The sequence below is a fragment of the Paenibacillus sp. 102 genome, from assembly GCF_039549175.1.
GTDB lineage: Bacteria > Bacillota > Bacilli > Bacillales > Bacillaceae_G > Bacillus_A.
The window spans coordinates 57,672-115,342 of the sequence record NZ_JBCGHT010000010.1 but is presented as its reverse complement, the minus strand read 5'-3'; the positions used below and the strand labels follow the sequence as shown (position 1 = coordinate 115,342).

Genomic DNA, 57,671 nt, shown 5'->3' with positions numbered 1-57,671 from the left:
AATACTTCTTGATGTGATGTTACCAGCGATAGATGGTTTCGAGGTAATTCAAAGAATACGGAATGAAAAGATTGAAACACCTGTCCTATTTTTGACTGCTAGGGATTCCTTAGAGGACCGTGTGAAAGGTTTAGATTTTGGAGGGGATGATTATTTAATCAAGCCATTTCAAGCTCCGGAACTGAAAGCAAGAATTCGAGCTTTATTGCGAAGAAGCGGTAATTTAACAACAAAGCAAACTATTAATTACCGTGGAATCGAGTTATTTGGAAAGGACAAGGATATTCAAGTGAATGGAGAAGCGATTAAATTAACATTAAAACAATATGAACTTTTAGAGTACCTCGTTCAAAATAGTGGAAAGATTTTAATGCGTGAACAAATCTTTGATCGTATTTGGGGCTTTGATTCAGATACAACGGTAGCAATTGTTGAAGTGTATATTCATCATTTACGAAAAAAATTAGAGTCATTTGGTTATCAAAAAGATATTCAAACCGTTCGCGGGATTGGATATATGTTAAAAGAGCTATGAAGAGGGGAAGTATGTTTCAAAAAACACGCATTCGCCTTACAATATTAAATTCATTAGTGTTTATTATATTAATTGGAGTTCTAGGGAGTATTATCTATGGCTATACATATAATCGTATTTATAGTGGAGTAGATAGTTCGCTAAAAATGTTTAAAGCAAAAGAGAAGAAACATTCTAAGTCTAATCCAAAAGGATCAGTTCAGGATATTCGTATTGGAGATCCAAGGATTACTGTCCTGTTATGGCATGGAAAAAAAGTAGCCCTAATAGATAAGAATCCTAAATTTGTTGATCCTATTTTTGAAGAAAATACTTTAGCGTTTTCTCCAGAAAAATTGGAAGGCTTTCAGGATATTGAAATAAAAGGGAAGAGTTTTCGAGCATTGGCTTTTCAGCGTAATACTGAACTTGGGCAAATGACGGTTCAATTTGTACGCGATACAACTGCAGAAAGAGATATGTTGCATACGTTATCACTAATTCTTATAGTGGGGTGTAGTGTAGGAAGTTTATGCGCAATAGGGATGGGATTTCTCTTAGCTGGAAGAGCTCTTGTACCAATTCGTAATTCTTGGGAAAAGCAACAACAATTTGTTTCCGATGCATCCCATGAATTACGAACGCCACTAGCAGTTATTCAATCTAAAACAGATGTATTATTTCAGTCTCCTTCCGCTACGATAGAAGAAAAGGCAATTGATATTTCTACAATTTCAAAGGAGTGTAGAAGGTTATCGAAGCTCGTTACCAATTTATTATTATTAGCTCGTTCGGATTCAAATCAAATTGAAATGGATAAAAAGGAATTTGCATTAGATGAATTATTAACGGAAGTAGTAGAGCCTTATGCAGAAATTGCTGCGTATCAAGACAAAAAGATGACACTAGAAATTGAATCTCAAGTATCTTTTATTGGTGATAGAGAACGAATTCATCAAATGGTTGTAATTTTATTAGACAATGCTATGAAATATACTGATGTTGGTGGAACGATTCAAGTAGCATGTACGCAAACAAGTAGTTCAATTATGATTCAGGTAAAAGATAATGGGATTGGAATAAAAGAAGAAGAGATTCCAAAGTTATTTGATCGTTTTTATCAAGGAGATAAAGCAAGAACGAAATCAGAAGGTGCCGGCTTAGGGCTTTCAATTGCAAGCTGGATTGTAGAGAAACATCATGGGAAAATAAAAGTAGAGAGTAAAATTAGTGGAGGCACTTGTTTTGAAGTGATTTTACCTAAAAATCAAAGAGCATAAAGAAATTAGAGGCGATCTTGTTTTTACAAGGTCGTCTTTTTTTTAAGGGAAAGTTAAGAAATGTTTTTCATAATAGAGTCTATACAGAATAAGTAATCACTTTACATTCTTTTTAAGAATAGCTAGATCGTTATATTCATGGTTGATTTTAATAGGAATCGAACGGAGCATATCTTTTATGATAATGTGGGAAAAATGGAAGAGGAAACGTCAGAAGAAAGTGACAGTGTAAGAAATGTAAAGGGGCGATGAAATTTGGAAAAGAAAAAGATAGTATCATTATTTGTTATTGGAATGGTGAGTTTAAGCATAATGGGAGGAGCATCTCCTTCTATGATGTCAAAAGGAAAAACTGACTTTGTTCAGTGCAGTAAAGAACAACTTAATGATGGGAAAATACATGCGGCACAGACAGAGAAAAAAGCGGAAAAACTAGGAATTGAAACAGATGGTAAAGAGCAAATTACATTAGAAAAAGAAATTCATGAAACTGAAGTTGATCAGGAAGCCGGGCAGTTAGGAATTCTTACTGAGGGAAAAGATGTGGGGACTCTTTCAGAAGAAATCTATGAAACAAAAGTAAAACAAGAAGCAGTGAATCTAGGAATAAAAATAGATAATACATCTATTGTGGATTTAATAAAGCAAATTAATACAATCAAGGTCAAAGGTGAAGCAGATAAACTAGGGGTTTCAACGGAAGGAAAAGAAATAGATGAGATTGCGACCGAGATTTATGGAACGAAAGTAAAGGAGGAAGCGGAAAAGTTAGGTATTTCTCAAAAAGGGAGAGATATAGAAGATTTGGCGCAAGAAGTATATGAGGGGAAAATTCAGGAGGAAGCAAAAAAACTGCATATTGATTTATATGGTAAAGATATTTACCAAGTGTTACGAGAAATAAATGAACAGAAAGTCATACAAATTGCAGACGAGATTGGTATAGATAGTGCAAATTCAAATATCGAGCAGTTAACAGAGAAAATAAAAACAGAACAGCCTGAAAAGGGAACGGAACTTGTCTTTTTACCTATAGTTCAAACAGATGCGGATGCATTTTATTCGTATTTAACGAAGTAAAAAGGGCGTGAAGATAGGAGAATGATTCGGAAGTGGAAGACGTATATATATGTGGTTGTACTAGGAACAATTATTTGTAGTGTATATATGAACAGGAGTGACATCATCCCTGTTACTAAGCATATAGGGGAAGGAAAAATCTTTGTCTTCAATCAGGTTATTCAAGAGAAAAAAGAGCTGGTGAATACAGAGGGAGAGAAAATATTACTACAAAATGTGCCTTTTATTCAGCAAATGCCAGAGTTAGACAGAGGTTGCGAAGTAACTAGTTTAGCTATGATGTTACAGTACGCAGGTGTTTCTGTAGATAAGATGACATTAGCTAAAGAAATACCGAAAGTCGCTTTCTCAAATAATGGGGTACGTGGCAATCCACATGAAGGATTTGTAGGAAATATTTATACTTTTTCTGAATCAGGATATGGCGTGTATCATGAGCCACTTGTTCAGTTAGCGAACAAATACTTGCAGAATCGCGCTGTTGATTTGACAGGTAAAAATATAAGTGAAATTTATAAAACTGTAAAAGAAGGTGCGCCAGTTGTTATGATTACAAATGCAACATATGCTCCTTTGGATGAAGATGAATTTGATACATGGGAAACAGAGTCAGGAAACGTTTCAATTACGTACAATGAACATTGTATTCTTCTTATTGGTTATGATAAGGACTCAGTTTATATTCATGATCCGCTTAGTGATACTTCAAGTGTAAGTGTTCCACGCGAAAACTTTGAACAGGCATGGATACAGATGGGGAATCAAGCTATTAGCTATGTGCAAAATTCAAAGTGAAATTATATTTATATGTCGAGTAAAAAACAAGAGAGATAAGGGATCAAAATAACGATGAAACCTTATCTCTTTTTATTGTCTTATACAATTCATAATGAATGTTCCTCGTTTCATTATTTGTTTAACTCCATTGCTACTTGCTTTCCATTTACAAAAACCTCTACTACTGCTGCAACTACTTCCATCACTTTTTTCATCTCTCATCTCTCCTTGTTTGTTGTTTCATTTCTTACTTTTAGTATAAGAGAGAGAGGCAGATACAACTATCGAAGTAGATGACATAGAAATTATATTGTTGTAAGAATAAAAAGTGGATAGAAAATTTTGTGAGAGAATGAATTAAGGTAGATGTCCTTATTTTGTAAAATTGTTGTATTCATAAAAAAGAATAAGTAAGATAGATTTCGCGTGTAATAAAGTAGAAATAAGGGAGAAAATAAAGGGATGAGAAAAAGAAAAAAATTGTTAAGTTTATGGAAAACGATTACATTACTGGTTTGTACGGTTATTGTGCTTTCTTTACTTGTAACAGATATATTAATTAGTCATAATGTCGAACGTACGACGGAAGAAAGCCAAGCTGAAAAAGCAAAAACAATTGCGCGTATTGTAGCAAATTCACAACTTGTAATTGATGCTTTAGCAGGAAGAAAAGATATATCTGAAATTCAAACATATACAAATCACTTGTTAAAAAATACAGATGTTCAATTTATCGTAGTCATGGATATGAATGGCATTCGAAAATCTCATCCCAATCCTCAGAAAATCGGTCATCATTTTGTAGGAGGAGATGAAGGGATAGCTTTGAAAGGGAAAGATCATGTATCGATGGCAGAAGGAACATTGGGAATCTCTATGCGAGTGTTTGTACCTATTTTTTCTGAAACGAGGGAACAAATGGGAGTTGTAGCTGTCGGAATTTCAGCTGATAATGTGCATGAGAGAGTAAAAGAGAGCAGGCACATTATTTATATTGGTATCGGTGTTGGAATATTAGTTGGAATTATAGGTGCTATTTTATTAGCTAGACATATTAAGAAAGTTTTATTTGATCTTGAACCTAGCGAAATCGCAAAAATTTTAGAAGAACGGAATACGATGTTACAATCTGTTAAAGAAGGAATTATTGCTGTAGATAAAGATGCGAGAGTTACTTTAATTAATAACGAAGCGAAACGGTTATTTAAGAAAAGTGGCCTTGAAGAAGATTTTATTGGTAAAGATGTTGAGAAGTATATGCCCAACTCATGTATAAAAGAAGTGTTACAAACGGGGAAAGCACAATTGTATGAGGAACAAAATCTTTATGGGATTACTATTGTTACAAACAGAGTTCCTTTATATGTTAAAGGAGAAATTGTTGGTGCTATTGCAACATTTCGTGATAAAACAGAGATTAGGCAATTAGCAGAACAATTAACGGATATTCGACTTTATGCAGAAGCGCTTAGGGCACAATCTCATGAATTTATGAATAAAATGCATGTTGTATTAGGGCTTACACATATGAAGCATTATGAACAATTAGAGACCTATATTAGTAACATGGTCTCGGAGCATCAATATGAAATTGGTGGTGTGATGCGAAAAATAAAAAATCCTGTATTTGCAGGATTTATGCTTGGTAAGCTTAGTTACGCAAGAGAAAAGAATACACAACTTATTGTAAGCGAAAGTTCTTACTTACCAGAGCCATATGATGAAAGTATTATTCATGAACTCATTACAATTGTAGGGAATTTAATCGATAATGCATTAGATGCGGTGATAAATTGTCAGTATAAGCGAGTAGATATTTCTATTCAATATCAGGGTAAGATGATTATCACAGTTAAAGATACAGGAGTTGGAATCCAGCAAGAAGAAATTGACAAATTATTTGTCAAAGGGTATTCCACAAAAGGAGAGAATCGAGGATATGGCTTGTATCTTGTAAAGGATAGTTTAAAGCGAATAAATGGAAACATGCAGGTTGAGTCTTTGTTAGGGAAGGGAACGACCATAACCATTGAAATACCATACAAAAGTAGGGATGAGATAGGAACATGATCAAAGTTTTGATTGTAGAAGATGATCCAATGGTAGCGATGTTAAATAAGCATTATTTAGAGCAAGTAGGAGGGTTTGAACTTGTTCATATAGCTAATTCTGTGAAAGAAGCAGTAGAGATATTAAAGGAGTCATCTATAGATTTCATATTGCTTGATATTTTTATGCCTGATGATACAGGGTTTGAATTGTTAATGCATATTCGGAATCAAGAAAAAGAAATTGATGTAATCATGATTTCAGCTGTGCATGATATGGGGAGTATAAAAAAGGCGCTACAATATGGAGTTGTTGATTATTTAATTAAACCATTTACATTTGAAAGGTTTAAGGAAGCATTAACCGCATATAGAGAAAAATTTATATTTATGAAAGAACAGCAGAAAATTAGCCAATCTGAATTAGATACATTGATTTTACAAAAAGAAAAAGTAGAAATTTATGCAAATAAAGAACTGCCAAAAGGGTTAACAAAGCAAACATTACAGTTAATTTGGAAGCACATAGAATCACTTCATGGACAAGCATTTACAACAGATGAAATGGCTCAATTAGTTGGGATTTCAAGGGTGTCTATTCGAAAGTATGTAATGTTTTTAACTGAAATTGGAGTTTTAGAAAATGAAATGGTTTATCAACATGTGGGAAGACCAGTAAGTAAATTAAAGTGCATTGATGAAAACAAAATACGTTTGTATGTATAAGTGGCTTATATAAGCTACTTATACTTTTTTTAATTACAAAACTAATTACAAAACTTACAAAAACTATTTTTATCATTGAAAGCGTTTTAATATTGTAAACAAGAATATAAGGGGGTGCCTATATGGGGATTCAAAAAGAAGTGGAAGCGGTATCAATCGTGGAAACAACAGAGGTGGAACAAAAATCTTTTGTTTCAAAAATCACGAATATTAAAATTGGTGTTATACCTTTACCGTTATATATCGTATTAGCAGCTATTATTTATGGAGCATCTGTATATAACAAATTACCTGCTGATATGATTGGTGGATTTGCAGTCATTATGATTATGGGGATTTTCTTAGGTGATATTGGAATGCGGATCCCGATTTTAAAAAATATTGGTGGACCAGCAATACTTTCATTATTTATACCATCATTACTTGTGTTTTTTAATTGGATGAATCCAGCTTCAATGGAAGCTGCTACCATGTTAATGAAAAAGTCGAACTTTTTATATTTATATATTTCTTGTTTAGTAGTTGGAAGTGTTTTGGGAATGAACCGTAAAGTATTAGTACAAGGGTTTGTTCGCATGTTTATTCCGTTAGTTGTAGGAACAATCGCTTCTATTGTAGTTGGGTTATTAGTTGGATCATTATTTGGATTTGAAATGAAGCGAACGTTCTTCTTTATCATTGTACCAATTGTGAGCGGTGGTATCGGAGAAGGTATTTTACCACTTTCCTTAGCTTACAGTGACATTTTAAATCAATCATCAGCAACATTTGTATCCCAGCTTGTTCCAGCAGCGGTTATCGGAAATATGTTTGCGATTGTAAGCGCTGGATACATGAAGCGATTAGGTGAGAAAAAACCAGAGCTTAGCGGTAATGGCGTTTTGGTGAAAACAGGTAATCAAGATGAGTTATTAAAAGAACAAAATACAGAAAAACCAATTGACTTCTCATTAATGGGAGCAGGTTTATTAATTGCATGTACGTTCTTTATTTTCGGTGGATTTGCTTCTAAATTTATTGGTATTCCAGGGGCAATCATTATGATCTTTTCAGCAGCACTTGTAAAATACTTTAAATTAATGCCAGCAAAAATGGAGCAAGGTGCATATCACTTATATAAATTTATTTCGAAAAGCTTAACGTGGCCATTAATGGTTGGTTTAGGATTGTTATATATTCCATTAAAAGACGTAGCAGCTGTTCTTTCAGTTGGATATGTTGTTGTGTGTGCATCAGTAGTAGTAACAATGATAGCGACTGGTTTTCTTGTTGGGAAAGTCATGAAGATGTACCCAGTTGAATCTGCGATTGTAACAGGATGCCATAGCGGATTAGGCGGAACTGGAGACGTTGCGATTTTATCAGCTTCAAATCGTATGGAATTAATGCCATTTGCGCAAATTTCAACGCGTTTAGGTGGCGCTGTCATGGTTGTAACAGCGACAATTTTATTAAAAATGTTTTCATAATTTATTATCATGCAAGCTAGCTATGTAAAAACGTAGCTAGCTTGTCAAATTAGGAGGAGTTTATTTATATGTTAGAAAGTCAAATTAATGAGCGTTCATTGTTACTTCATAAAGAATTGGTAGGGAAAATTGAAATTACAAGTAAAGTAGAGGTAAATTCAGCAGATGATTTAAGTTTGACATATACACCAGGAGTGGCTGAGTCTTGTAAAGCGATCGCTGCAGATGAAGAAACAGCTTATGACTATACAGCACGCGGTAATATGGTTGCAGTTGTTTCGGATGGAACAGCAGTACTCGGATTAGGTGATATTGGACCAAAAGCAGCTATGCCTGTTATGGAAGGAAAAAGTATTTTATTTAAAAAGTTTGCGAATGTAGATGCATTTCCGCTTTGTCTTGGAACGACTGATGTAGATGAAATCGTAACCATTGTTAAAAATTTAGAACCTACATTTGCAGGTATTAATTTAGAAGATATTGCAGCGCCGCGTTGTTTTGAAATTGAAAAGCGCTTAAAAGAAGAAACAAATATTCCAGTGTTCCACGATGATCAGCACGGAACAGCAATTGTTGTTTTAGCTGCAGTTATTAATGCTTTAAAAGTTGTAAATAAACAGATGGATAAAGTGAAGATTGTCATTAATGGTGCCGGTTCTGCAGGGATTGCAATTGGTAAATTACTGTTAAAAGCTGGAGCACAACATATCACATTAGTAAGTTTAGAAGGAATTGTTTGTGAGGGCGAGTCATGGATGAATCCGGCACAAATAGAGATTGCAAAGAAAACAAATCGCGAGTATGTACATGGAACATTAAAAGAAGCGATTCATGAGGCAGACATTTTTATTGGTGTATCTGCTCCTAATGTGTTAACAAAAGAACTTGTGCAGACTATGAATGAAAAACCAATTGTGTTCGCAATGGCAAATCCAATTCCAGAGATATTCCCAGAAGATGCACTGCAGGCTGGAGCAGCGGTTGTTGGAACAGGGCGTTCTGATTTTCCAAATCAAGTGAACAATGTGTTAGCATTCCCAGGAATATTCCGTGGCGCATTAGATGTACGCGCAACAGATGTTACAGAGGAAATGAAATTAGCTGCAGCATATGGAATTGCAAACATCATTACTGATGAGGAACGGAATGAGAACTATGTAATTCCGAATCCGCTAGATAAAAGAGTTGTACCAAGTGTGGCTGCTGCAGTAGCGAAGGCGGCAATTCAATCAGGAGTGGCACAAATAAAAAAGGTGCCAAGTTATTCTATAGAGCAATAAAAAGACAGTGTCATCTTTGATAAGACACTGCATTTAAAAAGAGAGATAAGGGATCAAAATAACGATGAAACCTTATCTCTTTTTATTGTCTTATACAATTCATAATGAATGTTCCTCGTTTCATTATTTGTTTAACTCCATTGCTACTTGCTTTCCATTTACAAAAACCTCTACTACTGCTGCAACTACTTCCATCACTTTTTTCATCTCTCATCTCTCCTTGTTTGTTGTTTCATTTCTTACTTTTAGTATAAGAGAGAGAGGCAGATACAACTATCGAAGTAGATGACACGAGAATTACATTGTTGTAAGGAAGAAGTTAAGCTTTGTCACTTTCTTCTATATGAATAACGATTTGCTCATAATATTTCTCATCAATATAGACATTTAAGACCCATAATCCAGGAGAAGGCAGTGACATAAGGAAAGGGAGTTCTTTTATATTTGAATGAATGGGAGTAGGAGCAGTCCAAGTTTGTTCGGAAGTTTCATCTTGGAAGAGTACGGGAGTGGGTGTTGTAGCTCCTTGTTTTAAAGCAATAATAGATAGTTTTCCAGATGGCATTTGTGAATCAAGGAAGAACCACATCTGTTTATTTTTCTCACCAGCAATGAAAGTACTATCTGCAATTGCAATTTTTCCTTCAATGCCTCTTAACGGTGTTTTTCCATCAACAAAGGATGGACTTTCTTCCCAGTTAACATCTTTTAAGACGCTTAAATGAAAAAATGAGGGTGCATTTGTTTGAGGATTTGAAGCCTCTATTATTTCTTTTCTTGGTGCTTTGGAATCTTGCCCGATTGAGGTACATCCAGTGATGAGACAGGAGAAAAGTAGCACAGTTCCAATTTTTTTCATTTTGCCACACTCCTATTTTTCGTTGTTAGTGTAATTGTATTTGCTAGAAGAGCGGACAATTCCTTTTCATTCATAAAAAAGAGGTCATAAGTTTAGTATGACCTCTTTTGACATTTTGTACTATATTTGTTCAGTGGTGAATGAGGGCTTTGCTTCTTTTTCTGGCATTGTTAAGAAAATAACAGCGATGACGATACATACACCACCTAGTAATTGGTATGCTCCGAAAGATTCTTTTAGCCAAGCGATAGAAACAACAGCTGCTACAAGCGGTTCAATACTAGATAAAATACTGGTCTCTGTTGCTGATAAATATTTTAGACTGCCAATGTAAAGAAGAAAAGAAAGTGTTCCACTTATAATAATTAAAATTAGCATAGAAAATGTTTGCAACGTAAAGGTTTGCGAAAGTTGTTTCCATTCAAAAGAGCGATTATAAATGAATAGTGCAATACCTCCGATTAACATCCCCCAACCAATAATAAGAGTCGTCCCCCATTGTTTAATAAGGGAAGCTGGGTGAAGTGTGTAAAAGGCAAATCCAATTGCTGTTAAGAGACCGAATAAAATAGCTTCCTTCGATAAAACAATATTTTGAACGGATCCATTGGTAATGATAAAGTATGTGCCTGTCAGGGCAGCGACAATTGCTAATACTTGCATTGTTGAAGGAAGTTTTTTGTGTTGCATTGCAACATAAATAGTAATAAGAACGGGCCCTAAAAATTGGAATAGCGTAGCGGTAACAGCGTTACTAATATGCACTGTTTCGATAAAAGCATATTGGGCGCCAAGCATTCCGAGAATAGAGAAAATGATCAGTTGTAAAAGATGACGTGGTTGTTGCCAAATACGGAATATATTTTGTCTTTTTATAAGTAAGAAAGATAAAATAAAGACCCCAGCAAGTAATAGACGAATGACTAAAAAGTCGATAGATGATACTTTCGTATGTTGAAAGAGCCACTGAATCATCGGACCTGATAATCCCCATAGAGTAGCTCCTGTAATAATCATAATGAGGCCGAGTCGTCTGTGATTGTTCATCATCATGATGCTCCTTTCTAGGATTGATTTTTTATAATTTGCATGATAAAAGGAATTATATATAACTTCTGGTACTGTAAAAAGTATCAATAATTCATTTTATAAAGGGGTCAGATTTCATGTTAGAATTAACACCAAATTTGAATATGGGGGAAAAAATTCCGCTGTATGTACAGTTATACGAGTATATAAAAGCAGAAATAAGAAGTGGAAAAATTGCTCCTTTGACGAAGTTACCAGCAAAAAGAAAATTAGCGGCACATTTAGAAGTGAGTAAAAACACAGTGGAATCGGCATATGAACAGCTTCTTGCAGAAGGATATATTGAATCGGTGTCTCGCACAGGCTATTTTGTATGTGAAATAGAACAAATGATGCATACAATGCAAAAAAGAGAAGTCGTGAAGGAAGTATTGTATAGGGAACGGAAATATAAATATGATTTTACACAAACAGGTGTAGATGCAAATTCATTTCCGTTCTCTGTATATCGAAAGATTTCAAACGAGGTATGGCAATTAGAAAGTAAGGATCTATTATTTCTTGGTCACCCTCAAGGTGAAGTGAGTTTACGCAAAGAAGTTGCGAAATATTTATATGAATCAAGAGGTGTGAGATGTTCAGCAAGCCAAATTGTAATCGGAGCTGGTACACAGTTTTTAATAAGAATGTTGTTTCAGTTGCTAAAGGGAAGTCATTTTGCAGTTGAAAATCCAGGATACCACCGGAAATTGGTTGTCTTTGAGAAAGGTGAAGAAAATGTTCAGATGCTCTCGCTTGATGAGGAGGGGATTTGTCTTTCAGATTTAGAAGGTAGCAATGCGAATGTTGTGTTCGTTACACCATCCCATCAATTTCCATGTGGAATGATTATGCCAATTAAAAGAAGGATGCAACTATTACAATGGGCACAAGGGGAGCATGGACGTTATATTATTGAAGATGATTATGATAGTGAGTTTCGTTACTCTGGAAAACCGATTCCAGCATTGCAAGGGCTTGATACAGAGGGAAATGTAATTTATATGGGAACACTTTCAAAAGCATTGCTTCCATCATTACGGATGAGCTACATGGTTCTGCCCAAACAGCTAATTGAGTTGTATCAAACACAATATTTATTTTATACACAAAGTGTTTCAAGAATCGACCAAGAAATCATTAGAAGGTTTTTAAACGAAGGGTATTGGGAAAAGCATATTCATAAGATGCGAGTTGTTTATCGAAAAAAGAGGGATGCTCTTATCTCTGCGATAGAAAGGTACTTTTCTAATAAGGTGGAAGTGATAGGAGAAGATTCTGGCTTACATATTTTATTAAAGGTTCACAATGGAATGTTAGAAAAAGAATTAATAAAGAGGGCAGCTGAAAAGAGTATAAAAATATATCCTGTTTCTATGTACTATAAAGAAGGGACTACTTCAAAAAATACAGTTTTACTTGGGTTTGCTATTTTATCTGAGGCAGAGATTGAAGAGGCTATTCAATTGTTATACAGTGCGTGGTTTGAAATATAAAGTGAAACTTTAATCAGTGGGGATTTTTCCATCCCTCACTGATTATTAGCCTTCACCAATCGGGCTTTTACGGATAGTTCGTCGCCCACCTGACTTCTTTGCTTCTGCTGAATTTTGAGGTGGGAGTGTTACTGTCCGTTAATGCGGGATAAAACGGTAATAAAAACATCCTCATGCATGTGAGGATGTTTTTATTATTTCTCTTCATCTAAGAATAAAACCATATGCTCTTCATCCCAGTACTGACCGTTATATTTTAAAGAACGCTCTTGTACACCAAATGTTTTGAAGCCTAATGATTCGTAAAGTTTTTTTGCACCATCATTTCCGACCACAACATCAAGCATAACTTGTTCTACTTCTAATGTTTTTGCAAGTTCAATACACTCTTTAATAAGAGATTTTCCTGCTCCAAGTCCACGTGCTTTTGGCGATACATATACCGAACCAATCTTTGCCTTATGTTCTTGTTTTACGTATGGTTTCGTTTCCAAGGTTGCAACCCCGATTAATGTACCATCTTTAAACGCACCTAGTGTATAATTTTCATCTTGTGCTAACTTTTGTGCTTTATATTCAATTGGACATTCTTTATTAATAATATCTTCATAAGATGAACTAAAAGCTTCAGGATTTTGTTTTAATCCTTCTACGCGAAGTTCTAAGTAGATTTCTGCCTCTTGTCTTGTTAATACATGGATTTCCAATCGTATCGCCCTCCGAATCTTTCACAGTTGTATTTACATTTTATATTGAAATAAGAATAATTTCAAAAGGTCAGCTCGTATTATTAGTATTTTAGTGGGTTTCTTAAAAAATTATTGATAAATATTAGCTATTAACATAAGATCACCAGCAGTTTGAAGTGAAGTCACTACTGGTGATTTAGGGTACTTATTATTCGATTGGTAATTTTATTATGAATGTGGTTCCAATTCCAAATTCGCTTTTTACTTGAATAGAACCGCTATGTAACTCAACAATTTCTTTTACAACCGCTAGACCGATTCCTTTACCACCCGTAGCTCGGGTTCTGGATTTATCAACTCGATAAAAACGATCAAAAATATGTGGAATATCTTCTTGTGGAATCCCTTCTCCTTCATCTTGCACACTTATAGAAAAAGTATCCCCATTTTGATAGGCATGTACAGTAATAACTGACTGTTCATAAGAATGCTGATAGGCATTGTGTAATAAGTTTAGCATTACTTGTTCCATTCGGCGTTCATCCATACAGACATCAGGATTATCTGCGCAGTAGAACTTAATTTTCATTTGTTTTTTAGCAAATGTAGTTTTTGTTTTTTCAATCATTCGTTCTAGAAAAGGCAAGAGTGTCACTTTTTGTTTTTTTATAATAAATTGATGTTGTTCTAACTGCGCAAGATCAAATAAATCTTGCACGAGTTCTGTTACACTATCGGTTTCATCTTCGATAATTTGTAAGTATTCTTCACGCTCCTCTTTAGATAAAGACTCTCGTTTCGCAACTTTCGCATAGCCTTTCATATAAGTGAGTGGTGTGAGAAGCTCATGAGCAACGCTTGCAAGAAATTCATTTCGTTCTTTTTTCATATAGGTTAACTCGCTTGATAATTCCTCGATGGTTTTTGCCAAGCTACCCAGTTCATCATTGCGCGTAATCCCTAATTTAATCGGTTCATTTAGCTTTAACATTTTTTCTGTTGCTCGTTTCATTTTAATAAGTGGATCAGTAATGACGCGAGAAAAGATAAATACAGAAATTGTTGTTAAAAGAAGAGTTAATATACCGATAATAATAAATTGACGTGTTAAACGAAGGATCATTTTCTCTAAGAAGGCTGTATCTAAAAACATATGTACATATCCAACAACTTGCCTGTGAACGATAATTGGAGTTGCTGTTGAAATAAACTTTGATGTTTTCCAGTTTTGTTCAACCATTGTTCCATCTGTTGAAATAGATTGGATTTTATAGTCAAGCTGCTTTTTCATTTCTTTTGTGACAGGATCAGAGGAGGAAAGAACCTGTCCATTCGTATCTGTTATGACTAATTTTGTATCTGAATCAGAGTGTGATTCCATTGCTGCAGCATGCTCCAAAGCTCGTGTGCTATAGCGTCTAGCAATAAATTTACTATAGCGCTTGCCTTTTTCTAAAAGGGCTGTTTTTTCTTCATCGATGCGCATGTTCGCAAGACTCGTATGAAAAGATAAAAAGGCAATTGTTTCAATACATAGAGCTAAGATTAAAAAGTATGTACCAACCTTGAGGGATAGTTTATTCATTTTGTCACCATACCTTTATTTCACATTAATGGCCAGCAGAAAGAAGCTCACTACTGACCAGAGTTTTATTATGCTTTGTTTAACGAGTTTTAAGTGGGGGAAGTCAATTCTCATTCACTTTTCCACTTATATCCCACTTTATAGATAGTCTCTAAGTATTTTTCAACAGGAAAATCTTTTTTTCGTAATTTATCACGGATATTGCGGATATGTGAGTCGACAGTACGGTATTCAATATCGGTTTGATATCCCCATATTTTTTCAATTAAATCATCACGGCTATATGCCCGGTTCGTATTTTGTAAAAACAGTCCTAGTAACGAAAACTCGATAGGTGTAAGTGAAATTTTTTCGTCGTACACAGTGACAGTATGTTTGGTTTTATCCCATTCAATACCATTGAAGCTGATAAAACCATCCTTTTTTGTTCGGCGCAGTACAGCTTCAATTCGTGCAACTAGTACTTGTTCGTCAAAAGGTTTTGTAATATAGTCATCGGCCCCCATTGTGAGTCCTTTAACCATATCGTAGTTTTGATTACGAGCTGTTAACATTATGATTGGAACATTGCAGATTTGACGGATTTGATAACATGTATCCCATCCATCCATATTTGGCATCATGACATCTAACAAAATGATATCGAAGTTTTTTTGCTGAATTAGTTCAAGAGCTTCTATACCAGACGGGGCTTTCATACAAAAATAACCACGTGGACTTAAAAATAAATCTAATAATCGTAACATACGTTCTTCATCGTCTACTAATAAGATTTTTATCATAGTCTTGTGCACCTCAAAACATTCATTTCTACTTTGTATAGTTTACATGAAAATAATAAAAAACTCTGTTTATGTGATTGAATTGTAGTGTATTTTTTCTACTAAGGCAATTGACATAAAAAATGCACTACTTTTGCACAACTCTTTTTTATAATAAAAGGCGTAGCGACACAAAATACCCTATGTTGCGACATAACGTCATGTCATTTTATTTATAAAATGACAATTCCATTCTATTGTGTATGTGAGATAGCGAGAGATTTCGTATTCACCTCGCATCGGATAAGAAAAATTTCCTATCTCACACTTTTTTTATAAAGGGGAATATACACATGAGTAAAAAAGAAGAACGTTTTCAAAACGATAAAAAAGATCGCAATGCTGTTGTAATGTGTATTGCCGTATCTATGCTAATCATTGTGACGTGTGCGAATAAATTTTTCGGAATTCTATAATAGATGTATAAGCTCGTTGTTTCGTTTGGAGAAACAATGAGCTTTTATTTGTACGTAAAAATCCCCTGTATGCTATGTACAGGGGATTTTTGTATAAGAAGGAATCAACAAATGATAGAAGTTTTATAAAATAAACCAAGGAAGAATTGCTAATCCTGAAGTGACGATTATTGTGCCGCAAATTAAAAAAATAAGATGTTTGTGCTGTTTCATATCTGTTGTTCCTCCAATTACTGATTTCATTCTATTATTTGTTTATCGCTCATTTCTTTTGGTTGTGATTTCGTACTTTCAGTATAGTGGAGAGGAGGCAAGAGAACCATTTAATTAGATGACATGAACATTACATTGTTGTAAGAAAAAAGTACCTTTATATGAAAAGGTACTTTAGTAAAAATCTATAATTAACTATTTAAAAATAAAACCATATGTTCTTCATCCCAATACTGTCCATTATGTTTTAAGGAACGTTCTTGTACGCCATATGTTTGAAAGCCAAGTGACTCGTACAGTTTTTTTGCAGCTACATTTCCAACGACAACATCAAGCATGAGTTGTTCTACATGTAATTTATGAGCATTTTCAATAATGGCTTTTATTAACGCACGTCCAGCTCCGAGACCACGAGCTTTTGGAGAGACGTAAACAGAGCCGATTTTTGCTTTATGTTCTTGTTTAATAAAAGGTTTTGTTTCTAAAGTCGCGAGGCCAATCAAATCGTTATCTTTAAAGACACCAAGGGTATATTTATCAGGATTAGATAAACGTTTTGCCATTGCGGCAACAGGATCCTCATGTTTTAGTACATCTTCATAAGAAGAACTAAAGGCTTCAGGATTTTGTGTTAACCCTTCCATACAAACTTCTAAATAAATTTTTGCATCCTCTTTTGTTAATAAACGAATTTCCATATCTGTAACCTCCTCAGTTTAGCTCACTCTATAGGAAAATGGATACTCGGCTTTAGTGTTTAAAGCAGGAGAGTGTAATCCATAAGAGTATGATGATTATATTGATAGAACATCTACTGTGTATTCATAAACATATATCTACTTATTCTTTCTTAATTTGTAAAAGAATAAGTAGATATATGCGAGGAAGACATGCGTCGTCCTTTATTTTTTATGATTCACTTTATGTAATGAAATTATATATTAACTTTATTAACTATTCAACAATTAAATATATTACATTTATATAACTAAAAAATGATCCCTTTGATAGGAATCATTTTGTTTCTGCTATATATCCTTCCACTCGCTCTGGATGAGTATAAATATTACAAGAGTCATTACGAATAAAACCAACTACCGTAATGCCTAAATCATGAGCGAGTTGTAAAGCTAATTTTGTTGGAGCTGATTTAGAAAGAACGATTTCGCAACCGATTTTAGAAACCTTTAGTAAAATTTCAGATGAGATTCGGCCACTAAATGCAATCATTTTCCCTTTGATTGAAATATGATTACGTAAACAATGACCATATATTTTATCTAATGCATTATGCCTTCCAATATCCATTCTTGATATGAGAATGTTATTTCGATCGCAAAGGGCGGTATTATGAACTCCGCCTGTTTGACGAAACGTAGTAGAAGAGTGCTGTAAGGTGTTCATTAAATGAAAGCACTCTTCTGGAGTAATTGTTACATGTATATCATGTAAATTTTTTGCTTTTGCTGCATCATTTACAAAAACAAAACCTTGTCTACTTTTGCCGCAACAAGAAGTGACATATCTTTTGTTATATAGTGTTTGATAGAGAGGATTGATTTGTGATGTTTTTACATGGACAACCCCTTTGTCTTTCTGTATCCATAGCTCATCAATGCCCTCATAAGAAGCGATAATTCCCTCAGAAATTAAAAAACCTATTACCATATCTTCAATATAATTTGGAGTACATACAACTGTTACATATTCCTCCCCATTTAATTTAATTGTTACAGGATATTCTGTGACAATTTCATCTTCTTGTTCGAGGAATGTTCCAGCTTCATAACGTACCATTTTACATGTTTCTTGGACAGGCCCCATCGTATTTTCCCCTTCATATGTATTTTTCTTACTATTTATCATAAAACATAAAAAAAATAAAAGCATCTGTTACCTACGTAAATCCATTTTGGCTGTGCAACATATAAGCCATTATCATGAGGAATAAAGATGGCTCCGACTGGTTTTCTTTGGCATAGGGAGACCGCTTCTATGCATGGCGGGATGCTCTCTCTTACCTAAAAAGACAGGTTGTATGTTTGTTCTTAGTTTCTATATATTATTTGGTTATTATTGTATATGTGAGATATAATAGAGTAGTAGAATAGTGTCATTTTTTATACCTTATAGCATCAAGAATCGACTTCTAAGATCGGATTTCAACAGAGCGTTTCAAAAAATGTACAACAATATATTTTTGAAAACGGATTCAAAAATATATTGTACAGTTAGTTGTAAGGAGAGGGGAACTATGGCAGAGCAAACGATTCGTGTAACCATAGATGGAAAAGACTTTCTTTCATCTGGTGAAAAGACGATACTGCAATTATTTAACGAAAGCGATTTAGAGCATCCACAAATTTGTCATGTACCAGAGGTAGATCCCATTCAAACTTGTGATACGTGTATTGTGGAAGTAGATGGAAAATTAATGCGTGCTTGTTCAACAAAATTAGAAAATGGTATGCATATTGAAAGAAAATCAGTACGTGCAAAAGAAGCACAAACGGAAGCAATGGATCGAATATTAGAGAACCATTTATTGTACTGTACAGTATGTGATAATAATAACGGTAACTGTAAAGTTCATAATACGGTACATCTGATGGGGATTGAGGAACAGAAATATCCATATGAACCGAAAGTTAGTGCAAAAGAAGTAGACATGACTCATCCATTTTATCGTTACGATCCGAATCAATGTATTGCTTGTGGGCAATGTGTAGAAGTGTGTCAGAATTTACAGGTAAACGAAACATTATCAATTGATTGGAATTTAGATCGTCCTCGTGTAATTTGGGATAGCGGCGTAAGTATTAACGATTCATCTTGTGTGAGTTGTGGGCAATGTGTAACGGTGTGTCCTTGCAACGCATTAATGGAAAAATCAATGCTTGGAGAAGCAGGGTTCATAACCGGACTAAAACCAGATGTGTTAGACCCGATGATTGATTTTGTAAAGGATGTAGAGCCTGGATATAGTAGTATTTTAGCAGTTTCAGAAGTGGAATCTGCAATGCGTAAAACGAAGATTAACAAGACGAAAACAGTTTGTACATTTTGCGGTGTAGGTTGTTCGTTCGAAGTGTGGACGAAAGACCGTCAAATTTTAAAAGTACAACCTGTGTCAGACGCGCCAGTAAACGGAATTTCTACATGTGTGAAAGGAAAATTCGGCTGGGACTTTGTAAATAGTGAGGACCGCATTACGAAACCATTGATTCGTCAAGGAGATATGTTCGTTGAGGCATCATGGGAAGAAGCTTTGGAAGTTGTTGCATCCAATATGCAGCATATTAAATCTGAATATGGTAGCGATGCATTTGGATTTATTTCTTCTTCAAAAGTAACAAATGAAGAAAACTATTTAATGCAAAAGTTAGCTCGTCAAATATATGGAACAAATAATGTAGATAACTGTTCCCGTTACTGTCAATCACCAGCAAGCGATGGTTTAACAAAAACTGTTGGTATAGGCGGAGACGCAGGAACAGTGAAAGATATTGCGGCAGCTGGCCTTGTCATTATTGTGGGAGCGAATCCAACGGAAGGACACCCTGTACTTGCTACTCGTGTGAAACGTGCTCACAAATTACAGGAACAAAAGTTAATTGTGGCAGATCTTCGTAAACATGAAATGGCAGAGCGTGCTGACATGTTTATTCATCCACGTCAAGGAACAGATTATGTCTGGCTTGCGGGTATAACAAAATATGTTATTGATCAAGGCTGGCATGATAAAAAGTTCTTAGACGAAAATGTGAAAAACTTTGATGAATATAGAAAAATGTTAGAGAAATATGCACTTGATTATACGGAAACCATTACAGGTATTTCGAAAGATACAATAAAAGAAATGGCTCGTATGATATATGAAGCAGACGGTACTTGTATACTTTGGGGTATGGGGGTTACGCAAAATACAGGAGGAAGTACAACATCCGCAGCGATTTCAAACTTACTTCTTGTAACAGGTAACTATCGTCGCCCTGGTGCAGGTGCATATCCACTCCGTGGGCATAATAATGTACAAGGTGCTTGTGATATGGCAACATTACCAAACTGGCTTCCAGGTTATCAAGCAGTATCGGATGATACACTTCGTGCGAAATTTGAAAAAGCATATGGTACTACAATTCCGAAAGAGCCAGGACTGAATAACATTGCGATGCTTGCCGCAGCAGAAGAAGGAAAACTACGTGGTATGTATGTAATGGGAGAAGAAATGGCGTTAGTCGATTCCAATGTGAATCATGTGCAACATATTCTAAGTAATCTTGATTTCCTTGTAGTTCAAGACATATTCTTATCAAAAACAGCTCGTTTTGCTGATGTTATTTTACCAGCGGCACCAAGTCTAGAAAAAGAAGGAACATTTACGAATACAGAGCGTCGTATTCAGCGTTTATATGAAGTTATGAAACCGCTCGGTGATTCGAAACCAGATTGGTGGATTCTGCAAAAAGTAGCTCGTGCCCTCGGTGGTGATTGGAATTATGAAAGCCCAAGTGAAATTATGGATGAAATTGCATCACTCGCGCCGTATTATTCCCAAGCTACATACGACCGCTTAGAAGGATGGGATAGTTTATGTTGGGGTAGTCATGATGGTAGCGACACACCACTATTATATGTAGATGGCTTTAATTTCCCAGATAAAAAAGCACGTCTATCATTGGATGAATGGATTCCGCCGGTTGAAGCACCAGAAGACTACGATTTATTATTAAATAATGGTCGTTTGCTCGAACATTTCCATGAAGGGAATATGACAAATAAATCAGTAGGAATTTTATCTAAAATGTCTGACGTGTTTGTTGAAATTTCACCAGAGCTTGCTGCTAAGCGGAATGTGAAAGATGGTGGTCTTGTCGAGTTAGCATCACCGTTTGGGAAAATTAAGGTACAGGCACTTGTTACAGACCGTGTGACTGGAAATGAGTTATATTTACCGATGCATGCGACAGTAAATGAAGAAGCGATTAATATTTTAACAGGAACAGCGACAGACCTGTATACTTGCACACCAGCTTATAAACAAACGATGGTGAAAATGCGCGTATTACGTGAAAAAGGAAATCGTCCGCTTCCTGCTTCAAACCCAAGAGATAAAAAACGTCATCCGCAAAATGGTGTTGAAATTCAGCAGAAATGGCAGCAGAAACAATATGTATCACTTGTGGATCAGAACTAGGGGGCGAAGAAAGTGGCAAAAGAAATTACATTGATTCAAAAGAAAGTTATAACAGAAGAAGAAAAGAAACAACAGTTATCAGATGAACTGTTAACTCAATTAGCTGCGAATCGTGAAGCGGTAGAAGAGACGATGCAGTTGTTAGCAGGGTTGCAGCAAGCAGGTATTTTAGATGCGGCAATTAGCCTGATTGCTGCAAAAGAAGACGTTTCTAAAATTGCCATTGAGCAATTAAATCGTGAACCAGTAAAAAATGCATTAAATAATATGATGGGGGCAGGAGAAGCGTTATCTTCTGTCGATCCAGAAGTAACAAAACAGGTGACGTCAAGTTTAGTTACAGGATTACAATTTGCGACAGACGAATTAAAAAAAGGTAAAAAAACAAAGGTTATGGATTTCTTTAAAGTATTAAAAGATCCTGATATCAATAGAGCGATTACCTTTGGCTTTAGCTTTTTAAAAGCGTTTGGACAAGGATTAGAGAAAAAGTAAATGAGTGAAAGAGTGATGGGGAGTACCCGTCACTCTTTTTTGTGAATGTATAAGAGTGTTCATGTTCAGCGGAATATATTATTATAAAAAAGGTGGATGTATACTAAAAATATGGAATCCATTTCAAATATAGTTTTAGAATTTGGAGGAATTTATGCTACACCGTAAAAGACTATCTATACCAGGGGTCATGAAACATTCTTTCCAAACGATACAATTTGCTTTTGGGAATGTACTAGCGTTTCAACTCGTTTATAAATTATTGGCGGCTATTGTATTTATACCACTATTCGGTATCATCTTTAATAAGTTGTTGCATTTTGGTGGCTATGCAAATGCGACAAATGATGAATTGCTCGCTTTTTTGAAAACTCCATATGGTATCGCAGCTATTGTAATTTTATCGATATTGGCACTCTTCCTCATTTTTACGGAATTTGCGGTGCTTATTATTATTTCATATTTTGCGCATAAAAGGCAAAAGGTAAGGTTGCGTCCGATTTTGTATAAAACGGTAACGTATTTACCTTCCCTTTTCACATATTGCTTGCCAGGGTTTATTTTGTATGTTGTTGTTTTATTACCATTGTTGAACATTGGATTTGAATCAGCGCTGATTCCGCAAATTCAAATCCCAAATTTCATTACAGGCGAATTATTTAAAACGACAATGGGGCAAGTAGGTTACTACACTTTCTTTGCTGTAGTTGCATACTTGAATCTTCGCTGGATCTTTGTTTTACCTATTATTGTATTAGAAGAAAAACCGTTTCGCACAGCTGCACGTAAAAGTGCAAACTTGGTAAAAGAAAGCTTTTTTAAAGTCTTGTTCTTTTTAGTTGGATTTTTGATTTCGATAGGGATTGTGTTTGTTTTATTGATGGGCGTGTACTTACTGTTTTTATGGGGTGTGTATGAATTTACGAATCCAAAAGGGACATTTGCCCTATTAGCAGAATCTACCCTATCAGTATTTTTAACGAGTACATTGTATTTATTTAGCTTTATTATGACTCCGTTTTATATTATGGCATTGACAAGACTGTATTTACAAAAGGTTTCAGTCGAAGATGTTTTATTAGAAGAAGGCTTAGATTATTCAAAAACAAAAGCAGATAAATGTTTCTTTAAAAAGCATCGTTTGAAATTTATTGGTGTATATATTGTCGGTGTTTTCACAGTTGGCATGGTAGTTGCTTTTATTGTGACGTTTATTTCAAATTCATATAAAGAGCCCGTTATTATGGCGCATCGTGGGTATGTTTCTAAAGGAGTAGAGAATACGAAAGAGGCCCTGCAAGGTGCGATTGATGCAAAAGCAGATTATGCTGAAATTGATGTACTGCAAACAAAAGATGGTGAATTGGCAGTCATACATGATTTAAAATTAAAGCGTCTTGCGAATGCGAATGTACAAGTTTCAGATTTAACGATGGATGAGCTTCAAAAATTAACTCTTAGTCAAGATGGATTCACAGGGAAAATTAGCACACTTGATGAGATAATTAAGCTTGCAAAAAATAAGATAAAACTGAATATAGAAGTGAAATTGCACGGAAATGAAAAAGATTTTGTAAAGAAAGTATTAGATACAATTAAGGAAAATGACTTTGAAAAGCAATGTGTCATTCAAACATTGCACTATCCGCTCATTAAAGAATTTAAACGTGCAAATCCAAATATAAAAGTAGGATACATATTATATGCAAGTAGGGCTAACTTAAAATATGTGCAAGCCGACTTTTATGTAGCAGAAGAATATATGTTAAACAAACGTTTAGTAAAATCAGCCCGCAAATTAAATAAGCCGATCTATGTATGGACTGTAAATGATATGGAAAGCTTAAAAAAATATTATAAACTGAATGTCGATGGGATTATTACAGACTATCCTGTGGATGCGCAAGAAACCATTAAAATGATGAAAGAGCAAGAAGAAAGTGAAACAGATGTGTTTGATAAGATTACAGAAACGACGGAAGATTTATTTTCAAAGTTGTTTCTCAGTTATCCAGCTGCCGGTTAAATATCGGTGGCTGTTTTTTAATTATATGAGTACAAATTGAAAAACTGATATGAAATCCATTTCTTTTTAGGTGGATGAGCGCATCCGACATGCCTAGAAACGGTCAGAGCCTTTTCCTGCTTCATGCCAAGTTAAAATAAAGAAGAGGAAACGAGTACAGATTACTTTTTGTTCTTCATAGCAGTGACTTATATGTTGGAAAATCAAAATGGATTTATATAAAAAGAATATATTTCTAAAATATTACAGGAAATTTCGAATGCATATGTATGCGATTTATGTTGATTTTTCACATTGTTATATTATTGTCAAATAATAAAAGAATAACATTGGATTGCAAAGGTTATAATAAAAATAGAATGGTAGATAAGCGAGATGTAGGGAATCTCCCTGAGGAATAAAGTTCTTTATATTTACACTATTCTAAATATATAAACTTTTAAAATTTGATATGTTAGCGTTTTCATAACTTTGAAGTTATGCTAGAATAAGGACATAAGTTATTAATTATTATAAAAAGAAAAAAGAATTTCTTTTTTCTGTTAATTATAAGGGGGCATTTCATTATGCGTATTGGGGTACCAACAGAAATTAAAAACAACGAAAACCGTGTGGCAATGACACCAGCTGGTGTTGTACATTTAGTTCGTAACAACCACGAAGTATTCATTCAAAAGGGTGCAGGTTTAGGATCTGGTTTTACAGATGCTGAGTATATTGAAGCAGGTGCGAAAATCGTTGACACAGCTGAAGAAGCTTGGAACATGGATATGGTAATGAAAGTTAAGGAACCAATTGAAAGCGAATACAAACACTTCAGCGAAGGTTTAATTCTATTCACATACTTACACTTAGCTCCAGAACCAGAATTAACAAAAGCTTTAATTGAAAAGAAAGTTGTAGCTATCGCTTACGAAACAGTACAATTAGAAAATCGTTCTTTACCATTACTTGCACCTATGAGTGAAGTAGCTGGTCGTATGGCAGCACAAATCGGTGCGCAATTCCTTGAGAAAAACAAAGGCGGTAAAGGTATCTTACTAGCAGGCGTTCCAGGGGTAAAACGTGGTAAAGTAACAATTATCGGTGGTGGACAAGCTGGTACAAATGCTGCTAAAATTGCAGTTGGACTAGGTGCGGATGTAACAATCATCGACTTAAGTGCAGAACGTCTTCGTCAATTAGATGACATTTTCGGTAACCAAGTGAAAACTTTAATGTCTAACCCTTACAATATTGCAGAAGCTGTAAAAGAATCTGATCTTGTAATCGGTGCGGTATTAATTCCAGGTGCAAAAGCGCCAAAACTTGTAACAGAAGAAATGATTAAATCAATGGAACCAGGTTCTGTTGTAGTAGATATCGCAATTGACCAAGGTGGTATTTTCGAAACAACTGACCGCATTACAACTCATGATAACCCAACTTATGAAAAACATGGCGTTGTTCATTATGCAGTTGCAAACATGCCAGGTGCGGTTCCACGTACATCAACTCTTGCATTAACAAACGTAACAGTGCCATATGCAGTACAAATTGCAAACAAAGGTTACAAAGAAGCTTGCTTAGGTAACTCTGCATTATTAAAAGGTATTAATACATTAGATGGTTATGTAACATTTGAAGCAGTTGCAGAAGCTCATGGTGTAGAATACAAAGGTGCAAAAGAATTATTAGAAGCAGAAACTGTATCTTGCTAATTGAAGCATAATACAAACTAAAAATCGAACAATATCTAATACAACATGATAAGAGCTAAGAGAGAAGACCTCTTAGCTCTTCTTAGTAAAAGGGGGCATACATCGTGGCCAACCTATTTAAAAAGAAATCCGTTACGCAATTGTTAGGGGAAAGTAAAAGTAAGACTTTGTCTAAAACTTTAGGGGCATTCGACCTAACAATGCTAGGGATTGGTGCGATAATCGGTACAGGAGTTCTTGTGTTAACTGGATTAGTAGCAGCAAGAGATGCTGGTCCGGCAGTTATTTTTTCATTTATGATTGCAGCAATTGTTTGTGGATTTGCAGCATTATGTTATGCGGAAGTTGCTTCTACGCTTCCGGTATCGGGTAGTGTGTATACCTATTCATATGCAACAATCGGTGAGTTTGTAGCCCATTTAATGGGTTGGACGTTATTATCGGTATACGTTGTAACAACAGCAGCAGTAGCTGGTGGATGGACAGGTTATTTCCATAACTTGGTAAGTGGATTTGGACTAGAAATTCCAAAGGAACTGTTAACGATTCCATCACAAGGTGGTATTGTGAACTTGCCAGCAGTAATTATTACACTAGTGTTAACATTGCTATTATCGCGTGGTACGAAAGAGAGTAAACGTGTGAATAATGCAATGGTATTAATCAAAATTGGTATTGTTATCCTATTCCTTGCGGTTGGTGTATTCTATGTGAAACCAGAAAACTGGATTCCATTTGCACCATATGGTTTAAGTGGAGTCTTTGCCGGAGGAGCAGCTGTATTCTTTGCTTTCTTAGGTTTTGATGCACTAGCAACTTCAGCAGAAGAAGTGAAAAATCCACAGCGTGACCTTCCAATTGGTATCATTGCTTCGTTAGTTATTTGTACAATCATTTACGTTGCGGTTTGTCTTGTTATGACTGGTATGGTTTCTTACAAGGAACTAGATGTACCAGAAGCGATGGCTTATGTATTAGAGGTTGTTGGACAAGATAAAGTAGCTGGTGTAATTGCTGTCGGAGCTGTAATTGGTATTATGGCTGTAATTTTTGCTTATATTTACGCAACAACACGTGTATTCTTTGCAATGAGTCGTGACGGTTTATTGCCAGAATCTTTTGCGAAAATCAACAAAAAGACAGAAGCACCGACATTTTCAACATGGTTAACAGGAATTGGTAGTGCTTTAATTGCTGGATTTGTCGATTTAAAAGAATTATCGAATTTAGCGAATATTGGAGCGCTATTAACATTTGCGATGGTTGGTGTAACAGTTATCATCCTTCGTAAAACACATCCGAAATTACAGCGCGGATTTATGGTACCACTTGTACCAACTTTACCGATCATTTCAATCGTATGCTGTCTATTCTTAATGGTAAACCTACCATTAACGACATGGCTGTACTTCGGTGCTTGGTTAGCAATTGGAGTAGTCGTATACTTTGTTTATTCGAAAAAGCACAGTCATCTAAAAGAAGATGGAAGTTCGCAAGATAGCTTAGAAGAAGCTAATTAAGGGGATATAATAAATTGTAAGCCTTGTGTGCCTAGGGAGCGCGCAAGGCTTTTTCTTTTGGTCAAAGGAGGAGAAATTAACATCTTGTAAAATTTATATGTTGAAATATTCAAAGGGGTGAAATAATGGTTGTAAAAGATGAATTAAAAGTCGTTGTTGGTGCAGGAGAGTTTAACAATAATCCGGGTTGGTTACATACGAATGAAGAAGAATTGAATTTATTAAAAAGAGAAGATTGGGTGAAAAGGTTTGACCCTAACTCTTTAGCAATAATTTTAGCGGAGCATGTATGGGAACATTTATCATATGAAGAAGGTATAGAAGCAGCAAAATTGTGTTATGAATTTTTAAAGCAGGGTGGTTATATTCGGTGTGCGGTTCCGGATAGCTTTTTTCCAGATGAAGAATACCAAGAAGGTGTACAAGTTGGTGGGCCTGGTCCGTTAGATCATCCAGCAGCGAGCCATAAAATTGTTCATAATTATAAAACGATGTCAGCTATGTTTGAAAGTGCAGGATTTGAGGTGAAACTTTTGGAGTATTGTGATGAAAGTGGGGATTTTCATTATAATGATTGGGATGAAAAAGAAGGATTTATTTATCGGTCTAAACGCTTTGATCATCGAAATCAGAACGGAAAGATAGGTTTTGCTTCGTTAATTGTTGATGCAGTGAAAACTGAATAAGGTAAGAAAAAGGATGTATGAAAGGATGGAGACTTTCATACATCCTTTTTGTATGAAGAATATAACGGATGCGGACAATAAGTTATATGTTGTTGAAATGTGAACAAAATGTTCAAAAAGTTTATTGCGGATTTTATTGACACATATGAATAGGCGCTCATATAATAAAGGTATAAGATATATGAATGATTGTTCATATGTTCAGATAAAGAGGTGAGCTATAATGGCTGAAAATAAAGTGGAAACATGCCAAGAAGCATGTTCTCAAACAATTATCCATGAAGAAGTTGTTGATCAAGTAAAACAAACAATCCCAGCTGACGAAAGTTTAAGCAAGGTGGCGGAATTATTTAAAGTATTAGGTGACCGTACGCGTACACGTATTTTACACGCATTATTTGAAGCGGAAATGTGCGTGTGTGATTTAGCTTATTTACTCGGCATGACACAATCATCTATTTCCCATCAACTTCGTGTATTAAAGCAAGCAAAACTTGTGAAAAACCGTAAAGAGGGTAAGGTTGTCTATTATTCATTAGCTGACCATCACGTAATCGGTATCTTCGAGCAAGCATTCGAACACGTAAACGAGGAAGAATAAAAAAAGAAATGCACAAGGAGGGAGAAAGATGGCAGAAGCACTAGTGAAACGGAAACTTGTGTTAGAAGGATTAGATTGTGCGAATTGTGCGATGAAAATTGAAAAAGGCGTTAGCGGATTAGACGGCGTTTCCTCTTGTTCTGTGAACTTTGCAACAAAGACGATGGTTTTAGAAACAGAGAAAAATCGAGAAAATAACGTTGTTACTGAAGCGAAACAACTTGTCACAAAACTAGAACCGCATATTAAAGTACAGGAAGAACAAAAAACAAAAACTGCAAAAGAAGTATTTGTATTAGAAGGATTAGATTGTGCAAATTGTGCAATGAAGGTTGAGACAAAGGTAAAAGAAATGCCTACGGTTTCAAATGCGACTGTCGATTTCGTATCAAAGAAATTAAAAATAGAAGTGGCAAATAAAAAAGAGCTCGAAACGACGGTGCAAGATATAAAAAATATTGTTCAAAAGTTAGAGCCAGATGTAAAAGTTATTCGTGAAGAAAAAGCAGGACATGATCATGGTCATAGCCACGATCATGGTGAAGGAAATGTGAAGAAAATGCTGTGGCGCTTAGCGATTGGCGGTGTCTTAACAGGAATCGCTGCACTTGCAGGATTACCACAAATGATGACTATTCCACTTTTCGTTATCGCATATTTACTAATTGGTGGAGATATCGTTTGGCGAGCTGTAAGAAATATAACACGAGGCCAAATATTTGATGAAAACTTTTTAATGGCGATTGCCACACTGGGAGCATTTGCAATCGGGCAATATTCGGAAGCTGTTGCGGTTATGCTCTTTTACCAAGTAGGTGAATTATTCCAAAGCATTGCGGTAAATCGTTCTCGAAAATCAATTACTTCATTAATGGATATTCGTCCTGATTATGCAAATGTTAAAGTTGGTAACGAAACAAAACAAGTTTCACCGGAAGATGTGCAAATCGGAGATTACATCATTGTTAAACCAGGTGAAAAAGTACCATTAGATGGAAAAGTTGTTGAAGGAACATCAATGGTAGATACTTCAGCACTAACAGGTGAATCTGTACCGCGTGAAGTAGAAGTTGGGAATGATGTATTAAGTGGTTTTGTGAATCAAAATGGTGTACTAACCATTGAGGTAACAAAAGAATTTGGTGAATCCACAGTATCGAAAATTTTAGATTTAGTACAAAATGCAAGTAGCCGAAAAGCGCCGACAGAAAACTTTATTACGAAATTTGCGCGTTACTACACTCCAGTTGTCGTTATTACAGCAGCAGTACTAGCGTTTATTCCACCACTTATATTAGAAGGCGCTACATTCTCAGATTGGATTTATCGTGCGTTAGTATTCCTTGTTATTTCTTGTCCATGTGCGTTAGTAGTATCTATTCCACTTGGATTCTTTGGTGGTATTGGTGGAGCATCTAAAAGTGGTATTTTAATCAAAGGAAGTAACTATTTAGAAGCGTTAAATGATGTGAAACATATTGTCTTCGATAAAACAGGAACATTAACAAAAGGTGTTTTTAAAGTAACGAAGATGGAACCAAATGGAGCAACTACGAAAGAAGAGCTTCTTGAATATGCAGCATTTGCAGAAGTATATTCAAACCATCCAATTGCGCAATCTATTCGGAGTAGCTATGGAAAATCAATTGATGAAAATATGATTGAGGATTACAGTGAAATTTCTGGTCACGGTACAGTTGTAAAAGTACAAGGGAAAGAAATTTTTGCGGGTAATGCAAAATTAATGAAAAAAGAAAATATCGCATTCCAGCAACCGCAAACAGTAGGCACACTTGTTCACGTTGCTGTAGATGGTGCATATGCAGGTTATATCGTCATTTCAGATGAAGTGAAAGAGGATTCAAAACAAGCGATTCAAAAATTAAAAGAACTTGGTATTAAGAAAACAGTCATGTTAACAGGTGATGCGAAATTAGTTGGGGAAGCGGTTGGTAAAGAACTTGGTTTAGATGAAGTTCATGCTGAATTATTGCCACAGCAAAAAGTAGAAGAAATTGAAAAAATTGATGCGGCAAAACAGGAAAAAGAAAAAGTCGCTTTCGTTGGTGATGGCATTAATGATACACCAGTTTTAGCAAGAGCTGATGTTGGGATTGCGATGGGTGGATTAGGATCTGATGCAGCGATTGAAGCGGCGGATATCGTAATCATGACAGATGAACCTTCTAAAATTGCAACAGCTGTTAAAATCGCTAAACGTACACGCAGCATTGTATGGCAAAATATTATTTTTGCACTTGGTGTAAAAGGACTTGTCCTATTACTGGGGGCATTCGGAATTGCAACAATGTGGGAAGCTGTTTTCTCCGATGTGGGTGTTACGCTACTTGCTGTATTGAATGCGATGCGTGTATTACGAGTAAAAGACTTGTAAAAAACCTATATTAAGCTTTTTTATCAGAAAAATAAACGTTTTACCTTGTCTTGCGTAAAGTGTCCATTTAGCGAAAGAAGTGCCGTACAATTTGTATTTTGCAACGTTTTAATAGACCTTTCGATTAATAAAGCTTTGGAAACTTGTTTTACCTCGTATTAACTGCTCGTAAAAGCCCGATTGGTGAGGGCTAATAATCAGTGGGGGATGAAGATCCCCCCACTGATTAAAGTTTCAATTTATCGGAAGTTCACGCAACATGTCCAAACTATATAGTTTTGCTTAGCATATGATATATATATAGGTATAGTCTGCCTTATACGTACAAACATCTCCACTCTACATGGTATCAATATTCGAACAAGCTTCCAATCTTGGAGGCGTTAGAACCTTTCTCGTTTACGAGAAAGGTTTTTTTACTTTGGTATAAAAATCAACAATACTCGAACTGTACTACTAATAAAACAAAAGACTCTAACATATTAGTCATATACAATATGTTAGAGTCTTTATTTTTAAAAACATTTTTAAATTTAGATCTTGATAACAATTGTTTCTCTTTTTATTTTTGAATATTATTCGCAACTTGCTCACGTACAGTTTGAATATAATTCATTTTATGATCCCAGCACTCTTGGCTTAAATCAACCGGATATTCTTCAGGATTAAGAGTTCGTTTATATTCTTCCCAAAATACATTTAAACTATCATGTGCATACTGCTGGATATTTTGTATTTCAGGCAGTTTATATGTGCGTTTACCTTTCACAAAAATATTATGGTGTAGTTCTTTTGCTTCAAAATTTGTGACAAATTTACTGATGTATGTATGGACAGGATGGAACATTTTTAAACGTTCCTCCTGCTCTGGTACTTCAGTTTCTAGCGCAATATAATCCCCTTCGGAGTGTCCGTTGACGCGATTAATAATGCGATATACACGTTTTAAACCAGGTGTTGTAATCTTTTCAGGATTGGAAGAAATTTTGATTGTATCGTTTAGCGTCCCATTCTCATCTTCAATCGCAACTAATTTATAAACAGCACCTAATGCAGGTTGTTCAAAGGAAGTGATGAGTTTTGTTCCAACGCCCCATACATCAATTTTTGCTCCTTGGGATTTTAAATGCATAATTGTATATTCATCTAAATCGCTAGAAGCGATAATTTTTGTATTGGTAAATCCTGCTGTGTCAAGTAGTTTTCGTGCCTCTTTTGATAAATAAGCCATATCACCGCTATCAAGACGAATACCATAAAAATCAATGTGGTCGCCGAATTCTTTAGCAACGCGAATCGCATTTGGTACACCGGATTTTAACGTATCATATGTATCAACGAGAAAAACACATTTCTTATGTGTTTCAGCGTATTTTTTAAATGCAACATATTCATTACGATAAGCCTGGACAAAGGAATGAGCATGCGTCCCAGCAACAGGAATACCAAATCGTTTTCCAGCACGGACGTTGCTAGTAGAAGAAAAACCACCAATAAAGGCTGCACGTGTACCCCAAAGGGCAGCGTCGAATTCGTGAGCACGACGAGTGCCAAATTCTAATAGTTCATCATTATCTGCTGCATGTTTCATACGAGCAGCTTTTGTAGCGATTAATGTTTGGTAATTCACAATGTTTAACAAAGCAGTTTCAATAATTTGAGCTTCACCAAGAGGGGCGTCAACACGCAATAATGGTTCGTTATTAAAAACAACCTCTCCTTCTTGCATACTGCGAATTGTTCCCGTAAACTTCATGTTTTGTAAATAATGCAGAAATTCCTCTTCAAATTCCAGTTCTTTTAAATAAGCGATGTCACTATCAGTAAAACGAAAATTCTCTATGTACTCTATAATTTTTTCAAGACCAGCAAAAACAGCATAACCATTTTTAAATGGAAGCTTCCGGAAATATAAATCAAAAACAGAGCGGCGATTATGAATACCGTCTTTCCAATATGTATAAGCCATGTTGATTTGATATAAATCTGTATGTAAGGCGTAACTATCGTCTTTATAATGATTCATTGCGAAAACACCTCCGTAATTTTGTTATAGTATAACAATTTTTATTAGTTTATGCCAAAGGAGAGCGTTTTAATGAGAAGAGAATTCCCTCTCGTTTATTATTCTAGGAAGATAAATAATAATAATTGATGGCTATTGAACGTGGTAAACTCAAAGTTTAGGTAGTTCAGCAGCTTTTTCTAGCATAAAAATTAATTGAAGAAGGGGAAATAAAAGTAATAAATGAAAAATTCTTTAGAAAATTTACATTTATTAATTTATATTTTTCTGATTTTTATGTATTATTAAAGTAGTGAGGGTAAATGAGAATGGAGGAGGGCAATGCAACAAACACTAGAGAAAATCGGCAAACAAGTTTTTTATAAACGACTGCAGCAAAAAATGACACAAGAAGAATTATGTCAGGGCATTTGTTCCGTCTCATATTTAAGTAAGATTGAAAATGGAAAGATAGAAGCATCGGAGGAAATTTTACAGTTGCTCTGCGCGAGGTTAGAGATTGCTGTGTCGGATTTGAGAGATGTAGAAGAAGAAGTGAAAGAGAAATTAGATGATTGGTTAAACGCATTAGTTCATTTGGACAAAGGGCAGGTTGAACGCATATATAACGAATTACAGTCTGAAATGAAAAATGTCTTAGATTTTGAAATTATAAATTATTATAATCTGCTGTATACACGTTATTTGATTATGAAAAGAGATCTTCCTGCGCTTGAAGAAGAACTAGAGAAATTAAGGAAGATGTATAAGAAGTATTCCCCGTTTCAGAAGTTGTTGTATACGTATAGTAGGGCGTTAATGTATTTCATGAAGCATAGATATAACGCTTCGCTTGAATGTTTGATCCAGACAGAGTTAATGGCAAAAGAACAAGGGTATTATGAGACTGGAATTTATTATAATTTAGCACTTGTATATCGTCATTTAGAGATCGAGCATATGGCATTATACTTTGCTAATGTTGCATTAGAAGGGTTTCGCAATGAATATAAATTCCGAAACGTAATAAATTGTCAGCTTCTCATTGCGTTTAGTTATATACGTAAAAAACAATATAGTGAAGCTATGGAGATTTATAATAATATTTTAAGAGAAGCGAATTCTTTTGCTGATAAAGAGACAATTATAGCAATTGTTTTAAACAATATAGGACTTCTGCATTATTGCCAACATAATTACGCTGAGGCAAAAGAATATTATTTAAAAGGTTTGCAGTATAAAAAGGAAGAAGATTTAAATTATATTGACGCCATATATGAGATTTCTTTACAGTGTGTTCAATTGGAAGAGTTTGAAGAAGCGAGAGAATGGATTGAAAAAGGCATTAGTGTTGCAATAAAAGATGAAAAATATAAAAGTAAGTTACACTTATTATTGATTCTTAAATATAAATATTTTGAAAAAAAAGAAGCATATAAGAGGTTTTTAGAGACGGAAGCGGTGCCGTTCTTTAAAACTGAAGAAAATGTAAAGCGTTTGAAAAAGGTGTACTTAGAACTAGCTGAATACTTTGAAGGATTATTAGAGTACCAAGAGAGCAATCGTTATTATAAATTAGCGCTTGCATTATCAGAAGAAGGAGGAAATTGATATGAAAAAGTTAATTATTGGTGCATTTACAGTTATGGGAATTTTAGCTGCGATATTAGGACCGCAGTATGGTTCAGTACCAGATATGTATGGTCAAGAAACGAATACAGCAGAAACAGTAAATGTATAATAAATTCCCAAAAAAGGCCCTTTCCAAAACGGAAAGGGCCTTTCTCAATATTTGTTCCCCAAAATTCTACAAAACTTGAGAAATGAATTATTTGAATTTTTAGTATATAAATAATAGAAACCAGATGCTAATATAAAGTTACTCTTTTTCAAAAATTTTTTATTAGGGGGAAGGTAATATGAAAAAGAAGAGTTTAGCATTTGTATTAGCGGCAGGAATGGCAGTTACAACATTTGGAGGGACAAGCTCTGCATTTGCAGATTCAAAGAATGTGCTCTCTACGAAAAAGTATAACGAGGCAGTGCAGTCACCTGAGTTTATCTCTGGAGATTTGACTGGAGCAACTGGAAAGAAAGCAGAATCTGTTGTGTTTGATTATTTAAATGCAGCAAAAGGGGAGTATAAGCTAGGAGAAAAGAGTGCAGAGGATTCTTTCAAAGTGAAACAAGTGAAAAAGGATTCTGTAACGAATGCAACAGTGGTACGTATGCAACAAATGTATGAAGGCACACCAGTATGGGGGTCTACTCAACTAGCCCATGTTAGTAAAGATGGTTCATTGAAAGTACTATCTGGAACAGTTGTACCTGATCTAGACAAAAAAGAAAAATTACAAAATAAAAATAAGATTGAAGGTAAAAAAGCGATTGAAATTGCACAGCAAGATCTAGGATTAACTCCAAAATATGAGGTAGAACCATCAGCAGATTTATATGTATATCAAAATGGTGAAGACACAACTTATGCATATGTTGTGAAATTAAACTTCTTAGAGCCAAAACCAGGAAACTATTATTATTTCATCGAAGCTGATAGTGGCAAGGTGTTGAATAAATTCAACACGATTGATCATGTGACAGGTGAAGATAAAGCACCGCTTAATCAAGAAGCTGTCAAACAAGAAGGAAAGGCAGTTGTAAAACCTGTAACGGGAACAAATAAAGTTGGAACAGGTAAGGGTGTACTAGGAGATACGAAATCTATTAATACAACGTTATCTGGATCTTCTTATTACTTACAAGACAATACGCGAGGAGCAACAATTTTCACATATGATGCGAAAAATCGCTCTACATTACCGGGAACATTATGGGCAGATACAGATAATGTTTTCAATGCAAGTCGTGATGCGGCAGCAGTAGATGCTCATTATTATGCAGGTAAAACATATGATTATTATAAAAACACATTTAACCGTAATTCATTTAATGACGCTGGAGCACCATTAAAATCAACGGTTCATTACAGTAGTGGATATAATAATGCATTCTGGAATGGCTCGCAAATGGTATATGGAGACGGAGATGGTTATACATTTACTGCCTTATCCGGTGGATTAGATGTAATTGGGCATGAATTAACACATGCTGTTACAGAATATAGCTCAAATCTTATTTATCAAAATGAGTCAGGAGCATTAAATGAAGCGATTTCTGATGTTTTTGGTACTTTAGTAGAGTACTATGATAATCGTAATCCGGATTGGGAAGTAGGAGAAGATATTTATACGCCTGGTCAAGCAGGGGATGCTCTTCGTTCTATGAGTGATCCAACGAAATACGGTGACCCAGATCATTATTCTAAGCGTTATACTGGTTCAAGTGATAATGGCGGTGTTCATACGAACAGCGGTATTATCAATAAAGCAGCGTATTTACTAGCAAATGGTGGCACGCACTACGGTGTAACAGTGAATGGTATTGGTAAGGATAAAGTAGGTGCAATCTATTATCGTGCAAATACACAATACTTCACTGAATCTACTACATTTAGCCAAGCTCGTGCTGGCTTAGTACAAGCAGCAGCTGATTTATATGGTGCAACCTCGGCTGAAGTTACAGCAGTGAAACAATCGTATGATGCAGTTGGTGTAAAATAAGGTTTCTTCATGATATAAAAATAAAAAAGGGAGCGAATGCTCCCTTTTTTATTTTTTCTTCCACTTTCTCCATATATACAATAACCCGATACAACCTGCAATTGTTATAATCCACTTTGCTTCATTTGTTCCATTCATAACATGATATGCCGAATACACTTCAATGAGTAAAGCTGGGATTTTTCCTAGTGTACTGGCAATACTGAAAGAGAGTAGGGACATTTTCCCTAAAGCTGCGAATAAAGTAACAATACTTGATGGAATAAAGGGAACGAAGCGGAATGATAAAACGAGCAAAAAAGCTTCTTTTCCTTGAACATAAAGGAGTTGCTCTACCCTTGGATAATGATTTATCTTGTTTTGTGCGAATTTCTGAAGACCTAACCGATAGAAATAAAAAGAAATAATGGCTCCTAATGCTTCGCCTGCGATCGAAATGATTGTTCCAGCTGTTAAACCGAAAAGTTGTATGTTGATTGCAGTTAGAAAAATACTTGGAATGAAACCAGCAAAGCTAATGATGATATTAAATAGAATACTAAGTGGAATCGCTAGCGTGTAATGTTCTGTGAGTACATCACGAATCAGTTCTTGCATATTGTTATAGTCCTTTGTCTTTTTTAGCATTACATCATATTTAATCAATATAGGCAAGCGTAGATTTTTACTTAAAATGAATGCTTTTATCTCGCTATTTTAGGACAGTAACACGCTAGCTTCAAAGTGTAGTAAAAATGAAGGCATATAAAAGCTTAATCCATGGAGAACGGGAAAATATGGATTAAATATACATCTAGTGATGAAAATGCACATTTATACCCTTTGTGGGTATGAGGTATATAAAAATAGGGGTATATTTACAACCAATAAATGTTATTAAAATAGGGTTTTTGTTAAAATTATTAAATATACCCCTTTTAATAAAAGGTTTATTGCATAGATTATGGTTCTCAGTCAGAGAAAATGGTTCTGTGAACGGGAAACAATAAGAAAAAGCATGTAGAAATTTAGAATGCTACATGCTTTTTCTTATCTAAAATTGACTTTTGATGAAGTTCCGATAATAATCATGAAAGAGGTGATATGATGAAACGATTATGGAGTATTTTTTTGAGCAGCGTACTTGCGATGATCCTTGTGTTAAGTGGTTGTACAGGACAAGAACAGAAAAAAGAAAGTCCAAAAGAAAGCAATTCAACATCAATAGAAAAAATTAGCGACAATATTTTAGACGAAATGGAAGGGCCACCGAAAAACGGTCATACGATAGAACGTCATGTTGGGAAAAAAGAAGAGGATTTGAAGAAGCGATTGCAGACAGATAAAGTATCCGCAGCAAGTACATACTACGATAAAGCGACAGCAACTAAAGCTGTTAAAGATAGTTTAAAGCAACATGAACAGGAAATTGAGAAGTGGTTAAAGAATTCCAAAGAAAATCGTCTCGTATTAAATACGAAGCATTCATTTCCTGTTGGAAAAACAGTATTAAAGAAAGATATGAGTGTGAAAGATAATCTGATGAATACAGTCACTGTCTTAGCACGAGATAAGTCAGGAGAATTAGGATTTAAAATTATTACTTCCTATCCATCTGATAAATAAGAAAGGGGGAGTAGCATGTATCCGACATTTCAATATTTCTTAAAAGCATATTGCACATTAAGTGTACATGAGGAAGAGATTATAGATGTAATGACGGAGTTTTTAGAGCAAGAGGATCAAGAAATGATTGCGAAATTACAACATGAGTTATTACATATACAAAAGGAAAATTCTTGGGAAGACGGTTGTTTATTGGCAGCTAAACAAGGAAATCGTATATGGTCATTAGAAGAGACGAAAGAACATATACAGACATTTGTACATTTATTACAAAACAAAAAGGCGTGAATTATCACGCCTTTTTGTATACACTTTTTGAAATTTGGCCATTTGATATAACTTGACCGTTTTGTGTTACTTTTTTATATGTGACAGCTGTAATTTTATTTCCAGTATCACTAATTACTTTTGACGAAACTTCTACATTCTTGCCAGTAGGTGTACCGAAAATACGTGTTGTTATGCTACTGCCATTAGAAAATGCTTGAATATAAATATATTTGCCAGTATTATTTTTGAATTTTAAATCTGGACCATAATCTGCTACAGCAGCATCTTGACCAAGTGGCAAGTAGTGAACGGGCATAGAATGGTTACTACGAGCAACAACTCCTAAGTCAGCGCGTAATGCTGCCCCATATAGCGTACTACTCACTTGGCAAACGCCGCCCCCAGCGCTCTGGACAACTTTTCCTTGTAAAAAAACAGCTGCGGATTTATAACCATGGGCTGCATCTGTAACACCAACGCGTCCGTTGAAGCTAAATGTTTCATCAGGTGCTACAATCGCTCCGCTTAAAGTATTCGCAGACTTGTTTACATTAAAGGATTGACTTCCGTTTCGACCAGTCATAGGAGTAGAATATTCAGCGATAACTTCTGTAATACCCATATTTTGTATATCTTCTGTAGAACGTTCTGGGTTTATGGAGGAAATTGGGAGCTGAATATCTTGCGTACCAGCGGTAATTGCTTTTGCTGTTAATTCTTTTAATTTTTCTTTATCAACTTTTTCGCCATTTTGACTTTGACTAATATTTACTGTTGTTCCAGTAACACTTAATTCAGCATTTACAGGTTCTTTTAAGGTTTCGTTATATTTTTCTTTTATAAAGGCTTCATAAGCTGTTGTATTTAACCGGGGTGTTAATTTATATTCACGTTTCAGCTCACCATTTTCAGCTTGTTTTCGCATTTTATAGCGATTCATAATGTTTCCTTTTTGCTCTTTAAAGATTTTTTCGACAATGTCTTTTTCTTTATATTCAATCCCTAGGTCTTTCCACGTATAAGTTTGTGTATTACCCTGGAATGCATAGTTAATAGATTTTTTATTGGATTCATCAATTTTTTGTTGAATAATTTCTTGGACATCTTTTTTACTTTTACCATCAAGAGAAGTGCCTTCAAATGTAGTATGTGGCAATACATCTGTATCGAGCTGTTTATTTAATTTAGAAACGTATTGATAACCACCAATCCCACCTGCACATAGTAATATTCCACCAGTGATAGCAGAACCAATAAGTAATTTACGTAGCTTCATTTACTTCCCCCCAAAAAAGTTAATATATAAGGTCATATGTATTCGTTTTTTATGTATAAATGATAAAAATAGTATTATATATGTCCTAGTATACTATTATTTTCCTTATAGGTGTAATATTTTTATAAAAATTGTTACAGTTCTGTAATATTTGTCTCTTTTTGTCATTATTTGTGTAAAAAATGAAAGAATTTTGTTGAAAATTATAATAAAAAGGCTGCTCAGAAAATCCTAGCAGCCTTTTTATTATAATTTTTTATGCTCAGTTTTATTCGTGACACCGAGATGTTGTTGTAATGTTGTAGTTATGTCTTGTACGCTTTTTTCATCCGGAATATAGTAGTAAATGCCATCTATATATTTATCGTCACCTTTTACTTGCAGTTTATCCATCTTTAAGTTGGATCCCATTGTATTCTTCGTAATTGTCATCATGTCGTCAAAAGTTAAGTTTGTTTTTAAATCATGGTCAACAGCATCTAATAAGCCACCAATTTTATTAATGGAGTTTACAGATAGTGCTTTTTGAGCAATCGCTTCTAAGACAAGCTGTTGACGTTGACCGCGCATATAATCGCTATCGATATGACGAGTTCTTGCTAGAGCAAGTGCTTCCTCACCATTTAAATGCTGACGCCCTTTTTTTAGATGAATTGCGCCTGCTTCATCTTTACTATTTTGCTCTGTAAATTCAACAGGGACGTCTACAGTGATGCCACCAAGAGAATCGACAATTTTTATAAATGATTTAAAGTTAAATTTCACATAGTAGTCAACAGGAACATTTAAAAAGTTTTCAACTGTATCGATTGTACTATCTACGCCTCCAAATACGTGGGCGTGCGTAATCTTATCTTGTTTATCGCGTGATTTAATATAGACACGTGAGTCGCGTGGTATGCTGACAAGCTTTACTGATTTATCATTTTTATTGATTGTAGCAAGTAACAATGCATCTGTACGTGTAGCTTTGCCGTAAGATTTTTCGCGAAGGTCACTTTCGTCAACACCCATAATAAGGACAGAAACATTATCGGTCATCGGCTTAACAGCTTTTTCTCGTTTATCGGATTTATCGCCTCTACCTAGTTTAGAATAGGCATTATTTACAATTGATTTTGCTTTACTGTATATATGGAAAGAATATCCTCCACCCCCAATTGTTACAATAAGCAATGGAATGAGAACAAACCATAGTAGGCGTCTTTTTTTAAATCGCCTCTTTGAGGTTCTATTATTGTTTTCTAAATCTGAGTTCATTGTTTTAGTTCTCCTTTAAATCATTCAATTTGTATATTTTCTTATAATGTGTAAATGAGACACATAAAGGACATTGTACGCTAGATAGATATCGTTGTACATGTATAAAAAATAGATGTCTCGATTATTTATGAGACATCTATTCGTATTGTATACAAAAAGGATGAATAAGAAAAGGATTAAATTTTACCTCCTTATAGCATAATACTTACAATAATTGCAGATAAAATACTGACGAGTGTTGCACCGTACAACAGTTTTAAACCGAAGCGAGCAACAACATTACCTTGTTCTTCATTTAATCCTTTAACGGCACCGGAAATAATTCCTATAGAAGAGAAGTTAGCAAAGGATACAAGAAAAACGGAAATAATGCCTACCGTACGAGGAGAGAGACTATTTGCAAGCTTGCTGAGATCCATCATGGCTACAAATTCATTCGTTACAAGCTTTGTGGCCATAATACTTCCTGCAGTGACAATTTCATTACCGGGCACACCAATAAGAAAAGCGATAGGAGAGAAAACATAACCGAGTAACTGTTGAAATGTAATTCCAAAAATAAGATGGAATAAATCATTAATACAGCTAATTAAGGCAACAAATCCAATCAACATGGCACCAACCACAATAGCAACGCGAAATCCATCTAGAATATATTCTCCAAGCATTTCAAAAAAGGTTTGTTTTTCGCCTTTAATTTCTAAAATATCCTCTTCTTCTTTAACCTCATATGGATTAATAATGAGTACGATAATAAAACCACTGAATAAATTTAAGACCAGAGCGGTTACTACATATTTTGGCTCAATCATTGTCATATAAGCACCGACAATTGACATGGATACAGTTGACATAGCGGAAGCGCAAAGTGTATACAAGCGATGTTTTGGAATTTGGGCAAGCTGTTTTTTTACGGTAATAAATACTTCTGATTGACCTACAATAGCAGACGCGACAGCGTTATAAGATTCTAGCTTGCCAAGTCCGTTTATTTTGCTGAGAAAAAAACCAATCCAGCGAATAAAGAACGGGAGTATTTTGAAGTGCTGTAAGATACCAATTAAGACAGAAATAAAGACAATTGGTAAAAGTACATTGATGAAAAATGGCATTTCTCCCTTGTTTGTAATACCACCAAATACAAAGTTTACCCCAGATGCAGCGTAGTCCAATAATTTCGTAAATAAATTAGAAACCATGGTTACGAGTATGAGACCAATTTCTGTATTTAATAGTAAATAGGTTAAAATTAACTGTATAATAAGCATAATGAAAATCGGTTTGAATTTAATATGCTTTTTATTATTACTTGCTATGTAGGCAAGAAAGAAAACAACAACAAGACCGAGAAAAAAAGTAACAAATCGCATAGTTAGCCTCCTAAAAGAGATATTCTGTTACATAGGTTTTTCATTTCGAGGGAGAATATGCATGTTTGGTAAAGAGAGGAATGAAGTAAAGCGTGAATATATCTGGAGTGCATCATATTGCAATTATTTGTTCTGACTATAAAACATCTAAAAACTTCTATACTGAAATTTTAGGATTTAATGTGTTAAATGAAGTTTACAGGAAAGAAAGGGATTCTTATAAATTAGATTTATGTGTAGGAGGAGAGTATCAAATTGAGTTATTTTCATTTCCAAATCCTCCAAATCGACAAAGTTTCCCTGAAGCAGCTGGTCTTAGACATTTAGCATTTGCAGTTACGGATATACAAGAGGCAGTTAGATATTTAAATCAATGCGGAGTAGATACGGAGCCAATACGTGTTGATGAAATAACAGGAAGACGATTTGTATTTTTCCAAGATCCGGATTGCTTACCGTTAGAATTATACGAGGATTGAAAATTGGGGAATTTTATATAGGTTTGCTTTTTGACAAATGAAGAGACTAAGAACAAAGTGAAACTTCCATTCGTTTTTCATTCAATCAGCTTCTTTGATTGAGAGAAAACTTCTTTTAAAAAGGAGGTGTAACTTTAGCTAAGAAAAGCTAAAGGTGTTCTTTGGAAATTACTAAATTAATCATGGTTTTCATTCTTATCGCATTAACTGGTTTTTTTGTGGCAGTTGAATTTGCAATTATAAAAGTTCGTAGTAGTCGCATTGATCAGCTTGTAGGAGAAAACAAACGAGGGGCACTAGCAGCTAAGAAAGTAATTTCAAATTTAGACGAATACTTATCAGCATGTCAGCTTGGAATTACAATTACAGCTCTAGGGTTAGGCTGGTTAGGCGAACCAACGATAAAGCATTTATTGGAACCCGTATTTTTAAAAATTGAACTTTCACCAACGGTTGCAAGTACTATTTCTTTTATTATTGCATTTGCCGTTATTACATTTTTACATGTTGTAATCGGAGAGTTGGCACCAAAAACATTTGCCATTCAAAAAGCAGAGCAAGTAAGCTTGTTATTAGCTCAGCCGCTCATTTATTTTTACCGCATTATGTATCCGTTTATTTGGGCTCTAAATGGATCAGCCCGTCTTGTGACTGGCTTATTTGGTTTACATCCGGCTTCTGAGCACGAAGTTGCACATTCAGAAGAGGAATTAAGACTTATTTTATCAGAGAGTTATGAAAGCGGAGAAATTAATCAGGCTGAATTTAAATATGTAAATAATATTTTTGAATTTGATAACCGGGTAGCAAAAGAAATTATGGTCCCACGTACTGAAATTGTTGGTTTATATGAAGATGAACCGTTTGAGACACATATTAAAGTGATTGGGCAAGAAAAGTATACAAGGTATCCTGTATTTGGAGAAGATAAAGATGAGATTATTGGAATGGTTAATGTAAAGGATCTATTTATTCGTTATATGGACGGTGGTCGAAATGAAGAATGCTCCATCGTTCCTTATACGAGACCTGTTATTGAAGTGCTGGAAAACATCCCAATTCATGATTTGTTATTGCAAATGCAAAAAAGAAGAATTCCGCTTGCAGTTTTATATGATGAATATGGAGGCACCGCAGGGATTGTTACACTTGAAGATATTTTAGAGGAGATTGTTGGTGAAATTCGCGATGAGTATGATGAAGATGAACATCCGCCCATTGAGCATAGAAGTGAAACATGTAAAATTGTAGACGGAAAAGTACTCATTAGTGAAGTGAATGATTTGCTCGGTTTACATTTAATTGCTGATGATGTAGATACAATCGGTGGCTGGATTATGATGCAAAAACAAATCATTACTGAAGGAGATATTATTGAGACAAATGGTTGGGTATTCAAAGTTCTCGAAAAAGATATGCATCAAATTAAGCGAGTAGAAATAAAGAAAGTTGCAGCAGAAAATCCAGCAATTGATTAACCTTTATAAATCAGTGGGAACGGGGAACTCCCACCAGCTACAATTTAAGTGGGTGATTTTGCAGAAAAACAATATTGTTTGCGCTTTCAAAAAAGGTGCTCTATAGTGAAGATGGATATGGAAATATATTTCTTATAAAAATCATATTTTCATAGAAAATGTTTTTAGGGCATCGATTAGAATGAAAAGTATAGGTGATGAAAAATGATAGCAATGACAAACATACGTATAGAAAAAGATTTTTTAGGTGAGAAAGAAGTGCCAAATGAAGCTTACTATGGTGTTCAAACTTTGCGCGCTGTAGAAAATTTTCCAATTACGGGATATCGTATTCATGAGTCACTCATTACTGCTATGGCCATTGTAAAAAAGGCGGCAGCACTTGCAAATATGGAGACGGGATATTTATCAAAAAATATTGGGCAAGAAATTGCGGAAGCTGCTCAGGAGATTGCTGATGGGAAATTTCACAATCAGTTTATTGTAGATCCCATTCAAGGTGGGGCAGGAACCTCAATTAATATGAACACAAATGAAGTAATTGCAAATCGTGCATTAGAACGAATGGGTTATGAAAAGGGAAACTATGCAATGATTAGCCCTAATACTCATGTAAATATGGCGCAATCAACAAATGATGCGTTTCCAACAGGAATTCATATTGCAACGTTAATGATGCTTGAAGAACTGCTTATTACAATGGGGGAACTTCACCTTGCCTTTACCAATAAAGCAACAGAATTTGACCATGTGATTAAAATGGGGCGTACCCATCTACAGGATGCAGTTCCAATTCGCCTTGGGCAAGAATTCGAAGCGTATAGTCGTGTATTAGAGCGTGATATAAAGCGAATTAAACAGTCTCGTCAACATTTATATGAAGTAAATATGGGCGCAACGGCTGTTGGAACAGGGTTAAACGCAAATCCTACTTATATTGAACAAGTTGTAAAACATTTACGAAATCTGAGTGGTTTTCCACTTGTAGGTGCAGAGCATTTAGTCGATGCAACGCAAAATACAGATGCGTATACAGAAGTATCAGCAGCACTGAAAGTATGTATGATGAACATGTCTAAAATTGCCAATGACTTGCGCATTATGGCATCTGGTCCACGTGTCGGATTAGCTGAAATTCAATTACCAGCTCGGCAACCAGGATCATCTATTATGCCAGGAAAAGTAAATCCAGTTATGGCGGAAGTGGTTAACCAAGTTGCTTTCCAGGTCATTGGAAATGACCATACAATATGTTTAGCATCAGAAGCAGGGCAATTAGAGCTAAATGTAATGGAGCCAGTGTTAGTATTTAATTTAATTCAGTCTATTAGCATTATGAAGAATGCATTCCGTGTATTTCGTGAATATTGTATTGAAGGTATTACAGCAAATGAAGAGTTGTTAAAACAATATGTTGAGAAAAGTGTTGGAGTTATTACGGCAGTGAATCCTCATATTGGATATGAGACGGCATCTCGAATTGCTCGTGAAGCGATTGTGACAGGTAAATCTGTTCGTGAGCTTTGCTTAGAACATGGTGTGTTAACAGAAGAAGAACTCGATATTATTTTGGATCCATATGAAATGACGCATCCTGAAATTGCGGGTGCATCGCTATTAAAAAATAAAAAATCCTGATACTTTGTGTTTTATTAAAAGTCAAGATTATAATGAAATGATTTGATAGTAAAGAAGTAATAAATAATGTCGCACATTATATAAGGTAAAATAAAAGGATAGATCAAAGCGGAACTTTATCAGCTTTATCTATCCTTTTTGTAATATATATGTTTTCATTTGCTACAACAACTTAAAATTTGTGCAGAGATAATAAAGTTGTTTCTGTAGTGCTTAAAGAAATAGCTGCACCATTTTAATAGGCTACATGCTATACGCGTAAGTCTAATGATTACAGAATATTTTGTATGAACGATTTATTTATATGCTAAAATGAAGATAATTCAAGTCAATGTACCTGATAATTCGAGGTGAATAGAAATAAGAAGTGAACAAGAAATGTTTGATTTAATATTAGGAGTAGCTAAAAAAGATAAACGAATTCGAACAGTCTATATAAATGGTTCAAGAACAAACACTAATGCTCCAAAAGATATCTTTCAGGATTACGATATTGTTTATGTAGTGACAGAAACAGCGTCTTTTATAAAAGATAAGACATGGATTCATACTTTTGGAGATTTACTTATGATACAAGAGCCTGATAAAAATAATAAATCAGCTGGTATGAATACGAATTTTGATAGGTCTTATGGGTATTTAATGCTCTTTACAGATGGAAATCGTATAGATCTTCATATCGAAACAAAAGATACAATGATTGAGGGTTATGTGAATGATAAACTTACAGTCCCATTATTAGATAAGGACAACATTCTACCACGTATTCCGGCCCCCACAGATGTTGATTATCATGTAAAAAAACCAACAGAAGCTATGTTTATGAGTTGTTGTAATGATTTTTGGTGGTGTCTACAAAACGTTGCAAAAGGGATTTGGCGTGATGAATTGACATATGCGAAGCAAATGTTTGAATATGTAATAAGAGGTAGATTGGATGAGATGGTTTCTTGGTGGATTGGTATAAAACATGACTTTCGAGTTTCAACTGGAAAAATGGGGAAGTATTTTAAAAACTATCTTCCTGAATCGTATTGGGAGATGTATGAAAAAACTTATTCTGACAATGGTTACGAGAGTTTTTGGAATTCTATATTTGTCACTTGTGAATTGTTTAGAACTTTAGCAGCAGATATTACGGATAACTTATTGTTCACATATCCAATTGATGACGATGTAAACATGACGAAATATCTTAAACATATAAGGAATTTACCTTCTGATGCAAAAGAAATACTGTAAATAAATCTATATAAGTTATCAATTTTCTCGAAAGAGCATTCAACTAACAGAAGCTTTTTTTGAATAAGTAACGATTTTTTATTCATTTTCCCAAGCCTATTAAAATGCCATAAATCCCTACTTTTTTAGTTGAAAGTAGGGATTATTTTTGAATGAAAAATTTGGACTTTTCCCCAAAGCACTACACTACATTTAATTTACAATAAAGTCATTTAAAAAATAATATAATTGTTTAAAAATCCTTCTTCCACTAACGGAGTAGATTAGCTCAATAAGGAATCAAAATAAGAACTTGTAGCTTCTGAAGAAATGGAAAAAAAGAAAGATTTTAAATACAAAGTAGACTCTGTTATACAGAGGTAGAGAGATATTATAATTCATTTGTGATAAATTAGGAATAGTTTGATTTGTTTAAAACTGAGTAGAGGATTATAAAGTGTGTACGGTTTTTTGCCAAGTCCTATATGTCATATTCTATGGAGGAAATATGCTTAAAGATAATTTTAAAATTAGTAATATTCCCACGGTTTTATGGGGAGATAAGAGTGAAAAAATTTTTATTGCAGTACATGGAAATATGTCAAATAAGGAAGATGCAGTTATTCAAATATTAGCTGAAGAAGCCAATCAAAAAGGTTATCAAGTATTAAGCTTTGATTTACCTGAGCATGGAGAAAGAAAAAATGATAACACTCCTTGCAAAGTACAGTTTTGTGTTAGTGAATTATCTATAATTATGAATTACGCAAAAGAACATTGGAAAGAAGTAAGCGTGTTTGCATGTAGTATGGGAGCTTATTTTAGCCTTTTAGCCTATCAAAATGATGTGTTAGAAAAGGCATTATTTTTATCACCAGTAGTTAATATGGAACGAATTATCGAAAATATGATGAAATGGTTTAATGTAACACCAGAGCTTTTGCAAAAAGAAATGACTATAGAGACACCTATTGGTCAAAAGTTATATTGGGATTATTTATGCTATGTAAAAGAACATCCTATTAATACATGGAATACAGATACATATATTATGTATGGAGCCAAGGATGAACTGTGCGAATTTGAAACTATTAACTATTTTACAAAAAAACATCGTTGTGAATTAGAAGTCATGGAAACAGGTGAACACTACTTTCATACTGAAGAACAGTTAAGGATATTTGAACAGTGGTTACACAAACATATCGATTAACAAATTACAATTTATCTTGAACCTGTTAGATGTGGCTTTGAAATAAGGTTTAACTGTTTTAAAAAAAGTCGCACCGTTTTGAAAAAAGTTTAACCGGAATTTCCTACCTCTTTAAAGATTGCGAGACCACTTACTATTTTATAGGTGGTCTTTTTAGTTTTTAGGAAAATAAAAAAGACATCAAATTATTTAAGAGAGTATAATTGTATGTATATATTTGATGAGGGGATACGTGAAAATGAGAAACTATTACGAAGTTGTAAGTGATTTTAAAAAAGCATTTAGTTCAAAAACTAGAAAAGAAAATGCCGTAAATCTTTTAAAAGAAAATGACGATCTCTTTTGGGATTACTTAAGCTTAGTACATCTAAGTGCCGGCCAAATATATATGGATGAAAAACCAGGGATGTCTTTATTAATTTTATCTACAAAGTTTATTAATCATACTGCAACAGCTTATGATGCACTTTTAAATTCTATGGTAGATGAATTTTTTATTTTATTCCGTCAAAGTTGCGAAGTTAAATGATTGGCTCAATATTTTATAAAACATCCTGAAAAACAAGAAGATTGGCTTTCATCTAAAAAAAATTATATTGCACCACGCGAAGTTCGAAAAGCAATTGATGAAGATGAAAAGATGAAGGGACTATATTCATATTTAAGTAGTGGAGCACATCCTAAAACGGAATCCATTTCTCACATATTACAAGAAAATCTTGTAATATGAGGAAACTATGATGAAACATTCACGCATTATGCTTTTTTACCGATGCTTAGAACTATTGATGAATATCTAGTTGAATTATTTAACGTTATACGTGAACAACATGGAATTGATCTAGAACTTTTGAGTCAAAAGGGTGCTGATAACTTTGAAGAAAATGAAGAGTTATTTACATTAGCAGTAGGACAATTTTCCATTCTTTCGGAAAAACTAGACAAACATGAAAAACTAATAAGAGAAACTTGTTAAAAATATAGTTGTTCAGTTAAAAAAATGTTTTAGACTGTATTTAGTTGGTATAATTAGATTTCCCTATTCTTATTTTCTAAATGTAATAAAGAAAAAATTTAGACTTGCCACTAGAGGTCACGAAGATACATGACAATCAATTAAAATAAAGTATTAGACTAGATTATGAACTAAGAAAGAAACAAGTGAAATAACTTTTTAGATAAACCAAAATAATAAGCAAAAAGCCCCTTCAAATTCTGAAGGGACTTTTTAGTATATAGGAATTGGTTAAACCCGATATAACATTTCTTAGAAGGGGGCATTGTTATGTTATTCAGGTTTATTGAGGAGCTTTCGTTTGAAGCAACTTTAACCCCATACCAATAAAAATCATTCCTGTTACCTTATTTAAAATCATTCCTACCTTTTGGTTTCCTCTTAGTTTTTTTGTAACATATGAAGAGAAATAAGCAACAAATAAACACCACAATAATCCAGTTACTGTAAAAGTAAGTCCTAAAATGATAAAAGGAATAGGACCTGAAGCCTTTGTATCTATAAATTGTGGAAGAAACGCAATAAAGAATAAAGAGACTTTTGGATTCGTAAGACTTGTTAAAAGCCCTTGTGTATATATCTTTCTAATGTTTAATTTATTGGATGAAGCTTGGAAATCTACATTCGTCTTATCAAGTACCATTTTAATCCCTAGATATACGAGATAGATAACACCACTAATCTTAATGATGTTAAATAATACAACGGATTTTGTAAGTATAATAGATAAACCAAAAGCAACAAATAACGTATGAACTAAAGAGCCAGTAATAATACCAAAAACAGAATATACACCTGCTTTTTTGCCTTGTGAAATACTTCTTCCCACAATATACATGGTGTCCGCACCAGGAATTAGATTTAATAAAATCCCTGTTAGTAAAAACACTTCATAATTAATAATTCCGTACATTTTAGCACCTCTATCTATTTTTTTGGTGCCCTTATTGATATTAAAGTAAATAAAAGAAAAACAAAAGTATTTTTTATTTAATCAAAAAAATCAGCAGCTTTTTGATTAACTTCCGATAACAGAATTTATATCAATAAAAGGTGTTTTCATGTATAGAAAACACCTTTTCAGTCTAAAACTATTTTTTAATGGTCTAGTACTTTATTCTATAGTCTAAAACATTTTTTAAATGAAACAATAGTAGGGATTCAGCCAAGATGAGTTTTAAACTAGGTCATATACATATTAGTTTCGGAAGCTTATGTTTTGGTTTGAAGAATAGGTTAGGTATAAGTAAACAGTTAAAATAGATATGTTCATGAGTTTTGATCAATCTTTTTTATAAAAACTAAATGTAGATTTCTAACAAAAGACTCCATTTTGATTAAACTTTATTTCAAATCAACATTAGAGAAGAATGGTGAATATATAAACTGATATTATATTTGAGAGACATTATAAATGTGAATGTATTCACTTAAACAAACAGGTGCTTTAGTTCAATAAGAATTAAACAACTTTATTAATGATTTTTGAGTACAAATACCTTTAAATGTATAGAAATTAAACAACTTTAAAGAGCCTTACCACACACTAGATTGTAGCAAGGCTCTTATATTTTCATAATAAAATTAAACAACTATATTATCGATTTACAAAATTTACTACGATAAAATAAGAATTCGTTATTCATCAAAAGCGCCCAATTGCTGTAATCAAATGTTAATCTGTTTTATTTTGTTTTTTTGATTTAATGATAATAAAAGAGGGTCTACGCTTCTCATTTATTAATTTTGGCATTTGCTCTAGCCCAGTCGAAATTGACTGTGGTTCAATGATTTTATCTAGTACAAGTCCACCTTCAATTAGCGTGTTTATTAAAGTAGAAAAGGTTCTGTGATACACAACTACTCCATCAACAAACCAATCGTGTTCTCTTATGCCTTCTTCTTGGTAATTATCTAATGCCCAGTGTAGTTTGTTGCCTTCCTCATTCTTAATCCAATGATTGCTTCCTTTTCGGGCAGTCGCTATTGGATGTTCAGTTGAAAAAATAAATTCCCCATTATTTTTTAATAGTCCATTAATTTTTCGAATCAGCGTTCGGTAATCTTCAACATAATGTATAGATAGAGAACTTATAATTAGATCAAATTGTTGATTGGCTAATTTCAAGTCCTCCATCGGTAAACACACAAACTCTATATTGTTATCTTTGTTAATCTTATTAGCCCGCTCAATCATATTATTGGAGATGTCTACACCAATCACTTTTTCTGCACCGTTTTCTACACAATACTTTGAAAAGCGACCATCGCCACAGCCTAGGTCTAATACCGATTTTCCCTTTAAATTCGAAATCATTGATTTAATTGCTGGTTGCTCTATAAAGTCATTATAGGTTATTCCACTTTCACGTAAGGTTGTGTAATCCTTAAAAAAAGTTGAATTATCGTAAATATTTTGCTTCATTTATTTACTCCCCCGTACAGTTTAATTTTGGACAAAAATCACGTCATATTTCTATTACCTTTACAAAATTTTATTCCATTATTAAATGTGCTCACCTCTTGAAAATCCTTTCGTGAGCGATAATCACCAATGGTTAACTCAATAACTTCTGATGCTCTCGATCCTGTTTCAAAGAGCATTCGAGCTATAACAACTTCTCTTAACGACCAGTTTACCTTTTTCCCTGCTTGATAAACTTGAGAAGGGAGGTAAGGATCATCAATAATTTCAGGCTGCCATTCTTCATCTATTAGCTTGAAATATGAATCAGTCAGCCTTCTATGTGGTATTGCATCTTCTGTTCCTGCTTCAGCCGGCATACGAGGTTTATCCTTTCTTACACTTTCGGTTTGACTTTTATAATCACCTAAAATGGCATAAGAATCTATTAAGGGGTTCGTATAATTGTAATGTTTTAGTCGAATAAGAGATTTATAGAATGATTTTAAGGCTGATAGAAAATAGTTAACAGTATTAGGACTTTTGCTTGTACGCTTCACAAACCGAAAGGTGTCCTTTTCACGAATTTTACATCCCATCTCATTCATTAGATAATCTTCAACAGCTATACGTATGGCTTCGGGTGGTTCATTCCACTGAATCCGATTTCCCTGATAGTTACTAGACTGGTCTAACCAACTAAAAAAGGGAAGAAGGCGTTTCAAATACGAAAGAGCCGTACTTTTATCAATTCTTCCTATACAATCGTGGTAATGATCTGTTAAAGGTAGAAAAGGAACATTCTCACAATTAAAAACCAATAATTCATAACGACTTTCAATTCCTTCAGGGCAATAGTGATACTGATAGTTAATCATAAACAACACCTACTTATCTTTTAATCGCATTACTTATAATTTATTCTTCCAGCCAATTATAAAAAGGAACCTTTTGTTTGTATGATTCGTTATTAGTATTTGTAACATTATTGATGTCTTGATGTTGTGATAAATCACATAACCTATTACTTTGTTTATTAAGCAACTGTACTGGGACAGAAGTCGGACTCCAGTTCTCACGAACTGCTTTTTTATAAATCATTAGGATTTTTAACTTTCTTTGTAGATTGCTGCTTTATTATGAGTATCTATAATGTGAGTTTAATTCCATAGATAACATTTAACAAACTCCATTTAACACCTCAAGAAGAATGTACGTTCCTATATTGCCACTACTTTTTTTGTTTGGATAAAATAATTACAAATAAGGATTGTCGTAGTAGTTAATGGGGTCTTTAAAACAAAAAAAGTACACCATTATATATAAATGATGTACTTAATTTTATTATAATGTGTGACATTAAAGGAAATCCTATGCTCTTACAATAAAAATATACAATCACTTGTCTTTAATATTACAGAGTATATCAGGATTTTTTCATACAAAGGTATGATGGATTCTCATCCTTATTCATGATGGTTAAAAATAAGAAATTTTTTATAATGAAGAAAAGAATTCACTATGAAAAGGGGAGAGAGAAATGATTCAATCTATTTATGAAACGCATGTGCAGGTTACACAGTTAGAAAAATCAATTGAATTTTATGAAAGATTAGGAATTGTTCTTACGCATAAAATAGAAGAAAGAAGATGTGCATTTTTCTATGTTGGAGAAAAGAAACAAATGTTAGGGTTATGGGAAGTTGCAGAGGGAGAAAAGGTAAGAACAAATCATTTTGCTTTTGGAGTAACGTTAGAAGATTTAAAAAGGGCACATGAATGGTTACAAGAGAGAGGGATGAAATTAAGAAAAAGCTTTGAAAAAGAACCAATTGAGCCAATTGTACATGATTGGATGCCATCGGCCGCTGTTTATTTTTATGATTTAGATGGAAACAGTTTAGAGTTTAACGCAAGGTTAGATGAAGAATCAATTGGAACTAGTGAAGTACTATATCTTAGTGAATGGTTAGAGAGAAAAACAAAGTAAAGGCTGATGAACGAGTCATCAGCCTTTTTTAAAAGATATTAAATACAGCGTTAAGTTGAAGTAAGCTAATGATAGCTAAGAAGATTAAGCTATATTTCAGTGCTGTTTTAAATAGAGCAGATTCTTTACCAACTAGTCCAACTGCTGCACAAGCAACTGCGACAGATTGTGGTGATACCATTTTTGCCATTGTGCCACCGACTACGTTTAAAGCAACGAGTGTAGATGGCACGATATCTAATTGTGCTGCAGTTACTGCTTGAAGTGGTGCGAATAAAGAACCACTTGATACCACTGAACCAGTTAAGAATACGCCAATCCAACCTAAGATTGGAGATAAGATTGGAAACGCATCGCCAGTAGATGATAAAGCTAGCCCAAGAGTAGAAGACATACCAGAATAGTTTGTTACATATGCTAATGCAATTACACTACAAATTGTATAAATTGGAGTTTTCAACTCTTTTAATGTTTCAATAGTTAGTTCTTTAACTAAATTTCCTTTTGCGCGATATACAAGTAGAGATACGATAATTGCTAGTACAATTGCAGTAGTTGTAGATGAAAAGACATCTAGTTTGAAGATTGCTGCAAATGGTGTATCCGCATTTACAATTGGTGTTGTTTTAATAACTTGATTGTGTAAACCAGGAATCTGCATATTCCATACTAAGCTTCCTAGCGCACCATCTGGAGCGAATAAACTTTTGATTGCTTTTAAATTGAAAATTGTTACGAATGCAGTTAAGAATGCAAACGGTGACCAAGCGTATAAAATTTGTTTCATTGTGTAGCTATGTTTTTCTACTTGTTCTTCAGTTTTAGCTGAAGATTTTGGTTGCCATACACGTAGGAATAATGCGAGTGTAACCATGCTGACAACTGCAGCAAAAATATCAGTTAATTCTGCACCAAGATAGTATGTTACAACGAATTGAGTAATAGCGAAAGAACCACCACTTACAAGGATACCTTGCCAAGTTTCTTTAATTCCTTTAAAACCATCTACCATTGCCACAAGTAAGAATGGTAATACAAAGCTGATGAAAGGTAATAATGTTACAGTTTGACGACCAACAGTTAATGCATCCATTTGTGTTAATTGAGCAGGTACTGTAACTGGAATACCCATTGCTCCCATTGCGCCACCAGCAATATTTGCAACTAAACAAATACCTGCTGCGTTTAATGGATTAAAGCCCATACCTACAAGTAATGCTGCTGTAATTGCAACTGGTACACCAAAGCCAGCTGCACCTTCTAAGAAAGCACCGAAAGAATAAGCAATTAATAAGACTTGAAGACGACGGTCACTTGTAATACTGGAAATGCTGTCACGAATAACATTAAATTGCTCAGTTTTTACTGTTAATTTGTAAAGAAAAATTGCTGCAATAACGATTGTACAAATTGGATAAAAACCAGCGGCTACTCCAAATGCAGCAGATGATACTGCCATAGTTGCAGGCATTTTATAAACGAATATGGAAAGAATGATTGCTAAAATTACGCTATAAAGTCCTGATAAATATCCTTTGATTTTAAATACTGTTAAACAAAGAACAAAGAATAAGATCGGAAGAGCAGCGACAAGTGCTGATAACCAAATGTTGTTTAACGGGTCATAAATTTGTGTCCAAGTACTCATAATAATGACAACTCCTATCTATAATATGTGAAGATATTCACATTATTTGTGAAATAATTCACAATCAACTTACATTGCTAAGTATATCCCTGCTCAGCACTATTGTCAACGTGAAAAAGTATAATTATTCCATAATAGTGTTAACTGTAAAAATTCCGCTACATTTTGTTCATAAACTGGACAAAAAGAAGAATCGTGTATATGAAAGTACACGATTCCTATATAAAACCAAATTCTGTTCCAATTGTGGCACGAAAATCGATAGAGATTATAATGCGGGTCGGAATCTAAAATATTATGGCATTCGTGTTCTACACGAACAAGGTCTGCTCGTATAGTTTGTATCGATTTTTGGTAGCGGTAGGGACGCCGCGAATACAAGGCTTTGGACATGAGCCAGTAGGCTTGTGGGTGAAGGAGCAATAAAAGAGAAAGTCTTTTGACTTTTGAAGCACACACTTCAAACAGACTGTAAGGTCGTTAAGTGATGGGTAGTTCACTAGGAAGTTTTGAATAATTGTATAACCAAGTGCAATACTAATTAATCCTATTATTAGCAACTTTTTAACAATAAATCTTCCATTTACCAAAATTTAACTCTTTTCATCGTAACAAAGCAATTTTTATAGGTCAAATAACTTAAAAAGATTACATTCGCATATCATTTCAAAGTGATATTTTACAATGTCATTACAGGTAGTAGTGTAAGTGAAAAAATATAACAAAAAGGTTGAGAAAACAGCATTTAGAAGCAAAGTATACCTATCTGTATGTTTTGCTTTTTCACTAAACCGTGTAGTATAATATTCAAAATCAGCAGGGGTTTTGCTCTTAATTGTATGTTGATAAAAGGAGGAAAAAATTTTTTTATTTTAGGTTGATAAAGTTGTGTCGTAACAGGAAATATAAAAACAAATATATAAAGATAAATAAAGAGAAAATAAAAATGAAAAAATGAGGGGAACTTTATGAATCAAAATCAATTTGATTGTCGTATTTCAGAAGAGGATGTACAAATGTTGCGAGCGTTAGCTCACCCGCTCCGTCTTCGCTTAGTAATGGAGCTTATGGGACGTGGAACTTGTAACGTAACACAATTACAGGAAGTATTAGAAATTCCGCAATCGACTGTTTCACAGCATTTAACGAAATTAAAGCAAAATAAAGTTGTTCGTTTTGAAAGACGTGGCTTAGAAGTATATTATCAAGTGCATAATGAAAAAGTAAGTGAAGTTGTTAAAACATTATTTTCATAAAATTTGAATATTATGGAAAAAGACGTGCGGGGATGCACGTCTTTTTTTATATAAAAATAGGTGGGAAACTCCACTTCAACATCTGCAGGAGGTAAGTGCGAAAGTTTTTATGGAATATATTTCAAAGAGAAATGACAAGATAAATAAGAGTGTAATAAGTAAAAGGAGGAATGAAGGATGGATATCAAGCGTGTGAAACAAATTTTGTCATCTTCAAGCAGAATTGATGTTACATATCAAGGTGTACCAGTATGGATTGAAAGCTGTGATGAGGGAAGTGGAATCGCGAATGTACATGATGTGAAAACACCACATGAAACAGTGCAAGTGGATGTTACAGCGTTAGAAGAGCAATAAAAAAAGAAAGTTAGCTTTCAGGAGCTAACTTTCTCTTTTTATTTATAAAAGTGACAAGAAGTATGCAACAATTCATAGTTTATGCACATTGGTATATTTTTTGAGATACCTATCCCCTTGTTTTTTATGGAAAAACATGAAAAAAACAAGCTTTTTTCTATCCAATGACAAATTGGAACATAATTTGCATAGAGTAAGTAGAAATTAGAAGGGGGTTGAAAAGTGAAGAGTGAAATGAAACTAAAGCGTTCGTTGAATTTTTTTCAGTTAGTATTACTAGGTTTAGCTTACATGGCGCCATTAACCGTATTTACTACCTTTGGAGTTGTAGAATCTTTATCTAAAGGTGTGATACCAACGGCGTATATACTTGCACTATTTGCAATGTTGTTTACGGCATACAGTTATGGACAAATGACAAAGGCTTATCCAATTTCTGGATCTGCTTATACGTATACGCAAAAATCTTTGAGCCCAGGGCTAGGTTTTATGGTCGGTTGGGTAATTTTAATGGATTATTTGTTTATTCCTATGATTAACTTCCTCATAATAGCACTCTATTTATCTGAATATTTCCCTTCTATTCCTTCTAGTATATGGATTGTTGCCATGATTGTAATTG

The 57,671-nt window shown here is 34.4% G+C and carries 51 protein-coding genes (2 of these 51 cut by a window edge); 35 read left to right on the top strand and 16 right to left on the bottom strand.

The window, feature by feature from the left end:
• The 8 genes from AAIE21_RS19670 to AAIE21_RS19635 form a co-directional block, all read left to right on the top strand.
• Window positions 1–535: the 3' portion of a response regulator transcription factor gene (locus AAIE21_RS19670; RefSeq protein WP_343268335.1), read on the top strand. It extends 137 nt beyond the left edge of the window; 535 of the gene's 672 nt are visible here — the last part of the coding sequence; the start codon falls outside the window, past its left edge; its stop codon occupies window positions 533–535.
• Window positions 532–1,794: a sensor histidine kinase gene (locus tag AAIE21_RS19665; RefSeq protein WP_343268334.1), complete on the top strand. Its 1,263-nt coding sequence runs from the start codon at window positions 532–534 to the stop codon at window positions 1,792–1,794. The genes AAIE21_RS19670 and AAIE21_RS19665 overlap by 4 nt, the downstream gene beginning before the upstream one ends.
• A gap of 294 nt (window positions 1,795–2,088) precedes the next feature.
• The gene (locus AAIE21_RS19660) at window positions 2,089–2,874 is read left to right on the top strand and encodes a transporter (RefSeq protein WP_343268379.1); all 786 of its coding nucleotides are present in this window, start codon (window positions 2,089–2,091) and stop codon (window positions 2,872–2,874) included.
• A gap of 105 nt (window positions 2,875–2,979) precedes the next feature.
• The gene (locus tag AAIE21_RS19655) at window positions 2,980–3,669 is read left to right on the top strand and encodes a C39 family peptidase (protein ID WP_481858697.1); all 690 of its coding nucleotides are present in this window, start codon (window positions 2,980–2,982) and stop codon (window positions 3,667–3,669) included.
• Window positions 3,670–4,113: 444 nt separating this feature from the next.
• Entirely contained in the window at window positions 4,114–5,721 is a 1,608-nt protein-coding gene (locus tag AAIE21_RS19650) for a sensor histidine kinase (protein WP_343268332.1), read from the top strand.
• On the top strand, window positions 5,718–6,425 hold the full coding sequence (locus tag AAIE21_RS19645) for a response regulator (protein ID WP_343268331.1): 708 nt from the start codon (window positions 5,718–5,720) through the stop codon (window positions 6,423–6,425). The genes AAIE21_RS19650 and AAIE21_RS19645 overlap by 4 nt, the downstream gene beginning before the upstream one ends.
• 122 nt (window positions 6,426–6,547) lie before the next feature.
• Window positions 6,548–7,894: a 2-hydroxycarboxylate transporter family protein gene (locus AAIE21_RS19640; RefSeq protein WP_343268330.1), complete on the top strand. Its 1,347-nt coding sequence runs from the start codon at window positions 6,548–6,550 to the stop codon at window positions 7,892–7,894.
• A 68-nt stretch (window positions 7,895–7,962) separates the two neighbouring features.
• On the top strand, window positions 7,963–9,174 hold the full coding sequence (locus AAIE21_RS19635; RefSeq protein ID WP_343268329.1) for an NAD(P)-dependent malic enzyme: 1,212 nt from the start codon (window positions 7,963–7,965) through the stop codon (window positions 9,172–9,174).
• Between the two features lie 319 nt (window positions 9,175–9,493).
• On the opposite strand, the gene AAIE21_RS19630 is transcribed toward AAIE21_RS19635, so the two are convergent.
• Entirely contained in the window at window positions 9,494–10,033 is a 540-nt protein-coding gene (locus AAIE21_RS19630; RefSeq protein WP_343268328.1) for a DUF4871 domain-containing protein, read from the bottom strand.
• 120 nt (window positions 10,034–10,153) lie between these two features.
• A complete protein-coding gene (locus AAIE21_RS19625) occupies window positions 10,154–11,080 on the bottom strand; it encodes a DMT family transporter (protein WP_343268378.1) in 927 nt (308 codons plus the stop codon).
• Window positions 11,081–11,199: 119 nt separating this feature from the next.
• On the opposite strand from AAIE21_RS19625, the gene pdxR reads away from it, so the two are divergent.
• Window positions 11,200–12,597 carry a MocR-like pyridoxine biosynthesis transcription factor PdxR gene (gene pdxR, locus AAIE21_RS19620; protein WP_343268327.1) on the top strand — a complete coding sequence of 466 codons (1,398 nt, stop codon included), beginning with the start codon at window positions 11,200–11,202 and terminating at the stop codon, window positions 12,595–12,597.
• 194 nt (window positions 12,598–12,791) lie between these two features.
• On the opposite strand, the gene AAIE21_RS19615 is transcribed toward pdxR, so the two are convergent.
• The 3 genes from AAIE21_RS19615 to AAIE21_RS19605 all read right to left on the bottom strand — a co-directional run bounded on the left by AAIE21_RS19615 (window position 12,792) and on the right by AAIE21_RS19605 (window position 15,653).
• The gene (locus AAIE21_RS19615) at window positions 12,792–13,304 is read right to left on the bottom strand and encodes a GNAT family N-acetyltransferase (protein ID WP_343268326.1); all 513 of its coding nucleotides are present in this window, start codon (window positions 13,302–13,304) and stop codon (window positions 12,792–12,794) included.
• Between the two features lie 190 nt (window positions 13,305–13,494).
• Entirely contained in the window at window positions 13,495–14,871 is a 1,377-nt protein-coding gene (locus tag AAIE21_RS19610; RefSeq protein ID WP_343268325.1) for a HAMP domain-containing sensor histidine kinase, read from the bottom strand.
• 110 nt (window positions 14,872–14,981) lie between these two features.
• Entirely contained in the window at window positions 14,982–15,653 is a 672-nt protein-coding gene (locus AAIE21_RS19605; RefSeq protein ID WP_343268324.1) for a response regulator transcription factor, read from the bottom strand.
• Window positions 15,654–15,985: 332 nt separating this feature from the next.
• Here AAIE21_RS19605 and AAIE21_RS19600 point away from each other — a divergent pair, with 332 nt between their 5' ends.
• Window positions 15,986–16,108 (top strand): hypothetical protein, encoded by a 123-nt coding sequence (locus AAIE21_RS19600; protein WP_343268323.1) that lies wholly within the window; start codon window positions 15,986–15,988, stop codon window positions 16,106–16,108.
• A gap of 404 nt (window positions 16,109–16,512) precedes the next feature.
• On the opposite strand, the gene AAIE21_RS19595 is transcribed toward AAIE21_RS19600, so the two are convergent.
• Together AAIE21_RS19595 and fdhD are read right to left on the bottom strand one after the other, a co-directional pair.
• Complete coding sequence (locus AAIE21_RS19595) at window positions 16,513–17,019, bottom strand: GNAT family N-acetyltransferase (RefSeq protein WP_343268322.1); 507 nt, start codon at window positions 17,017–17,019, stop codon at window positions 16,513–16,515.
• Window positions 17,020–17,335: 316 nt separating this feature from the next.
• A complete protein-coding gene (gene fdhD / locus AAIE21_RS19590; RefSeq protein WP_343268321.1) occupies window positions 17,336–18,145 on the bottom strand; it encodes a formate dehydrogenase accessory sulfurtransferase FdhD in 810 nt (269 codons plus the stop codon).
• 430 nt (window positions 18,146–18,575) lie between these two features.
• Between fdhD and fdhF the strand changes: the two genes are divergently transcribed.
• The 8 genes from fdhF to AAIE21_RS19550 all read left to right on the top strand — a co-directional run bounded on the left by fdhF (window position 18,576) and on the right by AAIE21_RS19550 (window position 30,941).
• Window positions 18,576–21,518, top strand: coding sequence for a formate dehydrogenase subunit alpha (gene fdhF / locus AAIE21_RS19585; RefSeq protein WP_343268320.1), 2,943 nt, complete (start codon window positions 18,576–18,578; stop codon window positions 21,516–21,518).
• Between the two features lie 12 nt (window positions 21,519–21,530).
• Window positions 21,531–22,013 (top strand): helical membrane plugin domain-containing protein, encoded by a 483-nt coding sequence (locus AAIE21_RS19580; RefSeq protein WP_343268319.1) that lies wholly within the window; start codon window positions 21,531–21,533, stop codon window positions 22,011–22,013.
• Between the two features lie 154 nt (window positions 22,014–22,167).
• On the top strand, window positions 22,168–24,039 hold the full coding sequence (locus AAIE21_RS19575) for a glycerophosphoryl diester phosphodiesterase membrane domain-containing protein (RefSeq protein ID WP_343268318.1): 1,872 nt from the start codon (window positions 22,168–22,170) through the stop codon (window positions 24,037–24,039).
• A 566-nt stretch (window positions 24,040–24,605) separates the two neighbouring features.
• On the top strand, window positions 24,606–25,739 hold the full coding sequence (gene ald / locus AAIE21_RS19570) for an alanine dehydrogenase (protein WP_343268317.1): 1,134 nt from the start codon (window positions 24,606–24,608) through the stop codon (window positions 25,737–25,739).
• Window positions 25,740–25,843: 104 nt separating this feature from the next.
• Window positions 25,844–27,259 carry an amino acid permease gene (locus AAIE21_RS19565; RefSeq protein WP_343268316.1) on the top strand — a complete coding sequence of 472 codons (1,416 nt, stop codon included), beginning with the start codon at window positions 25,844–25,846 and terminating at the stop codon, window positions 27,257–27,259.
• Window positions 27,260–27,384: 125 nt separating this feature from the next.
• A complete protein-coding gene (locus tag AAIE21_RS19560) occupies window positions 27,385–27,945 on the top strand; it encodes a class I SAM-dependent methyltransferase (RefSeq protein WP_343268315.1) in 561 nt (186 codons plus the stop codon).
• A gap of 223 nt (window positions 27,946–28,168) precedes the next feature.
• Window positions 28,169–28,546 (top strand): ArsR/SmtB family transcription factor, encoded by a 378-nt coding sequence (locus AAIE21_RS19555; protein ID WP_016113065.1) that lies wholly within the window; start codon window positions 28,169–28,171, stop codon window positions 28,544–28,546.
• Between the two features lie 28 nt (window positions 28,547–28,574).
• Complete coding sequence (locus AAIE21_RS19550) at window positions 28,575–30,941, top strand: heavy metal translocating P-type ATPase (protein ID WP_343268314.1); 2,367 nt, start codon at window positions 28,575–28,577, stop codon at window positions 30,939–30,941.
• Between the two features lie 562 nt (window positions 30,942–31,503).
• Here AAIE21_RS19550 and AAIE21_RS19545 read toward each other — a convergent pair.
• Window positions 31,504–32,967, bottom strand: a complete 1,464-nt coding sequence (locus tag AAIE21_RS19545; protein ID WP_343268313.1) for a nicotinate phosphoribosyltransferase — start codon at window positions 32,965–32,967, stop codon at window positions 31,504–31,506.
• 321 nt (window positions 32,968–33,288) lie between these two features.
• Between AAIE21_RS19545 and AAIE21_RS19540 the strand changes: the two genes are divergently transcribed.
• The 3 genes from AAIE21_RS19540 (at window position 33,289) to AAIE21_RS19530 (ending at window position 36,566) form a co-directional block, all read left to right on the top strand.
• Entirely contained in the window at window positions 33,289–34,557 is a 1,269-nt protein-coding gene (locus AAIE21_RS19540) for a helix-turn-helix domain-containing protein (protein ID WP_343268312.1), read from the top strand.
• Between the two features lies 1 nt (window position 34,558).
• Window positions 34,559–34,687, top strand: coding sequence for an NprX family peptide pheromone (locus tag AAIE21_RS19535; protein WP_343268311.1), 129 nt, complete (start codon window positions 34,559–34,561; stop codon window positions 34,685–34,687).
• Between the two features lie 178 nt (window positions 34,688–34,865).
• A complete protein-coding gene (locus tag AAIE21_RS19530) occupies window positions 34,866–36,566 on the top strand; it encodes a M4 family metallopeptidase (protein WP_343268310.1) in 1,701 nt (566 codons plus the stop codon).
• 48 nt (window positions 36,567–36,614) lie between these two features.
• Here AAIE21_RS19530 and AAIE21_RS19525 read toward each other — a convergent pair whose 3' ends face one another.
• The gene (locus AAIE21_RS19525) at window positions 36,615–37,163 is read right to left on the bottom strand and encodes a TVP38/TMEM64 family protein (protein ID WP_343268309.1); all 549 of its coding nucleotides are present in this window, start codon (window positions 37,161–37,163) and stop codon (window positions 36,615–36,617) included.
• A gap of 489 nt (window positions 37,164–37,652) precedes the next feature.
• On the opposite strand from AAIE21_RS19525, the gene AAIE21_RS19520 reads away from it, so the two are divergent.
• On the top strand, window positions 37,653–38,171 hold the full coding sequence (locus AAIE21_RS19520) for an RNase A-like domain-containing lipoprotein (RefSeq protein WP_343268308.1): 519 nt from the start codon (window positions 37,653–37,655) through the stop codon (window positions 38,169–38,171).
• 15 nt (window positions 38,172–38,186) lie between these two features.
• Window positions 38,187–38,459, top strand: a complete 273-nt coding sequence (locus tag AAIE21_RS19515; RefSeq protein ID WP_343268307.1) for a hypothetical protein — start codon at window positions 38,187–38,189, stop codon at window positions 38,457–38,459.
• Between the two features lie 4 nt (window positions 38,460–38,463).
• Here the strand turns inward: AAIE21_RS19515 and AAIE21_RS19510 are convergent, their stop codons facing one another.
• The 3 genes from AAIE21_RS19510 to AAIE21_RS19500 form a co-directional block, all read right to left on the bottom strand.
• Window positions 38,464–39,717, bottom strand: coding sequence for a VanW family protein (locus tag AAIE21_RS19510; protein ID WP_343268306.1), 1,254 nt, complete (start codon window positions 39,715–39,717; stop codon window positions 38,464–38,466).
• A 246-nt stretch (window positions 39,718–39,963) separates the two neighbouring features.
• Window positions 39,964–40,977: an LCP family glycopolymer transferase gene (locus tag AAIE21_RS19505; RefSeq protein ID WP_343268305.1), complete on the bottom strand. Its 1,014-nt coding sequence runs from the start codon at window positions 40,975–40,977 to the stop codon at window positions 39,964–39,966.
• A 194-nt stretch (window positions 40,978–41,171) separates the two neighbouring features.
• Window positions 41,172–42,350, bottom strand: coding sequence for a NupC/NupG family nucleoside CNT transporter (locus tag AAIE21_RS19500; protein ID WP_343268304.1), 1,179 nt, complete (start codon window positions 42,348–42,350; stop codon window positions 41,172–41,174).
• A gap of 92 nt (window positions 42,351–42,442) precedes the next feature.
• Here AAIE21_RS19500 and gloA2 point away from each other — a divergent pair, with 92 nt between their 5' ends.
• From gloA2 to AAIE21_RS19460, 8 genes are all read left to right on the top strand, one after another.
• Window positions 42,443–42,829, top strand: a complete 387-nt coding sequence (gloA2, locus tag AAIE21_RS19495) for an SMU1112c/YaeR family gloxylase I-like metalloprotein (RefSeq protein WP_343268303.1) — start codon at window positions 42,443–42,445, stop codon at window positions 42,827–42,829.
• A 182-nt stretch (window positions 42,830–43,011) separates the two neighbouring features.
• Entirely contained in the window at window positions 43,012–44,307 is a 1,296-nt protein-coding gene (locus AAIE21_RS19490) for a hemolysin family protein (RefSeq protein ID WP_343268377.1), read from the top strand.
• A 204-nt stretch (window positions 44,308–44,511) separates the two neighbouring features.
• A complete protein-coding gene (aspA, locus tag AAIE21_RS19485; RefSeq protein ID WP_343268302.1) occupies window positions 44,512–45,945 on the top strand; it encodes an aspartate ammonia-lyase in 1,434 nt (477 codons plus the stop codon).
• A gap of 360 nt (window positions 45,946–46,305) precedes the next feature.
• Complete coding sequence (locus AAIE21_RS19480; RefSeq protein ID WP_343268376.1) at window positions 46,306–47,187, top strand: aminoglycoside 6-adenylyltransferase; 882 nt, start codon at window positions 46,306–46,308, stop codon at window positions 47,185–47,187.
• Between the two features lie 487 nt (window positions 47,188–47,674).
• Window positions 47,675–48,379, top strand: coding sequence for an alpha/beta hydrolase (locus AAIE21_RS19475; protein WP_343268301.1), 705 nt, complete (start codon window positions 47,675–47,677; stop codon window positions 48,377–48,379).
• Window positions 48,380–48,617: 238 nt separating this feature from the next.
• Window positions 48,618–48,908 carry a hypothetical protein gene (locus AAIE21_RS19470; RefSeq protein ID WP_343268300.1) on the top strand — a complete coding sequence of 97 codons (291 nt, stop codon included), beginning with the start codon at window positions 48,618–48,620 and terminating at the stop codon, window positions 48,906–48,908.
• Window positions 48,909–49,109 (top strand): hypothetical protein, encoded by a 201-nt coding sequence (locus AAIE21_RS19465; protein WP_343268299.1) that lies wholly within the window; start codon window positions 48,909–48,911, stop codon window positions 49,107–49,109. It begins immediately after the preceding gene.
• 42 nt (window positions 49,110–49,151) lie between these two features.
• Window positions 49,152–49,355, top strand: coding sequence for a hypothetical protein (locus AAIE21_RS19460; protein WP_343268298.1), 204 nt, complete (start codon window positions 49,152–49,154; stop codon window positions 49,353–49,355).
• 322 nt (window positions 49,356–49,677) lie between these two features.
• Here AAIE21_RS19460 and AAIE21_RS19455 read toward each other — a convergent pair whose 3' ends face one another.
• From AAIE21_RS19455 to AAIE21_RS19445, 3 genes are all read right to left on the bottom strand, one after another.
• Window positions 49,678–50,307 carry a LysE family translocator gene (locus AAIE21_RS19455; RefSeq protein ID WP_343268297.1) on the bottom strand — a complete coding sequence of 210 codons (630 nt, stop codon included), beginning with the start codon at window positions 50,305–50,307 and terminating at the stop codon, window positions 49,678–49,680.
• A 762-nt stretch (window positions 50,308–51,069) separates the two neighbouring features.
• A complete protein-coding gene (locus tag AAIE21_RS19450) occupies window positions 51,070–51,819 on the bottom strand; it encodes a class I SAM-dependent methyltransferase (protein WP_343268296.1) in 750 nt (249 codons plus the stop codon).
• 38 nt (window positions 51,820–51,857) lie between these two features.
• Window positions 51,858–52,676, bottom strand: a complete 819-nt coding sequence (locus AAIE21_RS19445) for a hypothetical protein (RefSeq protein ID WP_343268295.1) — start codon at window positions 52,674–52,676, stop codon at window positions 51,858–51,860.
• A 662-nt stretch (window positions 52,677–53,338) separates the two neighbouring features.
• On the opposite strand from AAIE21_RS19445, the gene AAIE21_RS19440 reads away from it, so the two are divergent.
• Entirely contained in the window at window positions 53,339–53,788 is a 450-nt protein-coding gene (locus AAIE21_RS19440; protein WP_343268294.1) for a VOC family protein, read from the top strand.
• Window positions 53,789–53,816: 28 nt separating this feature from the next.
• Here AAIE21_RS19440 and AAIE21_RS19435 read toward each other — a convergent pair whose 3' ends face one another.
• The gene (locus AAIE21_RS19435) at window positions 53,817–55,436 is read right to left on the bottom strand and encodes a lactate permease LctP family transporter (protein WP_343268293.1); all 1,620 of its coding nucleotides are present in this window, start codon (window positions 55,434–55,436) and stop codon (window positions 53,817–53,819) included.
• A 968-nt stretch (window positions 55,437–56,404) separates the two neighbouring features.
• Here AAIE21_RS19435 and AAIE21_RS19430 point away from each other — a divergent pair.
• From AAIE21_RS19430 to AAIE21_RS19420, 3 genes are all read left to right on the top strand, one after another.
• The gene (locus AAIE21_RS19430; protein ID WP_003195107.1) at window positions 56,405–56,692 is read left to right on the top strand and encodes an ArsR/SmtB family transcription factor; all 288 of its coding nucleotides are present in this window, start codon (window positions 56,405–56,407) and stop codon (window positions 56,690–56,692) included.
• 177 nt (window positions 56,693–56,869) lie between these two features.
• Window positions 56,870–57,049, top strand: a complete 180-nt coding sequence (locus AAIE21_RS19425; RefSeq protein WP_343268292.1) for an acid-soluble spore protein H — start codon at window positions 56,870–56,872, stop codon at window positions 57,047–57,049.
• 234 nt (window positions 57,050–57,283) lie between these two features.
• Window positions 57,284–57,671 carry the 5' portion of an APC family permease gene (locus AAIE21_RS19420; protein WP_481858696.1) on the top strand. Its footprint extends 968 nt past the window's final position, so the window shows 388 of its 1,356 coding nt (coding positions 1–388); the start codon lies at window positions 57,284–57,286; its stop codon lies off the right edge, out of view.

Coding starts and splice junctions, on each gene's coding strand:
- AAIE21_RS19665 (WP_343268334.1), top strand. CDS start 532: ATGAAGAGGGGAAGTATGTTTCAAAAAACACGCATTCGCCTTACAATA.
- AAIE21_RS19660 (WP_343268379.1), top strand. CDS start 2,089: ATGGTGAGTTTAAGCATAATGGGAGGAGCATCTCCTTCTATGATGTCA.
- AAIE21_RS19650 (WP_343268332.1), top strand. CDS start 4,114: ATGAGAAAAAGAAAAAAATTGTTAAGTTTATGGAAAACGATTACATTA.
- AAIE21_RS19645 (WP_343268331.1), top strand. CDS start 5,718: ATGATCAAAGTTTTGATTGTAGAAGATGATCCAATGGTAGCGATGTTA.
- AAIE21_RS19640 (WP_343268330.1), top strand. CDS start 6,548: ATGGGGATTCAAAAAGAAGTGGAAGCGGTATCAATCGTGGAAACAACA.
- AAIE21_RS19635 (WP_343268329.1), top strand. CDS start 7,963: ATGTTAGAAAGTCAAATTAATGAGCGTTCATTGTTACTTCATAAAGAA.
- AAIE21_RS19630 (WP_343268328.1), bottom strand. CDS start 10,033: ATGAAAAAAATTGGAACTGTGCTACTTTTCTCCTGTCTCATCACTGGA.
- AAIE21_RS19625 (WP_343268378.1), bottom strand. CDS start 11,080: ATGAACAATCACAGACGACTCGGCCTCATTATGATTATTACAGGAGCT.
- pdxR (WP_343268327.1), top strand. CDS start 11,200: ATGTTAGAATTAACACCAAATTTGAATATGGGGGAAAAAATTCCGCTG.
- AAIE21_RS19610 (WP_343268325.1), bottom strand. CDS start 14,871: ATGAATAAACTATCCCTCAAGGTTGGTACATACTTTTTAATCTTAGCT.
- AAIE21_RS19605 (WP_343268324.1), bottom strand. CDS start 15,653: ATGATAAAAATCTTATTAGTAGACGATGAAGAACGTATGTTACGATTA.
- AAIE21_RS19600 (WP_343268323.1), top strand. CDS start 15,986: ATGAGTAAAAAAGAAGAACGTTTTCAAAACGATAAAAAAGATCGCAAT.
- AAIE21_RS19595 (WP_343268322.1), bottom strand. CDS start 17,019: ATGGAAATTCGTTTATTAACAAAAGAGGATGCAAAAATTTATTTAGAA.
- fdhD (WP_343268321.1), bottom strand. CDS start 18,145: ATGGGGCCTGTCCAAGAAACATGTAAAATGGTACGTTATGAAGCTGGA.
- fdhF (WP_343268320.1), top strand. CDS start 18,576: ATGGCAGAGCAAACGATTCGTGTAACCATAGATGGAAAAGACTTTCTT.
- AAIE21_RS19575 (WP_343268318.1), top strand. CDS start 22,168: ATGCTACACCGTAAAAGACTATCTATACCAGGGGTCATGAAACATTCT.
- ald (WP_343268317.1), top strand. CDS start 24,606: ATGCGTATTGGGGTACCAACAGAAATTAAAAACAACGAAAACCGTGTG.
- AAIE21_RS19560 (WP_343268315.1), top strand. CDS start 27,385: ATGGTTGTAAAAGATGAATTAAAAGTCGTTGTTGGTGCAGGAGAGTTT.
- AAIE21_RS19555 (WP_016113065.1), top strand. CDS start 28,169: ATGGCTGAAAATAAAGTGGAAACATGCCAAGAAGCATGTTCTCAAACA.
- AAIE21_RS19550 (WP_343268314.1), top strand. CDS start 28,575: ATGGCAGAAGCACTAGTGAAACGGAAACTTGTGTTAGAAGGATTAGAT.
- AAIE21_RS19545 (WP_343268313.1), bottom strand. CDS start 32,967: ATGAATCATTATAAAGACGATAGTTACGCCTTACATACAGATTTATAT.
- AAIE21_RS19540 (WP_343268312.1), top strand. CDS start 33,289: ATGCAACAAACACTAGAGAAAATCGGCAAACAAGTTTTTTATAAACGA.
- AAIE21_RS19535 (WP_343268311.1), top strand. CDS start 34,559: ATGAAAAAGTTAATTATTGGTGCATTTACAGTTATGGGAATTTTAGCT.
- AAIE21_RS19530 (WP_343268310.1), top strand. CDS start 34,866: ATGAAAAAGAAGAGTTTAGCATTTGTATTAGCGGCAGGAATGGCAGTT.
- AAIE21_RS19525 (WP_343268309.1), bottom strand. CDS start 37,163: ATGCAAGAACTGATTCGTGATGTACTCACAGAACATTACACGCTAGCG.
- AAIE21_RS19520 (WP_343268308.1), top strand. CDS start 37,653: ATGAAACGATTATGGAGTATTTTTTTGAGCAGCGTACTTGCGATGATC.
- AAIE21_RS19515 (WP_343268307.1), top strand. CDS start 38,187: ATGTATCCGACATTTCAATATTTCTTAAAAGCATATTGCACATTAAGT.
- AAIE21_RS19510 (WP_343268306.1), bottom strand. CDS start 39,717: ATGAAGCTACGTAAATTACTTATTGGTTCTGCTATCACTGGTGGAATA.
- AAIE21_RS19505 (WP_343268305.1), bottom strand. CDS start 40,977: ATGAACTCAGATTTAGAAAACAATAATAGAACCTCAAAGAGGCGATTT.
- AAIE21_RS19500 (WP_343268304.1), bottom strand. CDS start 42,350: ATGCGATTTGTTACTTTTTTTCTCGGTCTTGTTGTTGTTTTCTTTCTT.
- AAIE21_RS19490 (WP_343268377.1), top strand. CDS start 43,012: ATGGTTTTCATTCTTATCGCATTAACTGGTTTTTTTGTGGCAGTTGAA.
- aspA (WP_343268302.1), top strand. CDS start 44,512: ATGATAGCAATGACAAACATACGTATAGAAAAAGATTTTTTAGGTGAG.
- AAIE21_RS19475 (WP_343268301.1), top strand. CDS start 47,675: ATGCTTAAAGATAATTTTAAAATTAGTAATATTCCCACGGTTTTATGG.
- AAIE21_RS19470 (WP_343268300.1), top strand. CDS start 48,618: ATGAGAAACTATTACGAAGTTGTAAGTGATTTTAAAAAAGCATTTAGT.
- AAIE21_RS19460 (WP_343268298.1), top strand. CDS start 49,152: ATGCTTAGAACTATTGATGAATATCTAGTTGAATTATTTAACGTTATA.
- AAIE21_RS19455 (WP_343268297.1), bottom strand. CDS start 50,307: ATGTACGGAATTATTAATTATGAAGTGTTTTTACTAACAGGGATTTTA.
- AAIE21_RS19450 (WP_343268296.1), bottom strand. CDS start 51,819: ATGAAGCAAAATATTTACGATAATTCAACTTTTTTTAAGGATTACACA.
- AAIE21_RS19445 (WP_343268295.1), bottom strand. CDS start 52,676: ATGATTAACTATCAGTATCACTATTGCCCTGAAGGAATTGAAAGTCGT.
- AAIE21_RS19440 (WP_343268294.1), top strand. CDS start 53,339: ATGATTCAATCTATTTATGAAACGCATGTGCAGGTTACACAGTTAGAA.
- AAIE21_RS19435 (WP_343268293.1), bottom strand. CDS start 55,436: ATGAGTACTTGGACACAAATTTATGACCCGTTAAACAACATTTGGTTA.
- AAIE21_RS19430 (WP_003195107.1), top strand. CDS start 56,405: ATGAATCAAAATCAATTTGATTGTCGTATTTCAGAAGAGGATGTACAA.
- AAIE21_RS19425 (WP_343268292.1), top strand. CDS start 56,870: ATGGATATCAAGCGTGTGAAACAAATTTTGTCATCTTCAAGCAGAATT.